Annotated in this window: 55 protein-coding genes and 1 pseudogene (2 of these 56 running past the window's edge); 31 read left to right on the top strand and 25 right to left on the bottom strand. The window is 39.8% G+C overall.

Annotation, left to right across the window (positions count from 1 at the left end; translation table 11 throughout):
* Positions 1 to 524: the 5' portion of a TMEM165/GDT1 family protein gene (locus B1F84_RS16900; RefSeq protein ID WP_131692161.1), read on the bottom strand. It extends 37 nt beyond the left edge of the window; the window shows 524 of its 561 coding nt (coding positions 1-524); the start codon lies at positions 522 to 524; its stop codon lies off the left edge, out of view.
* 363 nt (positions 525 to 887) lie between these two features.
* Here B1F84_RS16900 and B1F84_RS16895 point away from each other — a divergent pair, with 363 nt between their 5' ends.
* Positions 888 to 1199, top strand: a complete 312-nt coding sequence (locus B1F84_RS16895) for a hypothetical protein (protein WP_131692160.1) — start codon at positions 888 to 890, stop codon at positions 1197 to 1199.
* 94 nt (positions 1200 to 1293) lie between these two features.
* On the opposite strand, the gene B1F84_RS16890 is transcribed toward B1F84_RS16895, so the two are convergent.
* Positions 1294 to 2919, bottom strand: a complete 1626-nt coding sequence (locus B1F84_RS16890; RefSeq protein WP_075169945.1) for a methyl-accepting chemotaxis protein — start codon at positions 2917 to 2919, stop codon at positions 1294 to 1296.
* A 506-nt stretch (positions 2920 to 3425) separates the two neighbouring features.
* Here B1F84_RS16890 and B1F84_RS16885 point away from each other — a divergent pair.
* From B1F84_RS16885 to B1F84_RS16850, 8 genes are all read left to right on the top strand, one after another.
* Complete coding sequence (locus tag B1F84_RS16885; protein ID WP_131692159.1) at positions 3426 to 3776, top strand: cupin domain-containing protein; 351 nt, start codon at positions 3426 to 3428, stop codon at positions 3774 to 3776.
* A gap of 157 nt (positions 3777 to 3933) precedes the next feature.
* Positions 3934 to 4302, top strand: coding sequence for a hypothetical protein (locus B1F84_RS16880; RefSeq protein ID WP_131692158.1), 369 nt, complete (start codon positions 3934 to 3936; stop codon positions 4300 to 4302).
* 379 nt (positions 4303 to 4681) lie between these two features.
* Positions 4682 to 5098 (top strand): VOC family protein, encoded by a 417-nt coding sequence (locus B1F84_RS16875; protein WP_131692157.1) that lies wholly within the window; start codon positions 4682 to 4684, stop codon positions 5096 to 5098.
* 128 nt (positions 5099 to 5226) lie between these two features.
* Complete coding sequence (locus B1F84_RS16870; RefSeq protein ID WP_054201290.1) at positions 5227 to 5979, top strand: SDR family oxidoreductase; 753 nt, start codon at positions 5227 to 5229, stop codon at positions 5977 to 5979.
* Between the two features lie 325 nt (positions 5980 to 6304).
* Positions 6305 to 7609, top strand: coding sequence for an SIR2 family protein (locus tag B1F84_RS16865; protein ID WP_131692156.1), 1305 nt, complete (start codon positions 6305 to 6307; stop codon positions 7607 to 7609).
* Between the two features lie 83 nt (positions 7610 to 7692).
* Complete coding sequence (locus B1F84_RS16860) at positions 7693 to 8160, top strand: nuclear transport factor 2 family protein (protein ID WP_131692155.1); 468 nt, start codon at positions 7693 to 7695, stop codon at positions 8158 to 8160.
* A 120-nt stretch (positions 8161 to 8280) separates the two neighbouring features.
* Positions 8281 to 8715 carry an HIT family protein gene (locus B1F84_RS16855; RefSeq protein ID WP_205988867.1) on the top strand — a complete coding sequence of 145 codons (435 nt, stop codon included), beginning with the start codon at positions 8281 to 8283 and terminating at the stop codon, positions 8713 to 8715.
* 419 nt (positions 8716 to 9134) lie between these two features.
* Entirely contained in the window at positions 9135 to 9329 is a 195-nt protein-coding gene (locus tag B1F84_RS16850) for a (2Fe-2S)-binding protein (protein ID WP_010389142.1), read from the top strand.
* Positions 9330 to 9435: 106 nt separating this feature from the next.
* Here B1F84_RS16850 and bfr (B1F84_RS16845) read toward each other — a convergent pair whose 3' ends face one another.
* From bfr (B1F84_RS16845) to B1F84_RS16830, 4 genes are all read right to left on the bottom strand, one after another.
* On the bottom strand, positions 9436 to 9900 hold the full coding sequence (bfr, locus tag B1F84_RS16845) for a bacterioferritin (protein WP_008112262.1): 465 nt from the start codon (positions 9898 to 9900) through the stop codon (positions 9436 to 9438).
* A gap of 11 nt (positions 9901 to 9911) precedes the next feature.
* Positions 9912 to 10385 (bottom strand): bacterioferritin, encoded by a 474-nt coding sequence (gene bfr / locus B1F84_RS16840; RefSeq protein ID WP_054201288.1) that lies wholly within the window; start codon positions 10383 to 10385, stop codon positions 9912 to 9914.
* Positions 10386 to 10605: 220 nt separating this feature from the next.
* Positions 10606 to 12744: a TonB-dependent receptor gene (locus B1F84_RS16835; RefSeq protein ID WP_131692153.1), complete on the bottom strand. Its 2139-nt coding sequence runs from the start codon at positions 12742 to 12744 to the stop codon at positions 10606 to 10608.
* A gap of 268 nt (positions 12745 to 13012) precedes the next feature.
* On the bottom strand, positions 13013 to 13873 hold the full coding sequence (locus B1F84_RS16830; protein ID WP_131692152.1) for a cation diffusion facilitator family transporter: 861 nt from the start codon (positions 13871 to 13873) through the stop codon (positions 13013 to 13015).
* A 259-nt stretch (positions 13874 to 14132) separates the two neighbouring features.
* On the opposite strand from B1F84_RS16830, the gene B1F84_RS16825 reads away from it, so the two are divergent.
* The 4 genes from B1F84_RS16825 (at position 14133) to B1F84_RS16810 (ending at position 17219) form a co-directional block, all read left to right on the top strand.
* Complete coding sequence (locus tag B1F84_RS16825; protein WP_131692151.1) at positions 14133 to 14621, top strand: GNAT family N-acetyltransferase; 489 nt, start codon at positions 14133 to 14135, stop codon at positions 14619 to 14621.
* A 119-nt stretch (positions 14622 to 14740) separates the two neighbouring features.
* Positions 14741 to 16093, top strand: coding sequence for an AlkA N-terminal domain-containing protein (locus B1F84_RS16820; protein WP_131692150.1), 1353 nt, complete (start codon positions 14741 to 14743; stop codon positions 16091 to 16093).
* A complete protein-coding gene (locus B1F84_RS16815; protein ID WP_075170325.1) occupies positions 16090 to 16557 on the top strand; it encodes a methylated-DNA--[protein]-cysteine S-methyltransferase in 468 nt (155 codons plus the stop codon). Before B1F84_RS16820 ends, B1F84_RS16815 begins: the two co-directional genes overlap by 4 nt.
* Positions 16558 to 16634: 77 nt before the next feature.
* Complete coding sequence (locus B1F84_RS16810) at positions 16635 to 17219, top strand: thymidine kinase (RefSeq protein WP_131692149.1); 585 nt, start codon at positions 16635 to 16637, stop codon at positions 17217 to 17219.
* Here B1F84_RS16810 and ltaE read toward each other — a convergent pair.
* Positions 17202 to 18206 carry a low-specificity L-threonine aldolase gene (ltaE, locus tag B1F84_RS16805; RefSeq protein WP_131692148.1) on the bottom strand — a complete coding sequence of 335 codons (1005 nt, stop codon included), beginning with the start codon at positions 18204 to 18206 and terminating at the stop codon, positions 17202 to 17204. The genes B1F84_RS16810 and ltaE overlap by 18 nt on opposite strands.
* 19 nt (positions 18207 to 18225) lie before the next feature.
* Complete coding sequence (gene rlmF / locus B1F84_RS16800; RefSeq protein ID WP_131692147.1) at positions 18226 to 19158, bottom strand: 23S rRNA (adenine(1618)-N(6))-methyltransferase RlmF; 933 nt, start codon at positions 19156 to 19158, stop codon at positions 18226 to 18228.
* Positions 19159 to 19287: 129 nt separating this feature from the next.
* On the opposite strand from rlmF, the gene B1F84_RS16795 reads away from it, so the two are divergent.
* Entirely contained in the window at positions 19288 to 20196 is a 909-nt protein-coding gene (locus B1F84_RS16795; RefSeq protein ID WP_131692146.1) for an alpha/beta fold hydrolase, read from the top strand.
* Here B1F84_RS16795 and B1F84_RS16790 read toward each other — a convergent pair.
* The 3 genes from B1F84_RS16790 to B1F84_RS16780 all read right to left on the bottom strand — a co-directional run bounded on the left by B1F84_RS16790 (position 20165) and on the right by B1F84_RS16780 (position 24803).
* Entirely contained in the window at positions 20165 to 21607 is a 1443-nt protein-coding gene (locus B1F84_RS16790; protein ID WP_131692145.1) for a sulfotransferase, read from the bottom strand. The genes B1F84_RS16795 and B1F84_RS16790 overlap by 32 nt on opposite strands.
* 132 nt (positions 21608 to 21739) lie before the next feature.
* Positions 21740 to 24310 (bottom strand): TonB-dependent receptor, encoded by a 2571-nt coding sequence (locus tag B1F84_RS16785; RefSeq protein ID WP_131692144.1) that lies wholly within the window; start codon positions 24308 to 24310, stop codon positions 21740 to 21742.
* Between the two features lie 334 nt (positions 24311 to 24644).
* Complete coding sequence (locus B1F84_RS16780; protein WP_076919661.1) at positions 24645 to 24803, bottom strand: oxidoreductase-like domain-containing protein; 159 nt, start codon at positions 24801 to 24803, stop codon at positions 24645 to 24647.
* 103 nt (positions 24804 to 24906) lie between these two features.
* Here B1F84_RS16780 and B1F84_RS16775 point away from each other — a divergent pair, with 103 nt between their 5' ends.
* Together B1F84_RS16775 and B1F84_RS16770 are read left to right on the top strand one after the other, a co-directional pair.
* Complete coding sequence (locus B1F84_RS16775) at positions 24907 to 25329, top strand: hypothetical protein (protein ID WP_076919662.1); 423 nt, start codon at positions 24907 to 24909, stop codon at positions 25327 to 25329.
* A gap of 82 nt (positions 25330 to 25411) precedes the next feature.
* Complete coding sequence (locus B1F84_RS16770; RefSeq protein WP_131692143.1) at positions 25412 to 26773, top strand: leucyl aminopeptidase family protein; 1362 nt, start codon at positions 25412 to 25414, stop codon at positions 26771 to 26773.
* A gap of 51 nt (positions 26774 to 26824) precedes the next feature.
* Here B1F84_RS16770 and B1F84_RS16765 read toward each other — a convergent pair.
* Positions 26825 to 27211 (bottom strand): annotated as a pseudogene (locus B1F84_RS16765) (VOC family protein).
* Between the two features lie 83 nt (positions 27212 to 27294).
* Complete coding sequence (locus B1F84_RS16760) at positions 27295 to 28374, bottom strand: ketoacyl-ACP synthase III (protein ID WP_131692142.1); 1080 nt, start codon at positions 28372 to 28374, stop codon at positions 27295 to 27297.
* A gap of 380 nt (positions 28375 to 28754) precedes the next feature.
* On the opposite strand from B1F84_RS16760, the gene B1F84_RS16755 reads away from it, so the two are divergent.
* The 5 genes from B1F84_RS16755 to B1F84_RS16735 all read left to right on the top strand — a co-directional run bounded on the left by B1F84_RS16755 (position 28755) and on the right by B1F84_RS16735 (position 32254).
* Positions 28755 to 29993 (top strand): ATP-binding protein, encoded by a 1239-nt coding sequence (locus B1F84_RS16755; RefSeq protein ID WP_131692141.1) that lies wholly within the window; start codon positions 28755 to 28757, stop codon positions 29991 to 29993.
* Positions 29990 to 30517, top strand: a complete 528-nt coding sequence (locus tag B1F84_RS16750) for a response regulator (RefSeq protein WP_131692140.1) — start codon at positions 29990 to 29992, stop codon at positions 30515 to 30517. Before B1F84_RS16755 ends, B1F84_RS16750 begins: the two co-directional genes overlap by 4 nt.
* Complete coding sequence (locus B1F84_RS16745; protein ID WP_008112301.1) at positions 30517 to 30915, top strand: DCC1-like thiol-disulfide oxidoreductase family protein; 399 nt, start codon at positions 30517 to 30519, stop codon at positions 30913 to 30915. Before B1F84_RS16750 ends, B1F84_RS16745 begins: the two co-directional genes overlap by 1 nt.
* 87 nt (positions 30916 to 31002) lie before the next feature.
* Positions 31003 to 31281 carry a peptidylprolyl isomerase PpiC gene (gene ppiC, locus B1F84_RS16740; protein WP_008112303.1) on the top strand — a complete coding sequence of 93 codons (279 nt, stop codon included), beginning with the start codon at positions 31003 to 31005 and terminating at the stop codon, positions 31279 to 31281.
* A gap of 154 nt (positions 31282 to 31435) precedes the next feature.
* On the top strand, positions 31436 to 32254 hold the full coding sequence (locus tag B1F84_RS16735) for a transporter substrate-binding domain-containing protein (protein WP_008112305.1): 819 nt from the start codon (positions 31436 to 31438) through the stop codon (positions 32252 to 32254).
* 23 nt (positions 32255 to 32277) lie between these two features.
* Here the strand turns inward: B1F84_RS16735 and B1F84_RS16730 are convergent, their stop codons facing one another.
* The 5 genes from B1F84_RS16730 to B1F84_RS16710 form a co-directional block, all read right to left on the bottom strand.
* Positions 32278 to 32931 carry a DsbA family oxidoreductase gene (locus B1F84_RS16730; protein WP_008112307.1) on the bottom strand — a complete coding sequence of 218 codons (654 nt, stop codon included), beginning with the start codon at positions 32929 to 32931 and terminating at the stop codon, positions 32278 to 32280.
* A 109-nt stretch (positions 32932 to 33040) separates the two neighbouring features.
* Positions 33041 to 34261, bottom strand: a complete 1221-nt coding sequence (locus tag B1F84_RS16725; RefSeq protein ID WP_131692139.1) for a Xaa-Pro peptidase family protein — start codon at positions 34259 to 34261, stop codon at positions 33041 to 33043.
* A 139-nt stretch (positions 34262 to 34400) separates the two neighbouring features.
* Positions 34401 to 35009: a flavin reductase gene (locus B1F84_RS16720; RefSeq protein WP_131692138.1), complete on the bottom strand. Its 609-nt coding sequence runs from the start codon at positions 35007 to 35009 to the stop codon at positions 34401 to 34403.
* Positions 35010 to 35020: 11 nt separating this feature from the next.
* Positions 35021 to 35746 (bottom strand): SDR family NAD(P)-dependent oxidoreductase, encoded by a 726-nt coding sequence (locus B1F84_RS16715; protein WP_131692137.1) that lies wholly within the window; start codon positions 35744 to 35746, stop codon positions 35021 to 35023.
* Positions 35743 to 36141, bottom strand: coding sequence for a DUF393 domain-containing protein (locus tag B1F84_RS16710; protein WP_131692136.1), 399 nt, complete (start codon positions 36139 to 36141; stop codon positions 35743 to 35745). Before B1F84_RS16710 ends, B1F84_RS16715 begins: the two co-directional genes overlap by 4 nt.
* A gap of 120 nt (positions 36142 to 36261) precedes the next feature.
* On the opposite strand from B1F84_RS16710, the gene ppc reads away from it, so the two are divergent.
* On the top strand, positions 36262 to 38907 hold the full coding sequence (gene ppc, locus B1F84_RS16705; protein WP_131692135.1) for a phosphoenolpyruvate carboxylase: 2646 nt from the start codon (positions 36262 to 36264) through the stop codon (positions 38905 to 38907).
* Between the two features lie 124 nt (positions 38908 to 39031).
* A complete protein-coding gene (gene cdd / locus B1F84_RS16700; protein WP_131692134.1) occupies positions 39032 to 39961 on the top strand; it encodes a cytidine deaminase in 930 nt (309 codons plus the stop codon).
* On the opposite strand, the gene udp is transcribed toward cdd, so the two are convergent.
* Positions 39950 to 40705: a uridine phosphorylase gene (udp, locus tag B1F84_RS16695; RefSeq protein WP_008112319.1), complete on the bottom strand. Its 756-nt coding sequence runs from the start codon at positions 40703 to 40705 to the stop codon at positions 39950 to 39952. The two genes, cdd and udp, sit on opposite strands and share 12 nt — an antisense overlap.
* A 422-nt stretch (positions 40706 to 41127) precedes the next feature.
* On the opposite strand from udp, the gene B1F84_RS16690 reads away from it, so the two are divergent.
* From B1F84_RS16690 to B1F84_RS16660, 7 genes are all read left to right on the top strand, one after another.
* Positions 41128 to 42237: an arginase family protein gene (locus tag B1F84_RS16690; protein ID WP_055011940.1), complete on the top strand. Its 1110-nt coding sequence runs from the start codon at positions 41128 to 41130 to the stop codon at positions 42235 to 42237.
* 84 nt (positions 42238 to 42321) lie between these two features.
* Complete coding sequence (locus B1F84_RS16685; protein ID WP_131692133.1) at positions 42322 to 43023, top strand: transporter substrate-binding domain-containing protein; 702 nt, start codon at positions 42322 to 42324, stop codon at positions 43021 to 43023.
* 111 nt (positions 43024 to 43134) lie between these two features.
* Positions 43135 to 44424 carry a hemolysin family protein gene (locus B1F84_RS16680; RefSeq protein WP_131692132.1) on the top strand — a complete coding sequence of 430 codons (1290 nt, stop codon included), beginning with the start codon at positions 43135 to 43137 and terminating at the stop codon, positions 44422 to 44424.
* A 218-nt stretch (positions 44425 to 44642) separates the two neighbouring features.
* Positions 44643 to 45806 carry an efflux RND transporter periplasmic adaptor subunit gene (locus tag B1F84_RS16675; RefSeq protein WP_076919678.1) on the top strand — a complete coding sequence of 388 codons (1164 nt, stop codon included), beginning with the start codon at positions 44643 to 44645 and terminating at the stop codon, positions 45804 to 45806.
* 11 nt (positions 45807 to 45817) lie between these two features.
* Complete coding sequence (locus B1F84_RS16670) at positions 45818 to 48949, top strand: efflux RND transporter permease subunit (RefSeq protein ID WP_131692131.1); 3132 nt, start codon at positions 45818 to 45820, stop codon at positions 48947 to 48949.
* The gene (locus tag B1F84_RS16665; protein ID WP_131692130.1) at positions 48949 to 50358 is read left to right on the top strand and encodes an efflux transporter outer membrane subunit; all 1410 of its coding nucleotides are present in this window, start codon (positions 48949 to 48951) and stop codon (positions 50356 to 50358) included. The genes B1F84_RS16670 and B1F84_RS16665 overlap by 1 nt, the downstream gene beginning before the upstream one ends.
* Positions 50359 to 50494: 136 nt before the next feature.
* Positions 50495 to 51118 carry a TetR/AcrR family transcriptional regulator gene (locus tag B1F84_RS16660; RefSeq protein WP_131692129.1) on the top strand — a complete coding sequence of 208 codons (624 nt, stop codon included), beginning with the start codon at positions 50495 to 50497 and terminating at the stop codon, positions 51116 to 51118.
* A 62-nt stretch (positions 51119 to 51180) separates the two neighbouring features.
* Here B1F84_RS16660 and B1F84_RS16655 read toward each other — a convergent pair whose 3' ends face one another.
* The 6 genes from B1F84_RS16655 to B1F84_RS16630 form a co-directional block, all read right to left on the bottom strand.
* Positions 51181 to 52281 (bottom strand): HupE/UreJ family protein, encoded by a 1101-nt coding sequence (locus tag B1F84_RS16655; RefSeq protein WP_131692128.1) that lies wholly within the window; start codon positions 52279 to 52281, stop codon positions 51181 to 51183.
* A complete protein-coding gene (locus tag B1F84_RS16650) occupies positions 52278 to 53303 on the bottom strand; it encodes a tetratricopeptide repeat protein (RefSeq protein ID WP_076919683.1) in 1026 nt (341 codons plus the stop codon). Before B1F84_RS16650 ends, B1F84_RS16655 begins: the two co-directional genes overlap by 4 nt.
* Before the next feature lie 46 nt (positions 53304 to 53349).
* Positions 53350 to 53859, bottom strand: a complete 510-nt coding sequence (locus B1F84_RS16645) for an Ig-like domain-containing protein (RefSeq protein ID WP_076919684.1) — start codon at positions 53857 to 53859, stop codon at positions 53350 to 53352.
* An 11-nt stretch (positions 53860 to 53870) separates the two neighbouring features.
* Positions 53871 to 55463, bottom strand: a complete 1593-nt coding sequence (locus B1F84_RS16640; protein ID WP_076919685.1) for a DUF4331 domain-containing protein — start codon at positions 55461 to 55463, stop codon at positions 53871 to 53873.
* Between the two features lie 143 nt (positions 55464 to 55606).
* Complete coding sequence (locus tag B1F84_RS16635) at positions 55607 to 56290, bottom strand: anti-sigma factor (RefSeq protein WP_076919686.1); 684 nt, start codon at positions 56288 to 56290, stop codon at positions 55607 to 55609.
* Positions 56287 to 56811 (bottom strand): sigma-70 family RNA polymerase sigma factor, encoded by a 525-nt coding sequence (locus B1F84_RS16630; RefSeq protein WP_076919687.1) that lies wholly within the window; start codon positions 56809 to 56811, stop codon positions 56287 to 56289. The genes B1F84_RS16635 and B1F84_RS16630 overlap by 4 nt, the downstream gene beginning before the upstream one ends.
* 323 nt (positions 56812 to 57134) lie before the next feature.
* On the opposite strand from B1F84_RS16630, the gene B1F84_RS16625 reads away from it, so the two are divergent.
* A protein-coding gene (locus tag B1F84_RS16625) for a diacylglycerol kinase family protein (RefSeq protein WP_076919688.1) crosses the window boundary here: on the top strand, positions 57135 to 57671 show its start. Its footprint extends 1092 nt past the window's final position; only the first 537 of its 1629 coding nucleotides appear in the window; the start codon lies at positions 57135 to 57137; its stop codon lies off the right edge, out of view.

The following is a 57671-nucleotide window of genomic DNA, read 5'->3' as shown; positions in this document are numbered from 1 at the left end:
ACAAATACAGTGGCGGCAATAGCTCTTACAGTGTTTAACGGGAGCCGTTTTAGTAATGCCTTACCAGCATAAATAACAGGTACATTTGCGATTAGCATACCCAGTGTTGTACCAATTGTTACCCACAAAACAGATTGATATTGTGCACCTAATAACACAGTCGCTATTTGAGTTTTGTCGCCAATTTCAGCGATAAAAAATAAAATTAAAGCCACTAAAAATGCGCCATAACGATCGTACTTGTGGCTAACTTCCTCGTCTTTATCGGGAATAAGCAGCCACAGCCCTACCACAATAAAGCTTATATTAACTATCCAAGGTAAGTATTCGTCGGCAAAGTTTCCGCTCAGCCAATCACCAAACCAGGCAGATAAACCATGATTGATTATAGTAGCGGCAAGAATGCCTAAAATAAGCGCTATTTTATTATGAAAACGTGCCGCGAGTAATAACGATAGAAGTTGAGTTTTATCACCAATTTCGGCAAGGGCAACAGTGACGGTAGAGGTTAAAAAAATATCCATTAGTATAATCTTCAGGCGGGAATACTAAACCAAGGCAAACACCTATCTCCCGCCATGAGGATAGTGTCTACCTAGGTCTCGCCGATAACGCTTGCTACAACATTACAAACTTACCATGCACATGAGGTGCAATTATGTTGATAAGTTTACTCATTACTGAGCGGGCTACTCCCCTAAGAGGATGGCGATTATTCCACAAAGTTTAAAGCAGGTAAATATATAAGGATAATTTTTAAAATTAGTTACTGTTTTAATAATGTTGATGAATAAATGAGCTTGCGTTTAGCTCTCAAGTTTACTGTAATTACAAACAGATGGAAGTTGAGCAATTTGAAGTTATATACACGTGTAAAGGAATTAAATATGCAATCAACAATTGTTAAATCAACTACGGCAACCATTCAAAATGGAGTCATGAAAGCGGACGGAAAGTTTTGGATTACGCAGACTAATGTAAATTTTGAACCTTTTAATGAAAAATTGGGGTTAGAACCACATACAATTCCACGTAATACAATTTTAAACGTGGTTGAATGTAAAGGTAAGGGCGCAGGCCTTATTCCAATAACGGCTGATGCAATAGAGGTTTTCACGCAAGATGGCAGCTCATATCAGTTTATACTTTCAAACCCCAGTGATTGGATAACTATATTGTCTAATCAAACTAGCGCTTAAAGTAACCAATATGCCATCATTTAATCATTTAAATGATGGCAAATAAGGTTTTTATTTAAAGTATAAGCGCTAATATGCCTCAAAATTAAAGCACCTAAACTTTAAATACATTAACTTGTCCTTGTAGCATTGCCGCAAGCTGTGCGAGTTCTTGCGATGCTTGAGCATTTTGTTGCGAGCTTTCGCTGACAGAAGTAATACTCGCGCTAAACTCATTAATATTGCTGCTTAGTTCATTTGCGACCATTTTTTGCTCCTGAGTTGCGGTTGATATTTGAGTATTCATATCTGCAATTTCGGTAACTTCTTGGTTAATTTCGCTGAGTACCTGTGAAGAATAATTAGCATGGTCGACACTCTCTTTAGCGCTGCTTTCAGCGTTACCCATCGCATTAACAGCTTGCTGAGCCATGCCTTGTAGTTTTGTGATCATTTCATTAATGCTAGCGGTTGCTTTTTGAGTATTGTGGGCAAGTTGTCTTACCTCATCGGCTACAACGGCAAAACCTCGACCTGAGTCGCCAGCTCTTGCTGCTTCAATGGCTGCGTTTAAGGCTAACAAGTTAGTTTGCTCAGCAACACTTTGGATCATCATCACAACTTGGTTTATATCATTGGTTTGTGTATTTAGATCTGTAATAAGCTGCGTATTTGTATTAACCAAAGTTGAAAGTGTATTTATTGACTCGATATTATCAGCAACAGCTTGCTGACCTTGGCCTGCTTTTATGTCAGCACTTGTGGCTTTATCAGAGGTTATTTGCGCGTTTTGAGCAACTTGTTCTATTGCACTACTCATTTGGGTAATTGCAGTTGCAATCATAGCTGATTGTTGCTCTTGCTGGGTTGCTGTACTGGCTACTTGAATACTAATAGAGTTCATTTCTTCAGCTGCCGAAGCAAGTGTTAGTGTTGCGCCTGCCATATCTTTTACTAAACCTTGGATCCGAAGTAACATATCATTAAAGTTAGATGCGGTATCTGCAATCTCATCTTTACCCTGAACCTTAGCACGAGCTGTTAAATCAGCATTGGTTGCAATATCCGTTATGGTATCGCGTAATGACATTAATGGGTTTTGTATCGAGCAGTAAATAAAGTAGGCAACAATCAGTAGAAGTAAAATTAATATCGCGATTGTCACACTCATTATAAATTTTATAAATTGATAATTTTCATCAGCTTTAACTCTAAAGTCACTCGCTTCTTTAAGCTGCAAATCAATCAAAGCCTGGTAACTGGCACTAAGCGGATCAAAGAGTTGGTAAAGCTCATAAACAAATTGATTTTGTGGTAGTGATAAAAATTCACCACTATTAATACTTACAATTAAATTATTCAAATGCACGAGCACAGGCTTTAGTTTATTTTCAACGTTATCTACCAAGCGCTTTTCTTCAGCTGTTAACTGTGTGCTTAAGTAAGCTTTCCATTCATTATCAGCCGTATTTCTAGCCTCATTAACATTTGCTAAGAGTTCTGACTTGGTAATAGAGTCAGCACGATACTTGTGAAGTAAATCAACAATATTTACAGCGTAATTATCTGACACATGTTTAATTTGTTTAAGTGGTACGACACGGTCGTCGTATAAACTATCAATCCCTGCTACTAACCTTCCCATTGTGTTTATTGAAAAAAACGATGTAATTAAAAAAATCATAATTGGTAGCAATGCAAGCACTGCTAAACGGGTACGCACAGAATAATTGTTTAACATAGTTGTCCAAAATTACAGCAATAATAAAAAAGTATAATCTGGAAAAAAAATTTTACTGAATTTTTATAAAAAATTATTTAGCTTAATAACTCTTATGTGTTTTAAGTTATTAACGACTGGTTCATCTAAAAAAGCTTTTACTCGCATAGTACAATCAATTTTTATTATTGTTACTGTAAATAGGAGGGGAGGTAAGCTTGCCATTGTTTGCAAGACGCCAAGCAAATTATGTGTGATTGAAGTGCCGCTTAGAGCGATAACCGATTTTTCAGGTGAGCCGTCATTAACCGAGTAAGAATAAGGGGAAACTTTCCTGTTTTTTACATATTTATATAAACTACAGAAAGCATAATGTTTATATTTGGCAATAGCTTACAATATTTGCTATTAATATAAGTTCATAAAATAAGGACTTTTCGCGCCATTATAGGGAAAGTACCCTCTGATAAAGTTGTTATGGCGCTCAGTTGAACTGTGGAAAATAATCAAAAAGGAATTCGGAAAAGATGATACGTAATTTCTACACTTGCGATAAAGAAGTCGACGAAAATAGCCATGATGGACAAGGTTCAATAGATATCTATCGTGCATTCAGACGTAAAGATTTCGATGGTGCTTGGGATTTTGCCATCCGTGTCGTTATGCCACCTGGAAGTTCTATGGGAGAGCATTCTCACGGAGATAACGAAGAAATGTACATTATTTTGAAAGGTGAAGGCACTATGACCATTGAAGGAGAGGACAGAAAAGTGGCCTCAGGAGATATGATAGTTAATAAACGTTTTGGCACCCATGGTTTGGTTAATACATCGGACCATGAAATTGAGTTACTGATAATCCAAGCAAGTCTAAAATAAATCGCCATAACAAAGCGTTAAGGCGGATTCACAACACTTTGCGATCTCAGTTCAAGTTTAATTTAGTGTTTAAGATATAGTGGGTTAGGTATGGTGGTTGGCGTTCTTCACCACTTGACGCAGCGTTAGGCAGACAATCCAAAAAAATGAGTAATTAATGACCCAAAGACTAACAATTGTTTATCAACTTGCTTCATGGGGTTGCACTGTATTAGCTTGGACCAACGGCGCTATTCTTTTGTGGGATGGCTTTGCTAATGCGGAGTATCGGGTCCTCACTTTCGCGGTCGCACTGCTTTTTGGAGTGATCGGTGGCACCGTTCTTGGGGTGGAAAGAAGTTTGAGTCAAATCTACCGATGTTCCGATAAGACTTCCGAAGAGCAGGCGGGGTTAAAAACTGCCAGTGCTTGGACATTGCTCTATGTGTGTCTTGTTTTCGGAGTGCTTCTTATAGGTGTGGTAATGGCAATAGGCTTGGTCGCGATCGTCGAAAGGTTGCAAACTGGATTCCATATCTTCGGATGAGCACTAATACAGATGTGTTCGATGTAGACTTCCCAGCTTTCACTAGATACTAGCTTATAATCTTAAAGTACAAAACGGGAGTAAACTTCCGTTTCTAGGGCTTTAAAGGTAGTTCTCGAAATATATTCTGTTTTTTGAAAGCGTTAATCTAGATAGCTATATGAGCAACTTTTCGGGGTCTTATTTGAGCGAGAAGCGGTCATTTAAGAATTTTTATGTCTGAAGTCAATATTTGACCCCATTGGCTTTTCGTTTTTACAATTTTATGGTTGATAATCGCTTGCCAGTAAAAATGACTGACGACAGTGAGCGCTTTTTGAGGAAAGGATCCCTGACTAGGCTGTTATACTAAAGGTTGAAATCTTCAAAAAGGAATACTATGAAACAGAATATTGTCCATATCGCTTTAGTTGTAAAAGATTATGATGAAGCAATTGATTTTTATGTAAACAAACTCAAATTTGAACTTATTGAAGATACTCATCAACCTGAACAAGACAAACGTTGGGTGGTTGTAGCTCCACCAAATTTTCATGGTGTTACGTTATTACTTGCTAGAGCTTCGAAGCCAGAGCAGCATGACTTCATTGGTAATCAATCAGGCGGCCGAGTATTCCTGTTCCTAAATACTGATGACTTCTGGCGTGACTTTAATCGTATGAAATCGATTGGTATTAACTTCGTCCGCGAACCAACAGAAGAAGACTATGGCACGGTAGCTGTTTTTGAAGACTTGTATGGGAATTTGTGGGATCTTCTTCAATTAAACCCAAGCCATCCAATGGCGAAAAGGTAGAATAACAGACGCCTCGGTAGGGGCAGCCAATGCGTGATATGTTTATCATACGTTGGTTCTAGGTGGTAACGGTGTTATGTGGAAGCGGGCGTTATGCATTGCCCTAACTCAAGTGAACAAGGGTATTTATGAGCTCTCAAAAAGTAGCAATAATTACAGGAGCTGGACGTGGAATTGGAGCTGCAACAGCACTACTATTTGCTAGTAAAGGTTATGCTGTATGTATCAACTATAAATCAAATTTAAAATCAGCTAATAAACTAGCAGAAACAATAATCGCACAAGGTGGTAAGTGCATTACTGTGCAAGCTGATGTCTCTTGCGAAAATGACGTAACTCGAATGTTTTCAACTGTGGATAAAGAGTTAGGTAAGCTTACAATATTAGTAAATAATGCTGGTATCTTAAAAAAGCAATCACGTTTAGAGGATATGACTGCTGATAGAATAAATTCAATACTCATAAACAATGTCACTAGTTACTTTTTATGCAGTCGAGAGGCTGTAAAGCGCATGTCTACTCGCAATGGTGGTTTTGGCGGTGTTATTGTTAATGTGTCTTCAGGAGCATCTCGTTCTGGTTCTCCCAATGAATATATTGATTATGCAGCATCGAAAGGAGCAATTGATACGTTAACTAAAGGTTTATCCTTAGAGGTTGCAGCTGAAGGTATTCGTGTGAATTGCGTACGACCAGGATTAATTCACACTGATATGCATACCGATGGTGGGGAGCCTGAACGTATCGAAAGATTAAAAAATATCATTCCACTTAAAAGAGGCGGGGAACCTGAAGAGGTTGCCGAAGCTATCTATTGGCTAGCTTCAGAAAAGTCGTCATTCTCGACAGGAAATTTCTTGGACCTAGCTGGTGGCTTATAGTGGATACAAGCAATTAATTTTCTAAAACTGTCCGCTCATGGCACTTTTGCAAAGTTCGGCTTAGAGCGAAAACTAGTCATTGAGATTGGATAAATATAATAGTCAATTGAGTCGTCAAACGGTTCTTTGCGCATATATTCATGAAAATGAGCGACGCGCGCATATTATTCTATTTAACTTTACTTTAAAGTTTGAGAAAACTTAGTGATAGTAATACCTTAGGTAATTTGTTAAAACTATATAAAATAGATAAATGAGCGTTAAGTCGGCAGAAATATGCGCGATGAGCGCACTATTAAATTGTTATACCTTTAAGGAGTAAGAATTGAGCGAATACTTTGAAATCGCTTACGCAGCTACTTCAAATCGGCTGTGTTTATTCACTGGAACGGGATTTTCCATGTCTGTCTCGGATAGTCAGGCACCAAGTTGGCAAGGTCTTTTGGAGTCAATGTGTGACCTTTTAAAAGAAGGGGCTTCTTTAAAGGAAAGTCTATTTCCTAAAGGTGGCAAAAATACACTAGGGATGGAGGAGGCAGCTCAAGTAATTGCTATCGAGCTGCAAAAAGAAGGCAAAAGTATTCATGAGGAAATCGCGAAAGAAATTAGTTCAGTTGAGCTAGCTGGCGACAATTCTCCGATCGAGGAATTCTTATCAAAAAAAGCATGTCGTGTTGTAACTACCAACTACGACAAGCTTGTTGAGAAAATTGTGGGCATTGATGAATGTCATTCTTTAACCCCAGGGCTTCCAATTCCCAGATCATCTGCGAGAGTTAAAGTTTATCACGTTCATGGTTCAGTCGATTCTCCAGAAAATATGGTCGTCACTTCTGATGATTATTTCAAATTTATTAATGGGGAGTCGTACTTTTCTAGAAAACTGAGCACTGTTTTACATGAAAATACGGTAGTGATTTTAGGTTACTCTCTTGGTGATACAAACCTGAAATCTATAATCAGTGACTATAAGGGTTTTTCAAAAAACCATGTTATCGGCTCTAATATATTTTTGGTGTCTAGATCAAAAGTAGATCAACCTGTTAAAGACTATTATGCACATTGCTATGGGATCCGAGTAATTGACGAAACCGAAAGCCATGATTTCTTTAGAAGGCTAAACTCTGAAATTCCAAATGCTGAAAAATGTACCGAGTCGTCCGTTGAAAATATTAGAAAGGTGGTTAATGGAGGCCACCATTTTACCAAAGACTTCTTAAGGATTGAGAATACATTCTATGAAATAGTTGCTTCTATAGCGGCAATCGGCTTAAGCATTGATGATAAAAGAGTTGTAAAAGCTCTAGGTCAAATAATTGAGTTTAAAACTGAGTTAACTACGGAGAACAATGCTTGGGAGCAATATGAACATATTGCAAGGTGGTTGATTTATCTTGCGAGTATATTGGATATAAAAGGTACTTCAATAGAAAAGATCTTCTTAGAAGCAGTGTTAAGGTCCATGAACACAATGAGGAAAGAGCTCTACATTGGCTATTCTTGGCATGCCTATAACTCGTGGAACTTGCGTTGGTCGGGAATCATCGCTTCAAACAGAGTAATGATAAGATACCATATTGTAGCGAATACAGCTTGGCCAGATGCATTGCAAGTAGTGAACCGTAACTAGGTATAACAAGGCGCTCAAGCAAGGACGCAGCAAGCTGCGCCGCTTAGCTTAGCGTTATGTGAATCTCACGGTAAGGAGTACCAATGAACAAATATATTTCAATTCTAGCTATTTCAATCTCTCTAATTTCAACCATTGCTTTTGCGAGTGATGATAAATTTGATTATGAGAATTTTGTTAAGCAATACCATCAAGCAATGACTAATACACAACAACCAGGAGCATCTAAAGAAGACTTAGAGATTTACTTGTCATTCTTAACTGATGATGTTGGTAATCAACATTTTCCTAATGCGCCAGATGACTCAAGAGAGCCTGATGGTAAAAAATTAATGCGTGAAGGTATGTCTCGATATTTAGGTGTTCATACCGATTATAAAGCAAAAATTCTTGAGTATATTGTTGGTTATAATTCCATAGCACTTAAACATACTTTCTCCGCTACAGGCTTACGTTCAGACGGCTCAGAGTTTAGCTATAACAAAGTGGTACTAGATGTTCTTGAGTTAGAAAATGGTAAAGTATCAGTAATTCGCAGGTACGGTAAATAATTCACATAACAAGGCGCTTAAACGGAAAACTTACAGTTGGCTCGCGCTTCGCGCAGTTTAGCCTAACTGTATTTTTCCGCTTACCTTGGCGTTATGCATTTCCGTAAGCTGGAGAAATCAGTGAACCCAATCTACGACAATAGTAATACTTTCGCGAAGATTATTGCTGGAGAGGCCCCCTGTGTAAAGGTCTATGAGGATGATTTAACGCTCGCATTCATGGATATAATGCCGCAGAAGGATGGTCACGTATTAGTAGTACCCAAGGAACAAGCGGTCACAATTTACGATCTGTCTGCAGAAGCTGCTCAAGCATGCATGCTAACCGTTCAGAAAATAGGTAAAGCTCTCGAGCGCGCTATGGGGGTGACTGGGTCAACCATATTCCAGCACAATGGCTCTTCTGCCGGTCAAACTGTGGGGCATTTTCATTTTCATGTTTTTCCAGGACCTTTGTTGGTGATAAAAGACCATGGCGTGCAGTTTGAAGAGGTTGGGAAGCTTAAAGAGATAGCTGCGTTAATCATTTCACAATTAGAAAGTCCACATGCATAACAAGTGCAGGCACGGCGACTCCCACTGCATTGCGCCTCCGGCTCCATTTCGTGGGCGCGCGTGCTGCAAGCGTTACCACTGTCTGCAAATGGCACAAACCGGAAATAGCCCACTCACTAATTCTATATTCATACATTAAGGTTTCTAAAGCCTCAATGTAATTAATTTGCAACTATTCAAATATTTACCTAAACCTAATCTTACTTAGATTTAAGGTGAACTCTAATTAATAAATCTCAATTTAAGTGCCATACCTCGAATGAAATTCAAACAATTCTCAAGCTGCCGCGAATTCTCAATTTAAGTGGCGCTGGCCAAAAAATGCAAAAAATTTAATTTTTGATCAAAAACCAATTGATAACTATTTTCGTTTAGATTAATATAAACCCACTAAATGAAATTGAGAGTTGTTTGTATTCATGTATGTTTGTCTTTGTCACGGTGTGACCGATAAAAAAATTGAGCAAACCATCGACGATGGTGCTACTACCATGCGCGAGCTAACTAAAGAGCTTAAAGTGGGCAGCCAATGCGGTAAGTGTTGTTGTTGTACTAAAAAGATCCTCAATCGTAAACTGATTCAAATTGCAGATATAACCGATCAAGTGGCTTAATAGTAATCTACATAAATAGGCCTACCTAAACGAATTGGTATAACATTTAAAAATTAAACATAAAAAAAGCAGCCTTAGCTGCTTTTTTTGTATTTATAACTTTAATTTACAGTTGCGATTGTAAGTAGTTTTCAAGCCCAGTGTTTTTGATCAGTAGTTGCTGTGTTTCTAGCCAATCAATTTGCTCTTCTTGCTCATTTAAAATGTTATCGAGCGCTTCACGACTAATGTAATCTTTTTTACTTTCAGCTAGTTTAATCGCAGCACGTAGCTCATCTACTGTATCAAGTTCAAAGCTCATGTTAGCGGCAATCATTTCTTCGCTGTTTTCACCAATGCGTAAGCGTCCTAAATCTTGAAGGTTAGGCAGGCCTTCTAAAAATAAAATACGCTCAATTAAACGGTCGGCGTTTTTCATTTTTTGTATCGATACTTTGTAATCAGCTTTGTCTAGTTTACTAAAACCAAAATCTTTAAACATGCGTGCATGTAAAAAGTATTGGTTAATACCCACAAGCTCATTAGCAAGTACTTTATTTAGTGCTGCAATAACGTCTTTATCGCCTTTCATAATGTAAGTCCTTATTCGCCCATTTGAGCTTGGTGATAGTTTTGAGTGCCAATTTTGTCAATCAGACCCAGTTGTTGCTCTAACCAGTAGACGTGATCTTCTTCGGTATCAAATAATAGCTTTTCTAGAATTTCACGAGATTGATAATCTTGCTGTTGTTCACAGATAGCAATAACGTCTTTAACACACTCAACCACTTCAAGTTCTAAGGTTAAGTCGTTTTGCATCATGCTTTTTACATCGTCACCAATTAGCAGGTCACGACGTTTGGTCATGTTTGGTACGCCTTCTAAAAAAAGAATACGCTTAATTAGCCAGTCAGCGTGGTCTTTTTCTTCTTCCATTTCATGGTTAAGACGCTCATAAAGTTTGTTTAAGCCCCAATCGTCGTACATACGAGAATGAATAAAATACTGGTCAATAGCAGCTAATTCGTTAGCTAACAATGTATTGAAGGCGTCGATTACTTTTTGATTACCTTTCATAGCGCTTATCCTAAAAATTCTAATTGTGGCTAGTCTAGTATATAGGCACAGAATTGCAAGTAATTTACTTATAAATCATATGGTTAATATTGAGTTTGATTCTCGTTTAAGTTTGCATTGCTGGTTAATAAACGGACAGGTTGTTATTTGTATTTTAGATCAGCAAGTTAGTTGAGGGTATAAGCGCGTTCATACCGTAAAAGTATGAACGCGTAAGTGATCAAAATTGATAAGTAACACCCACTGTGGCCGTTGTACCTAAACCTTTAATGTTGTATCCACCATAGGTGTAAGATTGCGCACGGGCAGGGAAGTAGTCTTGGTTAAATAGGTTTTCTATCCCGATAAAACTTTTCCAGTTGTCTGCGAACTGATACTGACCACTTAAATTAAACACAGTGTAGTTATCGACAGGTCCCTGATCGCCAACATATTTACCATTATCATTAGGCTCAAAGCGCTTTCTATCACCCACATACAAGTAACTTAATGTTAATGACAGGGTGTCCGTAGGTTGCCAGTTAAGATTGGCTGTGGCTTTTGGTGGGCTGATTTGCTTAGAGCCTAAATATATATCGGCTTCAGTATTTTTACCTTCTACATAACTATACGTTGCCAGTAATTTAAGAGATGGGCTTATGGTGTAGTCTACTAAGGCTTCATAACCCCAAATTTCTTGAGGTGCTCTAACCGGTTCATAAACACCGGTTACTTCATTAAATTTGTTTGTAGTACCAAGCTCAGAGGTGCTTCGATATGCTGCGACTTCTAAACGAACTGCATCAAATTGAGAATTAAAACCAATTTCATAATTATCGATAATTGAAGCTTGAGTTTGAATAAGGCCTATATCATTTACTGTGGCAGAGCGAAGTAGGCGGCCAATATCTGATATATCAGATCCCTGTGAGTAGTTTAAAAAGGGGCTGAATTTTTCATCTAGATTGTATTTAATGCCCACGTTATAGGTCGTAGCATTGTAATCAACCGTGTCGCCTTTTACGCTAATTGGCACAGAGCATTGCGTGGCCGTTTTACATAATTTAAGCGTTCGATAATCATCTACGCTAAGGTCGATATTTTCTTTGCGTACACCGGCCTTTATTATTAAGTCATTAGCAATAACCCACTTAGTTTGTAAAAAGCCCGCGACACTTTTCATGTCCATTTCTGGCACCCAAACACGCCCATCAACCAGCGGTTGTGCAGTTACATCATTTAACGCATCAATTCCGTAAATGAATGACGCTTCAACTGAGTCAAAGTCTACCTGGGTATTAAAAGTTGCTCTGGCGCCTTTTTTTTCTGAACTTATAACTGATTGACCACCTTGATAATTCTCATCCGGATTGGCAAGGTTTGGAGAGAAGAAAAACACATTTTCTATATCTTGCGTATAGAGGTCTAACGTCATTTGTGTGTTTTCAAGCAGTGCGTAGTCGGTGTATTTTAAGGTTATATTTTCGTTGCCTTCTGGCCCTTGTGGTTTACCTTGCTTTTGTAATTCTGACGGTACATGAATGGCGTAGGTTTTTTCTCCTAGGCTCATATCACCAACAACATCGCCTAAGTCGGTTTTTTGTTGTGAACTGAAGTAGTTATAACTAAATTGGAGTTGCTTTTCATCATCAAAGTCATAGCCAAGCTTAGTGAAGTAATTTTGTGTAACGGCATCAGATAAACCATATTGTAAACCGAGAACATCGCCTTGCGAATCGCGTTGTACACCGTTTTCTTCATAGCTTGCAGTTACTAAGTAGCTAAACTTATCGGCACGACCATTCAATGCTGCAGATAACCTTGCGCCTGCGCTTTCTTCAAGTTTTACCGCACTAAAACGACTCGATAAGCTTATTTCACCTTGGGTTTGGCCATCGCTTTGTGCTTGCTTGGTAATATAGTTAATAATTCCGCCTGATGCGCCGTTACCATAAATTGACGTTGCTCCTTTTATGACTTCTATTCGACCTATTGCGCTTGGATCTAAGGTTTTTACCCCTAATGATCCGTTACGCAGTGGCGTTGACTGTGGCACGCCATCAATCATGAGCAGTGGGGCACGCCCGCGTAAAGTTTGTCCTGAATTACTTGAGCTTCCAGTATCTGGAGCAAGGCCGGGAACCATTTGTGCTAAAAGGCTTTGTAATTCTGGATTAACTTTTAAATGCGCTTCTATTTGCTTTTGACTAATAATAGTTATGGAAGCAGGGACTTCATCAATACTTTCAAAAACACGACTACCCGAAACAATAACGTGCTCCATTTCTGTTTGATTTAAATTTCTTTGGATCGTTGATTCGTCTGCAATACTGGCGCCACTGACTATTAATGCTATTAAGCTCAGAGATGTTTTAAACATGCGGGTCCTTCGTTTGAATGGTTTTAGTTGTATTAATGATGGGCGCAATATTAAGAGTAATTTAAAGTAAACGCAAGGTTAATGATAATTGTTTTTATTTGCATGCATGCTATTGCAAGCTATAGGGGGTCAGATATAACGTTGCGTTAAAAATAGATGCTCGTAACGGCAGTTGATTATTGTTAGCAGGCCTTCTGCGTTTTGTTGCACAAGGCATAAAAATAAAGATGTGTTCAGTTTTAATTACAAAGTACTTTGTATAATCAAACTAAGGTGAACAACACTCAATTACGCAGTGTTCAATTGCAAATTCATCATGTAAATAGTGTTTTATGGCATTAAGCTCAATAGGGGTATCTGTTTGCATCACAATTTCACAGTGAGTGGTAGTATCGTCCAGTTGCCACGCTTTTATTGATTTTATTTGCGTAATAGCAAACTGTTGTAGTAATTTTTTGCTTATAAGTTGCTGATCAAAACCAATGGGGGCTGCCTGCATTAAAATGCTGCAGCTGGCTTTAAGTAATAATACACCATGATAAATAACGTACAGTGATATTAAAATGGTCGCTATTAAATCAACTACATACCACTGGTATAAAATGATTAAAGTACCGGCAATAATAACGACTATTGATGCCATTGCATCAGACACATTATGAATAAACGCCGCCTTTATATTCATGTTGTTTTTAGCGCCGGCTTTAAAGGTTAATAACGCAGTGACTAAATCAACGAGTAGCGCCACTGCGGCAACCCATACAATGATCCAGCCATTGATAGGTTGGGGGTTTAAATAACTATTTATGGCTTCAAAAATTAAATAACCACCGATCACTATTAACGTAGTGCTATTAAAAAGGGTTGCTAGTATCTCTGCGCGTTTATAGCCAAAATGATGGGTTGTATCAGCCTGTTTATTGCCAATTTTTCGGGCAACGAGGGCAATAAAAATAGAAGCCGCATCACTTAGGTTATGTAATGCATCGGCAATTAATGAAAGGCTGCCAGAAAATACGCCACCAACAACTTGCACTGCAGTCAGTAAAACATTTATAAATACGGCAAGGGTGAGCTGTTTATCACTTTGGTTATCATCAACGTGACTGTGTGAGTGACCATGACCCATTTTAGTTAAACTCCCTTATTGCTTTACTTTTTACCCATAATGACAACTTTTTACCATTTATAAAAGCGCTGTTTTAATTTGTTTTTTAGATATCGTAATGGCTAAATTTAAATAACCCCGTGATAGTTACGTATTGAATATAAAAACGATATGCTAGGGTATAAGTAAATGTATTAATGGCTTAAGTTATCATAATTATTTAGGCACTTTTTATTTTAAATTTAATAGGCATAAAAGTCGTTTTGAAGGGTTAATAACAATGAACACAGCAATAGAAATTCGCGATGCACAGCCAAGTGATGCAAAAACAATTCTGCATTTTATTAATGAGCTTGCCATTTACGAAAAAGAGCCAGATGCAGTTAAAACAGATGAACAAGCAATTTTAGATACACTGTTTTGCGACGGCGCAACAGCGCATAGTTTAATTTGTTTACAAGATGATGAACCAATTGGTTTTGCGGTGTATTTTTACAACTACTCTACTTGGTTAGGTAAAAATGGTCTTTATCTAGAAGATTTATATGTTAGCCCAGGTAGCCGTGGAAATGGTGCCGGTAAAGCTATCATGAAAGAGCTGGCAAACAGAGCAATAAGCAAAGACTGTGGTCGCTTTGAGTGGGTAGTGCTTGATTGGAATAAACCCGCGATTGATTTTTACAATAGCATGGGCGCTGAGCCACAGAATGAATGGATTATATATCGTTTAACGGGCCAAGCATTGATTGATTTTGCAAACAAAGATTAGGGTCTGTTGACCTTTTAAGGTTAAATCCGTAAAGGTTAACAGACCCTAGTGCCGAATATGGCCAGTAATATACCTAGTTTTTGTTAAGCTAAGCGCTACATAACTTATAAGAGCAATTTATGGTTAATCAGCATTGGCAAAAAGCGCGTCAGAGCCGCGATGCGCGTTTTGATGGGCTTTTTTATGTAGCGGTAAAAACCACAAGTATTTATTGTCGGCCAATTTGCCCCGCGCCCACTGCACATGAAAAAAATGTAACCTACTATCAGTTTGCGCACTCTGCTGCGCAAGCAGGGTTTAGGCCTTGTATTCGTTGCAGGCCCGATAGCGCACCAGGTAGTGCTGCTTGGCTGGGATCACAAACCACTGCATTGCGTGCTAAGCAGTTAATTGATCAATATCACGAGTGTGATTGTGAAGTACTTGCTGCGCGTTTAGGAATAAGCAGTCGCTATTTAAGGCGGCTTTTTTCTCAATATTTTGGTCTTTCAGTTACTCAATATCGATTATTCAATCAATGCCATTTTGCAAAAAAATTGATTCAAGAAACCAGCTTACCGCTTACCGAGATAGCGTTTGCTTCCGGCTTTAAAAGTGTGCGACGATTCAATGATGCTTTTTTAAAACAACTTAATATCGCGCCCTCAGCGCTCAGAACCGCCAAGCACTCAGCTGATCTTGGGCTCACCTTAATTTTGCCTTTTCGTCCGCCGTATAACTGGCAAGCATTGCATGGGTTTTTAGCAAAACGACTTATAGAGCCAATAGAGTGGTTAACGCCAACCAGTTATGGGCGTACTTTTACTTATAAATCGTGTAGAGGCCGCTTTAATGCTGAATTTATTGCAGATAAACATCATTTTCGGGTGCAAATTGATATAGATAATACGCAATATTTACAGCCAATTATTAACAACATTCGCCGTGTACTTGATTTAGATGCAGATACTTATTTAATTGAGGCGCATTTAAGCGAACACATTAATAATGCATTTCCACTTACTAAAGGCTTAAGGTTACCGGGTATTTGGTCAACCTTTGAAGCGGGTATTCGCGCTGTGTTAGGTCAGCAGGTGAGTGTAACTGCGGCGCATAATTTAGTGACTCAATTAGTGCAACAGCTTTCGGAGCAACAAGAGGGAAAGGTGTACTTTCCAACACCTGAAGTAGTGGCAGGTAGTGATTTTGCTTTTTTTAAAATGCCGCAGGCACGTAAAAATGCACTGCATAATCTCGCTGAATTTTGTGCTATTCACCCCAAGGAGGATGATTTAGACCAATGGCTTACTTTAAAAGGAATTGGCCCTTGGACGGTTAATTACGCAAAACTGCGCGGTCAAAGCCAACCCGATATTTTACTTGATGGCGATTTAGGGGTTAAAAAAGCCCAAGCGGCAGCAAGCTCGTTTGAATCTGCGAACTGTGCACCATTTCGATCTTACTTAACTTTTCAACTTTGGCAGCAATTATGATAGTGCAAACCAGTTTACCCAGCCCGATTGACGATATTATTATTCAGGCAACTGAAAACGGTATTAGTTATGTGGGGTTTTATCCACCGACCAGTTATACCAGTACGCCTTTAAATAAGGTGACTAATTCACATGTTTTATCTTGTGTGGCGCAGCTTAATGAGTATTTTGCTCATACGCGTACTGAGTTTGATTTAGAGCTTGATACTGGCGGCACGCCATTTCAGCAAAGCGTATGGCAGGCATTACAAAGCGTACCGTTTGCTAAAGTGGCAACCTATAAAGATATTGCCATACAATTAAATAATCCTAAAGCAGTGAGGGCGGTGGGGGCTGCAAATGGCAAAAACCCAATCAGCATTATTGTGCCGTGTCACCGCATCATTGGTGCAAATAAAAAGCTAACTGGTTATGCTGGTGGCCTAGAGCGTAAGCAATGGTTACTAGAGCACGAAGCAAAATAAATAAAATAGCGTTTCCAAATTTGTATTCTCTGCACTTTAGGGTAGCATAAGCGCACTTTTTATTTGAAGGCACGGCCATGGCGCAATTATACTTTTACTACTCTGCAATGAATGCAGGTAAATCAACCACTTTATTACAATCAGCGTTTAATTATAAAGAGCGCGGTATGGAGCCGGTGATCCTCACGGCTGCCATTGACGATAGAGCAGGAGTGGGCAAAGTATCCTCTCGTATAGGCCTTCAAGCAGATGCGCATATTTATGATGCGGATAAAGACGTGTACGAGCTAATTAAATCGCTCAATAGTGATAAAAAACGTCATTGTGTACTCGTGGATGAATGTCAGTTTTTATCTAAAGATCAAGTTATGCAGTTAACCGATGTAGTCGATGAATTAGGCATTCCCGTATTGTGTTACGGCTTAAGAAACGACTTTAGAGGAGAGCTATTTAGCGGCTCGCAATATTTACTTGCTTGGGCTGATAAGTTAATAGAACTTAAAACGGTGTGTCATTGTGGGCGTAAAGCAAATCACGTATTACGTACCGATGAAAATGGCGAGGCTATTTCCGATGGCAACCAAGTAGAAATTGGCGGCAACGACCGTTATGAATCGGTGTGCCGCAAACATTATAAAGCCGCGTTAAATATGGGCCGTTAGGGCTTTTATAAAGGTATCTATATCCGCTTTGGTTATACCTAAATGGGTTACTAGCCTAAGTTGCTTACTTGGGCTAAACACAATGTCCTGTGCTTTTAAATTTGCTGCTAGTTTTGTGATGTTTATGCTGTTATCAAACGTAGCGTAAACCATGTTTGTGGTATTACTCATGTTTACGTTAAAACCTGCCACGTTATTTAACTGCTTTGCTAAATAACGTGCATTAGCGTGATCATCGACTAAACGTTGCGTGTTATTTTCTAACGCATATTGCCCCGCAGCAGCTAATATACCCGCTTGGCGCATACCGCCGCCAAGCACTTTTCGCCACCGTCTTGCTTTGGCTATCAATGCTGTTGAACCAAGCAATAATGAACCAACAGGTGCACCTAATCCCTTTGATAAGCAAATAGATACAGAGTCAAAATGTTGGGTTATTTCTTTAATATCAACGTTAAGCTCGGCAGCGGCATTAAAAGCGCGAGCGCCATCTAAATGCAGTGCTAAGTTATGTTGATCAACAAATTCCCGTGCTTTGAGTAAATAATCAATACCGAGTACTTTACCACCTATGGTGTTTTCAAGGCTTAACAGGCGGGTTTTTGCAAAGTGGCTATCATCGGGTTTAATTGCTGCAGCAATTTTAGTAAAACATAGACTACCATCGGCTTCATTTTCAATAGGCTGTGGCTGAATAGAGCCTAAAACGGCAGCGCCACCGCCTTCAAACTTGTAGTTATGAGCATTTTGGCCACATATATACTCATCGCCACGTTCACAATGGGCCATTAATGCAAGTAGATTTGTTTGTGTGCCTGAGCTACAAAAAAGTGCATCTTGCACATTAAAACGTAATCGAGCATAAGCTTCTAATTGGTTTACACTTTCATCATCGCCATAAACGTCGTCGCCGACGGGGGCATGATACATAATATCCCGCATTTTGCTGCACGGCTTTGTTACTGTATCTGAGCGAAAATCTATCATGGGGTGTCCTTAAGTGGCTTTATACTAATTCTTCACAAATTTGTTTTCGGGTGGCTTTATCAAAATAGCTCCATGCAATAAAGCGACTGACTTTTTGCCCTTGTGCCATTTCAACAATTTTAAATTCACTAATAGGCTGTTGTTTTAGCTGTGCTTCTAAGGCTGCTAGAGTTTCTTTTTTAGAAACCAACGAGGTAAACCAAATTACTTGGTCACTGTGATCCCAGCTTTCTTTGATCATGTTAGAAATGAATGCTAATTCACCACCTTCACACCACAGCTCATTACTTTGTCCGCCAAAATTAAGTGCTTGCGAAGGCGCTTTGCCTAAGTTTTTCCATTTACGTTCACTGCCTTTACTGGCTTCTTCTGCACTGGCGTGAAATGGCGGGTTACACATCGTTAAATGATACAAATCTTTCGCATTAATCACCCCTTTAAAAATATGCTCGGGATTTTTTTGTTGTTTAAGCGTTATTTTTAGATTATTGAACTGAGCGAGCTGCTTGGCTATTTTTATTGCTGCAGAGTCTATGTCGCTGCCAGTAAAATGCCATTGGTATTCGCTATTGCCCGTTAGCGGGTAAACTAAGTTAGCGCCAGTGCCTATATCAAGCACTTTAATTTGTCGGCCAGTGGGAATAACCTGCTGATTATCTTCGCTGAGTAAGTCAGCTAAGTAATGAATATAATCTACTCTACCTGGAATAGGTGGGCACAAGTTGTGCTCAGGAATGTCCCAAAAGTTAATGTTGTAATGACTTTTTAATAGCGCCTGATTCAAGGTTTTTACAGCTAAGTTATTACTAAAATCAATACTTTGATTGCCTGCTGGAGTCGTAATTAAAAAAGCAGTTAACGAAGGGGTTTGCGAGGTAAGCAAATTAAAATCGTAACCATTTTTGTGTTGATTGCGCGGATGTAATTTAGAACGAGTTGATTTTGCTTTCATGAGGCTTTTTTAACAACAGGAATAAAAGCCAATAGTAACAAATACAGACAGAAAAAGTGCATAATTTTCCCTTTGGCTTACCAGTTATTACTGGTAGGATGAGTTGTTAGCAATTATAAGGAATTCGCTTTGGCAGTTACTCAAGAGTCTGTTTTTATTAAATTAGGTGACCATCAAACACTGCATTTGCGCCGTATCGCAAACCAGCAGCCAAGTGGGCCTGTGGTGCTATTAATTCATGGCGCGGTAGAAAATGGCAAAATATTTTACACTCATAGCAATAAAGGGTTAGCGCCTTTTTTAGCTGAACAAGGGTATTGTTGCTACGTAGCTGATTTACGCGGGCGTGGTGAAAGTAAGCCAGCTATTTGTAAGCAAGCACGGTATGGACAAACTGAGGCGATTGTTGAAGATATTCCGGCATTTATTGAGAAAATTGAACAGTTAGAGAGTAAAAAACCTGACTTTTTAGTTGCTCATTCTTGGGGTGGGGTGTTGCTTAATAGCGTGTTTGCTCGCTTTCCTGAGCTGATAAACGATGTAAAAGCGTGTGCCTATTTTGGTTCAAAGCGTTCGCTATTTAATAACCACCCTAAAAAGTTATTTCAGGCCAATTTGATTTGGTATTTTATGGCACCAATTTTAGCGAAAAAACACGGTTATTTACCGGCAAAACGCTTGAAGTGGGGTAGTGATGACGAAACTCAAAAGTCGCATTACCAAAGTATGCAGTGGGCTAAGCAAAATCCGTGGATAGACAGTGATGATGGCTTTGACTACGCTAAAACATTAGCAAATCTTATGCTTCCTCCAACGTTACATATTGCTGCAGTAAAAGATAAAGCATTGGCGCAGCCTATCGATATTCAAAAGTTTATTGATGAATCAGGTACTGGGGTGCAAAAAATGCAAATATATGGCCGCCGCTTTGGGCACAAAGTAGATTACGACCATATTAATATGCTTACTCACCCTCAGGCACGCCAAGAACAGTTTATGGATGTGCTTAATTGGTTTGAGGCAACGAGAGCAAACTAAGTAAAGGGGCTTCATAACGCTGCCACTTATCAAGGCTTTTGTTATTTACAGGTTGCCTGATGGCATGTTTACTGAGCGTTGTAACGGCGCTTTTGTTTTTGTAAAAGTCTAAACAAGTCTGTTCAAATTCGCAGCCAGTAAAACTCAATAGTGCGGTTAACTGTTCCTTGGGACTTTCAATTAACTGCTCATAACTTAAATTATAAATAGCTAAGCGGTTAAATTGCTGCCAATGGCTCATTAGTTTTTCATAAAGCTGATGGTACAAAGCAAATTCATTTAAATCACAAAAATAGGGTTCGTTTTCAGCAAAGTAATTAGTAAACACTGAAAATGCGGTTGCGTGAAAGTTGCGGGTCAGGTTAATAAACTTAGCATCTGGGAATAAAATATAAATTAACCCTAAGTTTTGGTAGTTGCTAGGCAGTTTATTGATCACATATGTGCCGTTGCTCCCCGAAGAATTTAACGTATCTAAATAAATAGCTCTGGCTTGGTTAATTAAAGGCGTTGTTAGTTTAGTTAAACATTGAGGGTAGCGTAATCCTGTTTTATGTTCTAAAAAAGCCACTACCTTATTGCTAATACTGGTGTCCTCTCCAAGCGTTGTCCATTGACTGTGCCCTGCTAACATTTGCTCGAGTAGGGTTGAACCGCTTCGTGGCATACCAATAATAAACACGGGCGTAACAGGATATTTTTTATTTAGGTTTGCTAAATTAAGCACACTCTCATTGTTATATTCAATAAGTTGGTCATAAAACTCAATTAAATCTTCAGTATTAAATTCACTGAGTTTGTGTTGTTGCTGATTGGCAATAACAAAATAGTTAAACGCTTGATCAGTATCGTCTAACTTGTCGTAACTTTTAGCTAAAGCATAGTAGCAGACCATTTTTAAGCGTAGGTTATTTGTTTGCGTTAAAAAATGGTGTAACTGATCGATGTAATTATTTGCTTTATTAAAGCGCCCTAATTGTACCAATTCAAATAAAACATAAGCCGTAACCGGTGCTATTCCAAGCTTTAATGCTTCCTCAAGCGTTGACTGTGCTTTATCGAGCTCGCCAAAGGTTAAATGGTGCTGAGCTAAATAATAATGGGTATCTGGGTTGTCTGCGGCAATGCTTGTTGCGTATTCGAGTACTTTTTGCGCATCTTCAGGGGAGTTGACCGCATTAAATGCATCACTTAATGCATACAAAGGCTCCAATACATAAGGGAGGTGCTGACACGCTCGTTGTAGTATATACACAGCGGCATCAAATTGTTCTAAACGCAGCGCCACCTTACCTAGGCCAAACAGGGCATCACCATTATCTGGCTCTGCTTGTAATAGCGTTTTGTAATGAAACTCAGCTTCTCTAAGCTTGTTTTGTGCTAATAATTCATTCGCTTTTTTTAGTAGCATAATACAACTAATATTCTTTTTATTTACTATAACCCTAAAACAGCAAAATAAGTGAGAGTAAGGTTATTATTTGAGGCCAATAAAAAGGCGAAATGCATCACACATTTCGCCTTTGTTTATTGTTAACACATTTTAGAAAGTATAGGTTGCTTTAGCGTAGTAAAAGCCACCATTAATTCCGTATGGAGATGTTTCGTAATACTTACCACCCCAGTTGTTATTTGGTGCCACTGTGAAATCAAGTTTCTCTGCTTCTTGATCCAGTAGGTTTTGTGCACCTACTGAGAAACTAATTGAGTCATTCATGAAGTAAGTTACTTCAACATCTAATGTGACTGCTGCATCAGCCATTTTAGCCGTTTCATCATAATCTACGTGAACGCCTTGGTACTCACCAAAGTAATTAAGGCGAGAAAATGCTGAAAAGCTTTCCCATTGTTGTGCCCAGCTCAGTGTTGCACGGTGATTAGGTAAGTCATTTTCAAGACGACTTACTTTAAACGCACCGGTAATATCACTTGAACGTGTTACTTCTGTTTCATTCCAGTTGTAAGCTAAGCTAAATGTAGAGCTACCACTGAACAATTCAGCTGAGTAGTTAGCAACTAAGTCAACACCTTGCGTTGTGGTGTCAAAGTCATTGGTAAAGAAACTAACTTGCGCTAGGTTTTGTACGTTAGGTACACCAGCCGCTTCAAGGGTGTCTTTATCTGCTTGGCTAAGTTCGATTTTATCTGATTGGCTAATACGATCATCTACTTGGATGTTGTAGTAATCAACTGTTAAGAATAAATCGCCAATGGTGTATACCGCGCCAAAGGTGTAACTTTGTGATTCTTCAGGCTCAAGTTCAGTACCGCCTAATTGAATAGCAATTGGGTTTGTAGGTGGTAACAATGCCGAATCTACTAGTACACCACTGCTTAAGTTAGTTTGTACGTTACTAACATTCGCTTGACCTACCGTAGGTGCACGGAAACCGGTGCTAATTGAACCACGGATATTTAAATCTTCAGTAAGGTGGTATTGACCCATTAACTTATAGTTAGTGGTTGAGCCAAAGGTATCGTAGTCTTCGTAGCGAAGCGCTAAGCCCATTAAAAACTCTTCAGTAAATGGCGCTTCAATATCAATATAAGCGGCGTAGTTACGACGGTCATATTCGCCTGCATCTGATGGTTTAAACCCAGGGAAACCGTTAGAACCAATACCAAAACCTTGATCAGTTAATGGACCGGCAATAAACGAAGCTTCATCGCCTGCTACTACGGTAAAGGTTTCTTCATGCCATTCTAGACCACCGGCAATGTTTACATCGTAAGCTAAGTCAAAGTCAAAACCCTTTGAAATATCAAAATTAAAGTTTTTCTCTAATTGTTCATATTTACCTGGGCTAAAATCACGCGGGCTATCTGGACCCAATGATGCATTGATTGTGTCGTATATAAAGTAGCGAGATTCGTTATACCCTACCGTACCGCTTAAATCATAGTAAGCGCCTTCTAAAAAGCCGCCAGTAAACTCACCTTTAGTACCAATAGTAAGTGACGTATCTGTGATATTACCACCAAAGTTTGGTGTAAAACCGCCCGGAAGCATTTCGTTAAATGCGAAACAATCAGGGTTGTTTGCTACACCATTAATGTAGTCAGGGTTATCAAGAACGTTGTCATCAATCATGATTGTTGGACAATTACCGCTCATATCACCGGTTAAATCACCAACAAGAAGTGTTTCGCCACCATCATTTGAGTAAGCACCAGGACGAGTATGTGGGTTACGGTAGTAAAAGCCACCGCGTACGTCACGCTCTGAGTAGTTACCAAACATGTAAAATTGTGAGTCGTTAGTCAGCTCTAAGCCAACATTACCAAAGATAGAGATGTCGTCATCAACCTCTGGTGCACCCCATACTTGGGTGATTGGGGCAATGTCTGGAACGCCTGCAGCATCAAGTGCTGTGGCATCGGCTCTTTGTACAGAACGGCTGGTCGCATCGGCTGTTTTGTACTGAAAACTTAAATTTGCAAAACCGCTATCGGTAAATGGTAAGCCCACATTACCTGAAATTTGGGTTGTATCACCGTCGCCTTCGTAATATTGGCCTTTACGAACTTCAAACGATCCGCCTTCTGAGGCATCTTTAAGTTGGAAGTTTAAAACCCCTGCAATTGCATCAGAACCATATTGTGCAGCAGCACCATCACGCAGTACTTCTACTTGTTTTAGTGCAATACTTGGAATAACTGAAATATCGGCACCTTGAGCACCATCGTTTATACCACCACCTAAAAAGGCAATAACAGATGCGCGGTGACGGCGTTTACCGTTTAATAGAATGAGTGTACTGTCTGAAGGTAATCCGCGTAAATTTGCAGGGCGAACTAATGATGCAGCATCACTAATTGGCATTGAGTGAACGTTTAAAGAAGGAATAGCCCCTTTTAATAGCTCTAACATATCAGTATTACCTGATTTGCTAAGCTCTTCGCCACCGATAATATCGATAGGTACAGGTGAATCACCAATAGAGCGAGGCGCAGAGCGCGTACCAACTACGGCAATTTTTTCTACATTTTTGTTTACTTTAACTTCGGTTTGCTCTTCTTGAGCAATTGCTGAACCAGAAACAAACAAGCCTGCGGCTGTTGTTGCTAGAGCAAATTTGATCGCCTGTTGAAGCGCATTGCTTTTTAATTTCATTCTAAATATCCCCAGTTAGAATTGATTTGTATAGTCTATTTACTGACTTATTATTGTGGACATTTCACATTCAATGGGGAGCAAATATTGCTAACTCACTCCTAAAAGCTTAATTAATTAAGCGCACCTCCTGTGAGTCCTCGAAATAGACTATAGATAAAAAAACTAAAGAGGGCAATGGCTAATTAACTAGTATTTAACAAGTTGAAACAAATGGTTTATCTAAAAACAACGCAGGGTTAATCATAACTAGAGCGAGAAAAGGCGGTAAAAGCAGGCATTGATACATAATAACTATTTAAATAAGCTATTTTAGTTATTTTCTATTATTGAATTAAATTGACTTACTGTTGATATTTTCACTATGGTGTTTTTTCCATGCAGCCAGCTTTTCTTTATATTCATCCCACACGCAAGGGCAGCAACTGCCGCCGCCACAGCATTCATCAGATTTTGGTCTTTCGGGTTTAGTACTAGGGATGTTTTTTTGCATTTTTTATTACAAAAGTGGAAAAAAGGACGCTTAGAATAAATGATTGAATAAAGCGTGTAAATTATTCTTTGTGAACTTAGAGTGCTGTGTGAGAATACAGGCTATGCGATTATATAAAGTCATTCATCGTGCACCCTGGCGGGTTGCTAAAATAAGTAAAAAGCGACAACAACTACGCTTTCGTCGTGCTATGGTCGCGCTTAAAATAGCCCTTGCTCAGGAAAAGCAAGAAACCAAAGAAATGCTAATAACTTATAGGCGTTATACCCAAGGGCAAACAAACAAAGCAGAGCTAAAACGCGCCAACGAGCAGTTTGTTGATATATTAAAAGGATTGGGGCTAGGCGTGTTTGCGTTATTACCGTTTGCACCATTAACTATTCCATTGGTTGTTAAACTAGGGCAGTTAGTGGGCGTTGATGTATTGCCGAGTTCTTTTAGTATGAATAAGCCTATTAAAGAAATTGATCAACAAATTGCTCAACAAAACCAACAGCAAGACTCAACCCCCCCCGAAAAGAAGTGAGCTAGTAGAACATAATTAGCTATACCTTTTAACAGTGCTTATTGTTATGCTAAGGCATCATTTTCTATTATGTGAGTCATTAATGAGCGCTTTACTTCGTCATACCTCTTCAGGAATTCCTCTATCTTTTATTGTTAAAAATGAATTAATAGACTGGCTTACTCAGCAACCAAGCTTTGTGCAGCAGTGGCTTGTAAATACCGATTTTGAAAAGTCTGGACTGGCGTTAATACCAAACTCAGAAACCGGTGAATTAAGCCACGTATTTTGCATTATGCAACGAGCCGATGATTTTTGGGCCGCAGGCGATCTCGCAAGTAAATTACCTAAAGGCTGCTATCAAATTCAAGGCGATAAATCTTTAGTTTCTCAACTTGCTTTAGGTTTTGTGTTAGGTGGTTATGAGTTCAGTGAGTACAAGCAAAAAGCCACAGCGAAAGCTCAGCTTGGCATTGCTGATAAAACATTATATGAACAAGTAAAACAACAGGCTGATGCAATTAATCTTGCCCGTGACTTAGTTAATACCCCAGCTGCGGATATGATGCCGCAGCACTTATCACAAGTTATGAGCGATTTAGCTGATACATTCGACGGCGAGTTTACCCAATGGGTAGGCGATGAGTTATTAGAACAAAATTATCCAACTATTCATATGGTAGGCCGTGCAAGTGAAAACAAACCGCGTTTACTCGATTTGAAGTGGGGGGCGGTTGATGCGCCACAAATTACATTAGTCGGTAAAGGTGTATGTTTTGACTCAGGTGGGCTAGATTTAAAACCAAGTTCAGGCATGCGTAACATGAAAAAAGACATGGGTGGGGCTGCGCATGTTATAGCCTTGGCTCAATTAATCATGGCTGCTAACTTACCAATACGTCTTCGTGTTTTAGTACCTGCGGTTGAAAATGCTGTTTCGCGTAATGCATTTCGCCCTGGCGATGTAATAAAAACCCGTAAAGGTATTATGGTCGAAATAGATAATACTGATGCAGAAGGGCGACTAGTTCTGTGTGATGCTTTGAGCGAAGCACAAAACGATGAGCCTGAATTAATTATTGATTTTGCTACCTTAACTGGTGCGTGCCGGGTTGCTTTAGGGACAGAGCTGCCAGGCTTTTTCTCAACGGAACGTGATGTCGCTAATGCGATTATGGATTCGGGGATGCAAGTTAACGACCCTGTTTGGCAATTACCGTTATTCGAGCAATACACCCCATTTTTGAAAAGCGATGTGGCTGATATGACTAACTGTTCAAGTACGCCATTTGGTGGCGCAATAACCGCTGCGCTTTATTTGAAAGAATTTGTAGAGCCAAACACACCATGGGTTCATTTTGATGTAATGGCATGGAACTTACGAGCATTACCAGGGCGCCCTGCAGGTGGTGAAGCTCTGGGCATTCGTGCAGTATTTACTTACCTACAAAATCGATTTAACTAACCTAACTAGGGTTAACTAAATCAAACATACCTTGCCTTGAGTTATTTGATGTTAAAGCGCATATAACTCAAGGGGTAAACCATCTGGATCGGCAAAAAAGGTGAATTTTTTGCCGGTAATTTCATCCACTCTTATTTCTTCTACGTCGATTCAATGCGACTCTAAATACGTTTTACTGTTTTCTACACTACTAACCTTAAATGCTAAATGTCTAAGTCCTTGTGCTTCGGGATAGCTTGGTCTACTCGGCGCATCGTTAAACGAAAATAATTCTAACTGACTACCATCTGGTAAAGCTAAATCGAGTTTGTAAGACTGACGCTCTGCTCGATAATGCTCATTAATAATCGTAAGTTTTAATATTTCACTATAAAAATGTTTAGAGCGAGGGTAGTTACTGCAAATGATGGCTACATGATGAATGCCTAGTAGTTGCATATATTTTCCTTAAAAAACAAAAAAGCGCACTGAAAGCAGTGCGCTGTTTATCAATACATATTTGCTTGGTGTAATATTAGCTTTTAGCTAGGCTCTACGTCTTTACATGCTTTTACAGCTGGTGCAACAAGCTCTAAACCTGTTTTATCACACGGTGGAAGTTTAGCATCGCTAACAGCAATGGGTGTTACTCGCTCGCCCCATTTGATATAGCTTGCTGCCCACGTTAGGCCTGCTCCAAATGCAGCCGACATAATATTGGCATGCGGCTTAATTAAACCTTGCTCAACGGCCTCACACAGCGCAATGGCAATCGTTGCAGCAGAGGTATTACCGTATTCGCCAATGTTAACCATTACTTTACTGTCTTCAACCTTTAAACGGTTTTGAATTGCTTGAATAATGCGTAAGTTAGCTTGATGCGGAACTAGTACATCGATATCGTCTAACTTAAGGTTGGCTTGTTCAAGCACGTCGTCACAGGCTTCACTCATGCCTTTAACGGCACGTTTAAATATTTCACGCCCTTCAAATAAAAGGTCTGATGGGCCAATTGGCTCATATTTATTTAAATCACTGCCAAAATTAGTAATGTGTAAAATATCACGATCTTCGCTGTCACAACCGGTTTTAGTTCCTAATAAGCCTGCAGGTGTTTCTGCTGCTTCAAGCACAACGGCACCGGCACCATCACCAAATAAAACAGCACTGTCGCGTCGCGCCCAGTTTACATACCAAGTCATGCGTTCAGCGGCAATAACTACGGCTTTTTTTATCATCCCAGCCTGAATTTGCGCTGTCGCAGCTTGTAAAGCATATAAAAAGCCAGAACATGCCGCGTTAGTGTCCATGGCTGCAGCGCCTGTGGCACCAATATTTTTTTGTACTAATGAGGCGGTGTTTGCCACTACAGTTGACGGTGTGCACGTTGCTAAAATAACTAAATCGATATCTTTTGCATCTATACCGGCACAAGCAATGGCATGTTTTGCAGCCACACTGGCAAGCTCGGCAGTACTAACATGGCTAACTCTGCGAGACTTAATACCGGTACGTGTGGTGATCCACTCATCGGTGGTATCTACAATTTCACTTATTTCGTCGTTGCTGATGCTGGCTGGTGGAATGCATTTACCCCAACCAGTGATATGTGCGTAAGGCATAGTGTGTTCTCTTAAAAGTGGTATGACGTGTTCGTCTAATGAATACGTTATAACAAAAATTAGCTGTTAACACTAGTTTATAGCATGGTTTGCATAGTAATTACTGCTATTTTACGGACTATTTGCTGCATTTTTGTTTAAAGGTAAGTGGCTTGTTTTTATTGTGTTAATCAAATGATTTTAATGATTGTGTGTGTTTTACACGATAGCTCATAGGCCTTATACACATATTAGAATACGAACGCTTTGTTGACTATATATGCTTGAGTGCGGCTGAGTGAGCAGCTAATATGAGGCGCATATTATGGAATCATTACTGTAAAAAGCATTATTTATAATGGATAACAAAGCAGTGTATATTCAAACAGGTGAACCTTATTGTGTTAATAAAAACCGACCCGGCTATTAGCCGATTATTAATGCTGCGCAGTGGTGCCATTGTTGTCCAGCTTATTGCGGTACTCAGTGTTTATTTTTTACTAGATCACCAAATTGCACTTATGCCGCTGTTAGGGGTTATTGCTGTTGAGGCGGTTTTTCAGTTAGCCAGTGTCTTTGCCTACCGACAGGTAAGCCAAGCAAAGCCCGCTGGTATGTTGATGCAACTGACCGCAGACGTGCTTTTTTTAACTATTTTGTTGTCTTTAAGCGGTGGCGCAACTAACGCATTTGTGTCGTTACTATTACTACCTATTATGATAGCCGCAATAACATTGGGTGCTCGAGGGCTTGCCTATATTGCTGTGTTGGCCATTGCCGCCTACAGTTTATTATTAATTAAAATGCCCGAACACAGTATGCACCAAATAAATATGAGCGGTCATTTTATTAGTATGTGGGTTAATTTTGTTCTAAGTGCCTGTGTGATAGCCTTAGTTATAGGGGCTATGAACCGTGCTTTACAGCAGCGTGAGCGAACTATTTCGAAGGTTAGAGAAAAACAGCTGCGCAGTGAACAACTGGTTACCCTCGATGGCGCAGCGGCGCAAATTACTCATCAATTAGCAACACCGATTGCTAATTTACAATTATTGTTTGAAGAGCTTTTAGAAGAGCATCCCAATAATGACGTTATTCAGCAAATGCGAATACCGCTGTCGGAGTGTCGCACTCAGCTGGATGATTTTAGAATGCTCTCAGTGCAGCTTCGTAATAAACAAACTCAAGTACCGATTGAGGCTAAGCAGCTGCAAGCAAAGTTGAATGATACCCTATTATTACACTACCCAGATCAGCAAATAATTTGGCTTAATGAAGCACCTGAAGCCACTTTACAAAGTGATGCTATGTTGTTTCCTGCAATTTTAAATTTATTACAAAATGCGGTTCTTGCTAATCAAAAACACGCTCAAATACAATTAGAATTGAGTTGGCAACAGCCGGATGCACAAAGTATTGCTTTCGTTGTTCGGGACTTTGGCGCTGGTTTTTCACCCTCGCAATTAGCTGAATTAGGTGGGCAGCTCATGCCGAGCGAGCAAGGAATGGGGATCGCAGTTATGTTATCAAACGCCACCTTTGAGCGGTTAAACGGCTCGTTGACGGTATATAATCACCCCGAAGGCGGGGCGGTTGCAAAGGTAACTTTACCACTATTAACAGCAGAGACAAAAGCATGAAGCTACTTATTATTGAGGATGATATTAATTTAGCGACAACGTTGGCACGGCGGCTAACTAAGCACGGTTTTAATTGCGAGATCGCACATAATCACACTGATGCACTTCTAAAGGCTCGCCAGCAACAGCCTGACTGTATTTTATTAGATATGAAGCTGGCTGATGAGAATGGACTAACGCTGATTGCACCGCTGCGCCATTTACTCACACATGCTCATATTGTATTGCTGACTGGCTTTGCAAGTATAGCAACGGCGGTTGAGGCGATGCGCTTAGGCGCTAATGACTATTTGACCAAACCAGTTGATATGGCAAGTTTATTAAAAGCACTTAAGGTAGAGCTGGTAAGTACGACAGTAACCGAAATTTCTGAAGGGGTTATGTCGCCCGAGCGTCTAGAGTGGGAGCATATTCAGCATGTTTTACACAGTAATAGCGGTAATGTATCAATGACTGCAAGGCAGCTAAATATGCATAGGCGGACACTGCAGCGTAAATTACAAAAAAAACCAGTGCAGCAATAATGCAAAACCAAAGAATTATTTTATTCGATGCGCAATGTAAGCTGTGTAGTGCATGGTGCAATTTTGTTATAGCTCACGATCCTAGCATAAAATTTAAATTGTGCAGCGTGCAATCGCCAGCAGGGCAAGCATTACTTGCTCAATTTGGTTTTTCGACCACCGATTTTACTTCGATGGTATATATAGAAGGACAAAAACCCTATACCCGAAGCCAAGCCGTTTTTCGTATATTCAGCCAATTAGGGTATCCGTGGAAGTTGCTTAGCGTATTTAAGTTATTACCGCGAAAAGTGACAGATTGGTTTTATAACAAAGTAGCTAAAAACCGTTATACATTATTTGGCAAATACCAATACTGTCGAATTCCTCATCAAAAAGATAAAGATCACTACTTATAGCCACACTTTTAGCAAGTGCTCGATCACTAAGGCTGTGCTAAAATCGCGGCGTTAGATTACTAGTAAATAGGTTTTAAGGGCTTTTTCATGGCAAATACAGCGCACGCACTGCATATTTTAGTGAAACACAAAGAAATTGCAGAAGATATCATTAAGCAATTAGGCAAAGGCGCAAAGTTTCAAACCTTAGCTAAAAAGTATTCGTCATGCCCGTCGGGCAAAAAGGGCGGAGATTTAGGTGAGTTTAGACGCGGCCAAATGGTACCGCAGTTTGATAAAATCGCTTTTAGCGGCGCAATTTTAGAACCGCATTTAGTAAAAACAAAATTTGGCTGGCATGTTATTAAGGTGCTTTATCGTACTTAAATAACCTCATTTAGCCTTAAAATACAACCCCTTTATTAGTAGTTATACTGCAATTTAATTTGTCTGCTACAATGTTTGTCATTGAACCGCTCATTTTTATATGGGATTTATTTAAAAACGGCGTTGTTAGTCCATTCGATAGTAGGAGCTAAGAATGAAGCTATGCTTATTTTTCAGTCGTATTTTAATTTTATTGGGATTGCTTTTTAGTTCAATTAATAATGCTTATAGTGCACAAGAAGATATAGTGCTTGTACTGGCAAAGCCAAATGCACCATTTACCCAAAAAAATAGCTATATCACAACCTTATTAAAAAAAGCTTTTGCAGAAGTGGGGACTACGTTAAGCTTTTCTTATACAGATAAGCCAATGAATAATAAGCGTATTTTAGAAAGTTTGAACAAGAATTCAGAGATAACTCTAGCTTGGTTAAGCTTGGCAGAATCTCAAACAAATAACCTTTTACATACAAGTTATCCAATTTACCGAGGCCTTCATGCGAAGCGTCTCCTGATGATTAAAAAAGACCGCTTAGCCGACTTTGAAAAAATAAATAGCTTAGAACAACTTAAACCGCTGATCGCGCTTCAGCAGCAAAGTTGGTCTGATTATTATGTGTTAAAGAAAAATGGATTAACTGTTAATGGAGAGCTTGATTACTTTGGAATGCTCAAAGCGTTAGATGAAGGCTTAGGAGATTACTTCCCTCGCTCAGTTACGGCAATTCAAGCCGAAATAAACAAATATTCACAATACGACTTTGTGATCGAACCAAACATAATGCTGCAATACACTAGTCAGTATTATTTTTATTCTAACAAAGAAAATAAACACATTATTGAGTTATTACAAAAAGGCCTTGATAAATTAGCGCAAAAAGGCGAGCTTAATGCGCTATATGAGCAATTTTATGGGTATATTGAGAAAGATAACCACCTTAAAAAACGGCTTGTATTCAAATTGAATAACTAATTACTACTTTTAAAGTAGGGTTTTTATTGCTGAGCCTCTTCTTCACTTATTTGCTTAAGTGCTTGAATAAATGACTCACTCGGCTGCCCACCAGTAAGAGCATACTTATCATTTATAATAAAAGTAGGCACTGAAGTAATACCCATTTGCTTAAAGTTATTTTGCTCTTCGCGAACCGCTTGTACGTATTTATCTGAGTGTAAAATATCGCGGGCTGTGTCTTTGTTAAGGCCGACTTTTTCTACCACATCTAGTAATGCATCTTCTTGATTTAAATATTTTAAATCGGTGAAGTGTGCTTCAAAAAACGCCAATTTTAACTCAGTTTGCTTGCCTTCTTCACGAGCCCACATTAGCAAGCGGTGTAGATCAAAGCTGTTGATCATGATGCGTTTACCGTCAAAATTAAAGGTAAAGCCAGCTCGTTCACCCGCATCCGCCATATTTTGACGATTTCGCGCGCTTTCTTCTTCGGTTAAGCTGTATTTTTGCTGCAAATGCTCGTTTAAGTCTTGTCCTTCAAGTGGCATATCTGGATTAAGCTCAAAAGGGTGCCATGTAATATCCGCACTCATTTCTTCTTTTAGCTCGGTCAATGCGGTTTCTAGGTTCTTGTAACCGATAATACACCATGGGCACATTACGTCTGAGACGATATCAATTTTTAAGTTTTTCATAGGGATCCTTGAAGGATTGCTTAGTAATAACAATGGATATTGGGATGAAGTCTACATTATCAATCACTGAACACAAAAAGAGCAGCGAAGGTGCTGCTCTTTTTACATATTAGCTGTTTAAGCCAAACGGGTCGTCAATGCTGTAACTTGGCTGGGTAAACCAGCGCGGGCCGTCATCTGTCATGTAAAAGTGATCTTCTAATCTAACCCCAAACTCATCTGGAATAACCAGCATAGGTTCGTTACTAAAACACATGCCTGTGGCAAGCGGGGTTTTATCACCGCCAACTAAATATGGCCATTCGTGAATGTCTAAGCCAATACCATGGCCTGTACGGTGTGGGCAACCTGGTGTTTGATACTCAGGCCCTAAATCTTGTGCTGCTAAGTAGCTGCGAGCGGCTTGATCAACCGATTCACAGGTTTCGCCAAGGGCTGCTTGATTGAAAGCTGCTAACTGTGCCGCTTTTTCAAAATCCCAAAATAGGCGTTGGCGGCTGGTTGCTTCACCAAATACATAAGTACGCGTAATATCAGAAAGGTAATCGTGCACTTTACATCCAGTATCGATAAGTACCATGTCGCCTTTTTTCAAAATTTGTGGGTCTTTTACACCATGTGGGAATGAGGTGGCCAGGCCAAACAATACAATACAGAAGTAATTGCCCGGTGCACCTACTTTTTGATGGGCTTTTTTTATAAATTCTTCGACTTCTACGGTGCTAATTCCTTCATAAAGCATGCTCGCTGTAGCCTGATGAACCGCTAAAGTCATATCCATGGCACATTGCATTAATGCTAATTCATTAGCTGATTTATGCATTCGACAATGCGCGGTTACAGGTTGTGCGTTAACTAGCTTTAACCCTGAACTGGCTTTATTGATACCATCAAAAATGAAAAACTGTGCGCTTTCATCAATACCAACGGTAGCGGTGTCGCTAATATTAAGCTGCTTAAGCACTTTGACACATAGCTCAAACGGGTTTTCATGCTCTTGCCAGCCGTGTATTGGGCCATCAATAACCTTAAAGCCATTTAAAGAGCCAATTTCAAAATGTGGAGCAATGTATTGCACATCACCTACGGCAGGTAAAATAGCGCCAACAAGTCGTTCACTGGCATACCATTTCATTCCGGTGAAATACGTTAAGTTGGTACCTGCGTTTAAATATATCGCATCAATGTTGTGCGCTTGCATATAGGCTTGCGCTTTGGCCATACGCGCTAAATACTCATCGGCCTGAATTGGCGTTACTGAGTGGGTCATATTACTTAAACTAGCAAGTGCTTGCTCGGGTGTGTGAGTACCAATACCGACTGTGGTCATATATTTCTCCTACAAAATTTTGCATAGTGTGTAGGTTTAATAGTTTAATTTCAAATTAATTGCGATTGGCGAACAAGGAACTCAAAAACTGGGCATGAGTTATCAAGTCACTTATTGTGAAGGACTTGATAACCTAGGGCTATTTTTTCGCGTAGGGTAAGCGAGTGAGCTTATTTGCCGTGTGGTAACTATCTAATCCGGTTACTGCAACTGTGTCGATGGCTTGTAAGTCTAAAAAGCCATCACTTTGGAGTGCTGATTCATCTACATACACATCCATTATTTCACCAATAACCAATTCGGTACCATTGACCGCTAAATGTTGGTTCTCAACAAATTTTACCGCGTATTTGAGTCGACTTTGCGCAACAAAGGGGGCGTTAAACTCGTTTAAGTATTCTTTAGTCAAGTTGGTTGCATCAAATTCGCACTCGTCTTTGCTATAGCGGGCAGAAGTTTGGTGCGCCTGTTGGTAAATATCACTATTTACTTGATTAATAGTGTAAACGCCTGTTTCTATAATATTTTCAAATGTATGCCTTGGTACGCTGTGCGGGCGCATGATCATGCCAACAAGTGGTGGGTGTGCGCCTAAATGAATAACCGAACTAACGATGGCTAAATTGGTATTACCTTGCTCATCCTGTGTGCCTATTAAGTTAGCACTTTTAAACCCTGACAATGAATTTATAAAATGCGTACGTGTGTGCTTTTCAAGCGCGGCTATGCGGTCTTTGGAAAAATGCATGTGTTAATTCCTTACCATTTTATGGTATTTCCTTGCCAATCTAGGTAGGCAGGTTCGTTGTTAAGTTCTAATTGTGGATTTTCGTAAGTAAATTTAAATAATTGCTGGGCAACAAACTCAGGGGTAAACAGTTTATCGGCAGGTACATTTTTTTGAAATGGCTTAGAAAGCTGTGTATCTGTAGTGCCTGGGTGAAATAAAATCAGTTTAGTATTTTTAGCGCGACGAGCAAGCTCAATGGCGGCTGTTTTAAATAGCATATTAAGTGCTGATTTTGATGCGCGATAGGTATACCAACCACCTAATTTATTGTCGTTAATGCTACCAACACGAGCGCTTAAAGCGGTAATTGTGCAGTGAGTTTTGTGGTTAAGCAGCGGCACTATACTTTGTAAACACAGCAGGGGTACAAGCGAATTAGAGTGCATAAGCTGCATAAAATAATCACTGTTGATTTCTTCAAGCTTTTTTTCTGGCATGTGATGGTCGTTGTGTAATTGACCATTAAATATAATCACTTGAGCTATATCAACTTGCTGAGATTTTAACGACTCGGTTAGCTCGTTTAGGCTTTGCGCTGAATAGTCGCTCTGAAAATAGTTTACGTTTATGTCGCTGTGATTAATGTTCGATGAGCTGACACAAATAATATTAAATTGTGTTGCTTGTTGGTTTAAGTGATTAACGTAAGATTGGGCAATGGCGCTACTAGCGCCAAATAAAATCACTGTTTTCATTTTTCACCTTTGGTTTTGATATTACATTGACCTGAGTTGCACTGTGCATTAGGCATTAAAAAACGGCTAATGTGATGACGGTATTTTGCAAAAAAAGTATAAGCATGATCGGCAAAAAAACGAATGACGGGCAAACGAATAATCTTGAGCCAAGGGTATTTGCCAACAGTATGCCAGGCTTGATAAGTCACGTCTAAGCCGTAAATTATCTGCCCATTATCAGTTTGGGCGTGCAGTATATTCATGGCGTATTGCTTATCGATTGCGGGAAAACGCTCACTAAAGTTATCAGAATTTAAATCTTCTAGTGTAATTTTATGATCAACATCGGCACGTTTTAAATGCTGCATCTCTGCATTGCAAAGGGGGCAATTACCATCGTAAAAAATGATCATGTCATCGCTTTGTGTTTATTTTACATATGCTTTTTTACGACATGCTGTTGCAAATGGATCTATTAAATAAGTAAACATAATGATATTAATAGGCCTCAAAGAAACAAAGGAGAGCTAAAAATGAGTGAACAATATGCCGCCTTGCGAGGTAATGTAAATTTACTTGGGCAATTATTAGGACAAACTATTAAAGATGCTCAAGGACAAGATATTTTAGATAAAGTAGAAGAAATTCGGGCTTTATCAAAATCATCTCGCAGTGGCAATGAAGCCGATCGTAAAGCGCTTATAGATGTACTGCATGCGCTTAGTGATGAAGAGCTTTTACCGGTTGCCCGTTCATTTAATCATTTTTTAAACTTAGCGAATGTTGCAGAGCAGTTTCATACCGTATCACGTTTTAATGATGTTGGTTTTTGCCAACTAAACCCTCTCACTCAAACATTAAAAACGTTAGCAGCAAAGGCCGAACAAGGTCAGCTTAATCATAATCATTTAGCCGATACCCTCTCAAAACTCCACATAAACTTAGTACTTACAGCACACCCAACCGAGGTGACTCGCCGTACTATTATTAATAAACACGTTGAACTTAGCGATTGTTTAGCGTCGCTTGAGCGTACAGACAACCTTGCGCAAGAACGCGAAGCAATATTAAACCGTATTGCGCAGTTAATTAGCCAAGCATGGCATACTGACGATATTCGTCGTTCACGCCCAAGCCCTGTAGATGAAGCTAAATGGGGCTATGCAGTTATTGAAAACAGTTTGTGGGAAGCGGTGCCTCGCTTTTTACGTGAGTTTAGCCAGCATGTAAAACAGCATTTAAGCTTAGAATTGCCTGCAGATTACAGTCCGATAGAATTTACTTCATGGATGGGCGGAGACCGAGATGGTAACCCGTTTGTAACTGCCGAAGTAACCAAGCAAGTGCTCGATCATGGCCGTTGGATGGCACTGGATTTATACCAGCGTGATTTAGAAACACTCTGTGCTGAACTTTCAATGTCGGATGCCAGCGATGAGCTTATTAAGCTGGCAGGGCAAGAGTTTGAACCGTACCGAGCTGTTTTGAAAGAAGTTAAAAATCAAGTTGCAGAAACGGTGATGCATTTAAGCGCTAAAATTAAAAATAAGCGCACTGAGTCGCAAGATTTAATCACCGATATTAACCAAATTAAACACCCTATTGAGGCATGTTATCGTTCATTATTAAAGTGCAACATGCAAGTGGTGGCCGATGGCTTATTACTGGATATGATCCACCGAGTAAATAGCTTTGGACTGCGTTTGGCAAAACTGGATGTCCGCCAAGATTCGTCAAGACACAGTGATGTATTTTCTGAGTTAACTCGTTACTTAGGTATTGGTGACTACAATCAATGGCAAGAGCAAGACAAGCAGGCCTTTTTGCTCGCTGAGCTTAACTCTCGTCGTCCGCTTATTCCTAAGCATTGGCAACCTAGCCCTGATGTACAAGAGGTACTCGACACCTTCGATGTTATTGCACAGCAAGATGCAAAAACCTTTGGTTTATATATTATTTCTATGGCCCGAACCGCTTCTGATATTTTAGCGGTGCAGTTATTACTTAAAGAGTCAGGCTGTGGTTTTGAGCTCCCTGTGGCACCATTGTTTGAGACCTTAGATGATTTAAATGATGGTCATAATGTTATTACTACATTGCTTAATAATGAGTGGTACCGAGGCCATATTAAAAATACTCAAAATGTGATGATTGGTTATTCAGACTCAGCCAAAGATGCCGGTATGATGGCTGCTGGCTGGGCACAATATGAGGCAATGGACAAGTTAGTGCAACTGGCGGATGAGCGCGGTATAGAGCTGGTTTTATTCCATGGTCGTGGAGGCACGGTTGGTCGAGGCGGTGCACCGGCAGCGCAAGCCTTGCATTCGCAGCCACCGGGTTCTTTAAAAGGGGGCCTGAGGGTGACAGAGCAAGGCGAAATGATCCGCTTTAAATTTGGCTTACCCAATGTCGCATTACAAAGCTTAAACATATACGCAGGGGCGGTGCTGCAAAGTAACTTATTACCACCGCCAGAGCCAAAAGATCAATGGCGCGAAGTGATGGCATTAATTAGTGATGTATCGTGTGAACACTACCGCAATGTGGTACGCCACGATGAAAACTTTGTACCTTACTTTAGAATGGCAACACCAGAATTAGAGCTATCAAAATTACCGTTAGGTTCAAGGCCCGCTAAACGTAATCCGAATGGGGGGGTAGAGAGCTTACGTGCCATTCCGTGGATATTTGCGTGGAGTCAAAACCGTTTAATGCTGCCAGCATGGTTAGGTGCTCTGAGTGGCCTTAAAGCAGCGCTTGAGAAATATGGCATTGAAACCTTAAGCGAAATGAGTTTGCAATGGCCGTTCTTTAGAGCGCGTTTAGAAATGCTAGAAATGGTCTTTAGCAAAGCGGATAGTTGGTTAAGTGAGCATTATGATGATGCGCTGGTGGAAGACATGTACAAGCCTTTAGGTGTAGCTTTACGTGAGGAACTTGGTGAGGCGATAACCTTGGTGCAATCATTAAGCCCACAAAAAAGTCTATTGGCTGATCAGCCTTGGATCAAAGAGTCTATTGGGCTTAGAAATCCATACACCGACCCACTTAACGTGTTACAGGTTGAGTTATTACGTCGCTCTCGTGGCGATGATAAAGGTAATGAAAGCGATATAGATAATGCCTTAATGATCACCATGACTGGGATTGCAGCGGGTATGCGAAATACAGGTTAATCTCTATTTTAATAAAACAAAAAAAGGGAACACGCGACGTGTTCCCTTTTTTTACGCTGAATAGGCTGGTATTTCGTTTGCCAACCTTTTACACTACTTAGCCATTGAACAAATAAAAACTATTATGGCTTCAGCAACTTTTAAAGTGCAACATAATACAGCACTTAGCAATTCACACATCTCATTAAACGTAGCCCAAACACAAGCACTACGTAGTCAATTAAAAAATCAACGCGGTATTTTACATTCAAGCGATATTAAAGCGCTTTGCACCGAACTTAATGTTAGCGAAGATACTTTATTGCAAGGCTTAGTGCCTATGGCATCTGAATTTTCAGTTGCACCAATTTCTCAATTTCATGTCGGCGCAATTGTAAAAGGGCTTGATTCACAAGAAAATACCACTTTTTACTTTGGTGCCAATGCGGAGTTTGATCATCAAGCACTCAGTTTAGTAGTGCATGGTGAGCAATCGGCGATTAATAACGCGTGGTTAAATGGCGCTAAGAAAGTGCTAAAAATAGCGATAAGTGATGTCCCATGTGGGTACTGTCGTCAATTTATGAATGAACTGGCTGATGCAAAAGAGCTTGATATTTTATTACCAGCAGAAAACTTTAAATTAGCAGAGCTGTTACCGCATTCATTTGGACCAACTGATTTAGGTAACGAGCACAGCTTATTTAATCCGGCAGAGCAAACTAATCGCTTTAAAGAGACAGAGCTTGATGACAAGTTGATGAGCTATGCTTTAGCGGCTTATGTTCCATACAGTCAAAATTACAGTGCGGTAAAAATAAGCACCTTTGAAAATGGTGACTTTTATGGCAGCTATGCTGAAAATGCAGCATACAGCCCGAGCTTATCGCCATTGCAAAGCGCGGTGAGTCAATTGTTTGTAGCAGGATTAAGTTTTGATAAGCAAACAGTAAAATCAATTACTTTATTAGAAACTGCTGGTCATGAAAACCAATCAGGGGTAGCAAAAGCAGTGTTAGCAAGCTTTGATAGCTTACCAACACTTGAGGTTATTAGCGCAACATTAGCCAAGTAACACTTTAGCGGCTTCAAGCACCACGGCAACAGACTTTTTCTCAATCTCGCCGTGGTCCACGTTTGGAATTTCTTGACGTGTTCTATTTACCAATACACCTGCAACACAAGCGGCTTGTAAGCCAAGTGCAGCACACATGGTAAATAAAGTAGCCGATTCCATTTCATAGTTCATTACGCCCAATTTTTGCCATTCTTCACAGCTACCTTGTAATGACTTAGGTACATAACCAGAGTGTGTATCGTAGCGCTCTTGACCTGGGTAGAAGGTGTCGCTTGAAGCGGTAATACCAATATGAAAATCAATATTGAGGTTTTCACAGGCTTTTACCATGGCTTGCGTGGCAAAAAAATCAGATACGGCAGGGTAGCACAGTGGTGCAAAGTGCTGACTCGCGCCATCTAATCGTACCGAAGCTTGGCTAATTAAAATATCGCCTTCGTTAATGTGCGGTTGAATTGCACCTGTTGTGCCAATGCGAAGAAAGCTACGTACGCCTAGTTGTGCCAGTTCTTCAACGGCAATTGACGTTGAAGGGCCGCCAATACCGGTTGAGCATACCACTACAGAGTGACCGTTTAATTGGCCTAAATAAATGTGAAACTCACGCGTTTGAGCAAGGCAGGTTGGATTATCTAAGAACTGTGAAATACGTGCTGCACGATCTGGATCGCCTGGAACAATTGCCAGTTTTGCACCTTTTAAATCATCAATACACAGTCCTAAGTGAAATACCTTTTCCATAACTAAGCCTTTTTAATAAGAATTGTTGTCAATTTACCATGATTACGAGAAACATAAGTGAAGTACAGGACGGATGTCCGTATTGACTTAATTTGATTTATTCACCAACTCTGAATATTCAATCAATGGCAAAAATTACTAGAAAAATGAGCCAGTTGACTTGTTTGCTCAGACACTATATTCATACCTCATAGCAAACCAATAGCTAGGCTAAACAGTCGGTAGCTATAATTTAAATTGTTTATATTCAATTGGTTAGTAAGTGGGTTTGGTTTTTATTTACCACTAACCTAAGAGAGTAAAATAAAGCGCCTTGTGATTTTTAGCATACTATGCAAATTATCTAAAATTAATTCAGCGTGCGATGTTTTGCATAACTACTCAATAATAGACAAGATATTCAGATTGAAAAAGGGTTTACAATGAGCACACAATTTCAAGCATTTAAAGATAAAGTTGAACACTGTTTATGTGCGCCTGGCGACGGTGTTTTTACGGTTAATACGGCTAAAGAACGCAAAGCAGCGCTTAGAAATAAATTATATGGGCAAACTGAAAATGTCGATGTTTTATGGCGTGACTCACTTAACGAGCTGCCTAATTCACCACACAAAGCAGTAATGCTAGGCATTAGCTCTGATTGCGGTGGTGGGATTTTACGTGGCGCTAACTGGGGGCCTTTATTTTTACGCTCAGCATTGATTGATCAACAAACACAGTGTCGTTCGTTTGATTTAGGTGATGTACGTGTAATACCGCATTTATTGCACGATAAGTATTTAAATGAGGCCACTATTACCAACTGCCAAAAAGCGCTGTACGGTAATGACAATAACGATCATTATGTGAGCCCATTGTCTATTACCGAAGATGTGTGTGATAGCTTTTATGCGACATTCCAAGATAAAGGTATTTTTGGTATTGGTGGCGACCACTCAATTAGCTACCCGTTAACAAAAGCGTATTTAAAAGCTAAGCGTGAACAAGGCAAACGCACGGCAATTATTCATTTTGATGCTCACACCGACTTACTGGTAGAACGTTTAGGCATTGATTTATGTTTTGGCTCTTGGTGTACACATATTTTAGAATTTTTACCAGCGCCGCATCATTTAATACAATTTGGTATTCGCTCAAGTGGTAAGCCTAAATCACATTGGGAAAGTACTTTTGGCGTTAAACAACATTGGGCTGCTGAAATTATTGAGCGTGGTGCAGCAGCGGTTGCGGCTGATGCGATTGCGCAATTAAAAGCAGACAAGGTTGATGAAGTGTATGTGAGCTTTGATATTGATGCCCTTGATGCAGAGTTTGCATCAGCAACAGGCACGCCTGAAGAAAATGGCTTAACGCCACAGCACGCGCTTGATATTTTGTCAGCAATTGCTGATGAGTTTCCTATTACTGGAGCTGATATGATGGAAATAGCCCCGTTTACTGATAGCTCCTTAGTGGGTCAATCAAGCTCAGAGACAACACTGAGAGAAGGCGCTAAAATTTCAGCTTTTTTAATTAACGCAATGAATCGCTAACTTTTTGCTATTTGTAAATAACCCGCTATATTTAATTGGCTTTTATTTAAAAGTGACGTCTTAAATTTTATAGAGCGGGTTATTGTGATTAAGTGGTGTTTTGTATTATTACTCATTGTAAGCCAACACTGCGCAGCTAAACTCACTGTTGTAACAGAGAATTTTGCACCTGCGCAGTATCTTGATGCGAACAACAATTTAGTCGGTGATGCTGCCGATATAGTACGATTAGTGCTTGATAGTGCTGGGATTGATTATTCAATTTCAGTAAACGATTGGAGCATGACTTATAATATTGCATTGAGAGATCCACAAACCTGTATCTTCTCAATCTCTCGCTCACCTGAGCGTGAGAGTAGCTTTGTTTGGTTTGCTAAATTAGCTCAATTTGATACTAACTTCTACTCACTTAAGAGCAAAGGCATTGTGCTAACAAGCCTTGAACAGGCAAAGCAATATAGAATTGCAGTATTAAAAGATAATTACAGCCACCACTATTTACTCTCCCAAGGCTTTAAAGAAAACGAAAATTTAATGCTGTTTAATAGCTTTGATAATATTTTTAAAATAATTAGAGCGCGAAGTTCCAGTATTGATTTGGTTGTAATACCTGCACAGAGAATAAATCATGAACAGTCCCACTTATTAAATGAACTACAGCTCGAGCCATTAATGCCCATCAACGTCAGCCAAGCTCCCTTATATTTTGCGTGTAACAAAAACCTACCTAATAAATTAAAGCAGCAACTTAGCAAGGCTTTTGCTTTGTATGAATCGCAACTATAAATATTAAAATATTAAGAAAATAATATTATATAAATATCAATTGCCCTGTTTATAAAAGCGGCTATAATCCAGCTGCTTTTGCTAATAAAAGCGATTATTTTGGAGTTATAAATGGGTGATTTAATCGGGATTGCATTATTAATCTTGATGAGTGCGTTATTTGCGATGTCAGAAATTTCGATTGCCGCTTCACGCAAAATAAAGTTAAGAGTTATGGCCGACGAAGGAAATGTGCAAGCGCTGGCGGTATTAAAGCTGCAAGAGCAGCCCGGGGCTTTTTTTGCCATGATCCAAATTACGCTCAATGCGATTGCCATATTAGGTGGGATTGTTGGGGAGCAGGCATTATCGCCTTACGTGCAAGAAATACTGCAGTTATTTTATCAAGGTCCGTTACTTGGACAAATTAGCTTTTTGCTATCCTTTTTAATTATTACCTCATTGTTTATATTATTTGCTGATTTGCTCCCAAAACGCTTAGCAATGATTTTACCTGAAGCTGTTGCTGTGCGAGTAGTTACAATTATGCGCTGGGTTACTTTCGCGCTTACACCACTGGTATTATTTTTTAACGGTTTAACCAATATAGTATTGCGGGTTTTCAAAGTGCCGAGTGAGCGTGAGGATATTGTTACTACTGAGGATATTGTTGCCATGATGGATGCGGGTGCTGAATATGGCAGCTTGCAACAGCAGGAATATGACTTAATTGGTAATGTATTTGATTTAGAAGCGCGCTTTTTATCGAGCGTGATGTCACCTCGCGAGCAAGTGGTGTACTTTGACATTGATGAGTCGAGTGATGACATAGCTAATAAAATTATTGAGCATCCGCATAATCACTTTTTAGTGTGTAAAGGCAATTTAGATAAGCTAATTGGCTCGGTAGAGTCAAAAGATATTTTACGCCAAGTGCTTAAAGGTGAAGCAGCGAATATTAACGATGACATGCTCGATAAAGATATTTTTTACTTACCAGAAACACTGAGCTTATCTGAAGCGCTAAATGCGTTTAAAACTGCCGTTCATCCTTTTGCAGTGGTGGTCAATGAATATGCGCTAGTGGTTGGGGTGGTGACAGTTAAAGATTTAATGAAAGGCTTTATGGGTGATTTAATAACGCATCAAAGTGAAGAGTTAATCATTGAGCGTGATGCTAACTCTTGGTTAGTGGATGGTTTAACACCTATTATTGAATTAGCTAAGGTACTTGAAATAGATGAGTTCCCTGATCAAAACCATTATGAAACGGTGGCCGGGTATTTAATTTATACCATGAAGCATATTCCCAAACGTGCAGAGTTTATTTTATTTTCAGGCTTTAAATTTGAAGTAGTGGATGTAGAAGGCATTCGTATAGAGCAGTTACTTGTCTCTAGGGTAAATCCTGATAGCGAATAATAGCCGCTAAAATTAAATTATTTATTAAAGGCAGCCAATGCATTTGCATTGGCTGCCTTTTTTATGGGTGTTACTGCTACAGCAAAACTATTGTTTGAGTTAATTTGGTGATAACTATAGTCAATTGTAAAAATGTGTAAATGTTGCTCAGTAGCTATTTTTAATTGTTGTACTATAGTTTAGAATGATCGTTCATTCTAAACTAAAAGGTATTTAACATGCAGCGCTCCCGCATCGCTTTTTTTGTATTTTCAGCCCTCGTTGGTTCTGTTGCTTTAAGTGGCTGCGATCAGGTAGCTGAGCAACCTAAGGCTTCTGCTCCTGCAGCGACTCCTGTTGGTGTTGTCACATTAAACAGCCAAGCAATAACACTTAAAAAAGAATTACCAGGGCGTGTAAGTGCGTTTCAAATTGCTGAAATTCGTCCTCAGGTGAGTGGAATTGTACAATCACGCTTATTTGAAGAGGGCACCCAGGTTGAGAAAGACCAAGCGCTTTACCAAATCAACCCTGACATTTTTGAAGCAGAATTAGCCGCCAGTAAAGCGGCGGTTGCTCGCGCAGAAGCTAGTATTGCCAGCAGTAAATCTAAAGCGTCTCGTTATAAAGAATTATTAGCAATTAAAGCTGTAAGCCAGCAAGACTTTGATGAAGCTGATGCCGCGTTTAAACAGGCATCTGCAGAATTATTAACGGCAAAAGCGCAATTACAAAGCGCGCAAATTAACCTTGATTATAGCCATGTTTCTTCGCCAATTAGCGGCCAAATTAGTAAATCAAGCGTTACTGTGGGCGCATTAGTTAGCGCAGGTCAAACAAGTGCGCTGGCAACGGTTACGCAGCTTGATCCTATTTATGTTGATTTAACGCAATCAAGTAATGAGTTAACTAAACTCAAAAGAGCACTGGCATCAGGTGCTTTAGGTGTCGACTCTACAACACAAACCGACGTAGAGCTAATAATGGAAGATGGTTCTGCATACCCTCATAAAGGCACATTACAGTTCTCAGAAGTCACTGTTGATCCAAGTACTGGATCGGTAACGCTACGTGCTAAATTTCCAAACCCTGAAAAGCTACTACTACCAGGTATGTATGTACGTGCTGAGGTGGTTGAAGGTGTTAAGTCAGACGCAATACTAGCGCCTCAACGTGGTGTAAGCCGAAATACTAAAGGTGAACCTACAGCTATGGTTGTTAGCAAAAACAACACAGTTGAAAGCCGTGTATTAAAAGTAGAGCGCACTTTAGGCGCTAATTGGTTGGTGAGCGAAGGCTTAGCCGATGGCGACCAATTGATTGTGGAAGGGCTACAAAAGATTCGCCCGGGTGCACCTGTTACGGCAACTGCTGTGCAGTCTTCTGCAAATAACAGCCAATAACGGAGAGTTTTATGTCACGATTTTTTATCGATAGGCCTATTTTTGCTTGGGTATTGGCGATTGTGGTTATGCTTGCGGGTATTATTGCCGTTAAAAGCCTGCCTGTTGCTCAGTATCCGTCTATTGCGCCGCCAGCGATTACCATTACAGCTAACTACCCTGGTGCATCTGCACGTACCTTAGAAGACTCGGTGACTCAGGTTATTGAGCAAAAAATGAAAGGCTTAGATGGCTTGTTATATATGTCATCAACCTCACAGTCGAGCGGTTCAGCAACACTGACGTTAACATTTGATGCCGAAACCGATCCAGACATTGCCCAAGTTCAAGTGCAAAATAAATTAGCGACCGCTACGCCATTATTACCTGAGGAAGTACAGCGCCAAGGTGTGGTAGTGGCTAAATCATCATCAAGCTTTTTGCTAGTTGTTGGTTTTGTGTCGCAAGATGGCAGTATGACTAATATTGATATTGGTGACTATGTATCGTCGAACGTGCAAGACATTGTGTCGCGTGTAGATGGTGTGGGTGAAGTGGAGTTGTTTGGCTCTCAATATGCAATGCGTATTTGGCTCGATCCGGCTAAATTACAAAACTATAAGCTAACCCCGAACGATGTATCAGCGGCAATTAAAGCACAAAACGCACAGGTGTCAGCAGGTCAGCTCGGTGGTATGCCGTCACTTGCTGGGCAGCAACTTAATGCAACTGTTACTGCACAAAGTCGATTACAAACGCCAGAGCAATTTAGAGATATTTTAGTAAAAACCAACAGTGATGGGTCGGTTGTACGTTTACAAGACGTTGCTGATGTTGAACTTGGCGGTGAAAGCTACGGTGTGGTTGCTCGTTTTAATGGTAAGCCTGCATCAGGACTCGGTGTAAAGTTAGCCAGTGGTGCCAATGCGCTTGATACCGCGCAGGGGGTAAAAGATGCACTTGAAGAGCTTAAGCCGTTTTTCCCACAAGGACTTGAAGCGGTTGTGCCTTATGACACCACTCCCTTTGTTGCACTTTCAATTGAAAAAGTAGTACATACTTTAATAGAAGCCGTAGTACTAGTGTTTGTTGTTATGTACTTATTTTTACAAAACTTTAGAGCAACTATTATCCCAACAATTGCTGTGCCTGTGGTGCTTTTAGGTACATTTGGCGTTCTATTTACCTTTGGGTATTCAATTAATACGCTCACTATGTTTGCCATGGTACTGGCCATTGGTCTGTTGGTCGATGACGCGATAGTGGTAGTTGAAAACGTAGAACGTTTAATGACAGAAGAAAAGCTCTCTGCGGTCGAAGCAACGCGAAAGTCTATGGATGAAATTAAGGGCGCGCTTGTGGGTATTGCCATGGTGCTGTCGGCGGTATTTATTCCTATGGCATTTTTTAGTGGCTCTACAGGGGTTATTTACCGTCAGTTTTCAATAACGCTGGTAACAGCAATGGGGTTATCGGTATTAGTGGCGCTTATTTTAACGCCTGCATTGTGTGCTACGTTATTAAAACCGAGTCATGTGCATACTGATGGTAGCTTTATAGGTCGTTTTTTCTCAGGCTTCAACCGTGGTTTTGATAAAACCAATAGAGGTGCACAAGGCTTTGTTGGGCGAATGATCAAGCACTCTAAACGCTATTTGCTTAGTTATGTTTTGATTGTCGGTGGAATGGTCACTATTTTTTCAAGCTTACCCACTGCGTTTTTACCGGACGAAGACCAAGGTATTTTGTTTAGCCAAGTAATGCTGCCTGCAGGTTCTACAACAGAGCAAACGCTTGAAGTGGTTAAAAAAGTAGAAAACCATTATTTGGAGGAACAGTCTGAAGCTGTTGCTTCAATTTTCACGGTTACCGGCTTTAGCTTTGCAGGCTCAGGACAAAACTCAGCTATTGGTTTTGTGAGCTTAAAGCACTGGGATGAGCGCCAACGTGACGACTTATCAGTGGGGGCGGTTGCAGGAAAAGGCATGGGCTATTTTTCAACGATAAAAGAGGCGTTTGTATTTGCATTCCCACCTCCGGCTATTATTGAACTTGGTACTGCTAATGGCTTTAATATGTTTTTACAAGACCGGGTTGGTTTAGGTCATGATGAGCTATTAAAAGCACGTAATCAGTTATTAGGTATGGCGAGTCAAAGTCCAATACTGGCAGGTGTTCGTCCTAATGGGCAAGAAGATATGCCTGAATTACAACTGGATATTGATCTTGCAAAAGCAGAAGCCTTTGGTTTATCACAAGGTGATATTAATAGTACGCTTTCGACTGCTTGGGGTAGTAGTTATGTGAACGATTTTATCGACCGTGGCCGCGTTAAAAAGGTATATCTGCAAAGTAAGGCCGATGCGCGCATGGTGCCTGAGGATCTAAATAAATGGTATGTGCGAAATAAGAGCGGCGACATGGTGCCATTCTCCGCGTTTGCTAGTTCATATTGGTCATATGGCTCGCCTCGTCTAGAGCGCTATAACGGTTTTTCAGCTATGGAAATTCAAGGCAGTGCTGCGCCAGGTTACAGTACAGGTGAGGCCATGGATGAAATGGAGCGCTTAGTAAAGCAATTACCTAATGGTATTGCCTCTGAATGGACTGCTATTTCATACCAAGAACGTTCAAGTGGTGGCCAAGCACCGCTTCTGTATGGCCTTTCACTATTATTTGTATTTTTGTGTTTAGCAGCACTTTATGAAAGTTGGTCTATCCCATTTGCAGTAATGATGATTGTACCTCTGGGTATATTGGGTGCTGTTATGGCTGCTTTTTTAGGTAATTTATCAAATGATATTTACCTACAAGTTGGTTTATTAACCACCATAGGGCTTGCCTCTAAAAATGCGATATTAATTGTTGAATTTGCTAATCATAAAATGGATGAAGGATTGAGCTTAGTTGATTCAGCCATTGCAGCCGTACGACTTCGTTTACGCCCTATTTTAATGACCTCAATGGCATTCATTTGTGGTGTATTACCGCTTGCAATAGCCTCAAGTGCAGGCTCGGGTGCACAAAACGCCTTAGGTATTTCAATCATTGGCGGAACACTTGCTGCTTCATCACTGGTGGTAATTTTTGTGCCCTTGTTTTTTGTTTTAGTACGCAGACTGTTTTCAGGTAAAGCTAAAACCAGCTCGCAGGAGGAAGCATAATGAGTGTAAGAGCAATCAGTTTTAGTGCTTTAACTTTAGCTATTTTATCTGGATGTCAGTTAGCTCCTCAGCAAGAAGCGCTTAATTTACCTGTCCCTGATGCTTATGCATCAGAGGCAGGCAAAGGGCAAGTTTCATCATTAAAATGGCAGCAGTTTTTTAATGATGAAAAACTTAAAACATTGATATCACAGAGCCTTGAGCACAATAAAGACCTGCAAATAGCAGCACTTAATGTGCAACGAGTGCGTGGTTTATATCAAATTCAAGATTCGGCTTTATATCCGTCACTTGATTTAAACGCGACGGGAAGTCGTCAACGCTTGCCAGCTGATTTATCAGCCAGTGGTCAGCCTCAAATTAGCTCTCAATATAGTGCCACGGTAGGCATGACTGCTTATGAGTTAGATTTATGGGGAAAAGTACGTAATCAATCAGAGCAAGCATTACAAACGCTTTACTCTACGCAGCTTAGTGAATATAGCATGCAGGTGTCGTTAATTTCTGAGCTGGCAAATGCGTGGCTTAATTATGCGACCGATCAACAATTACTTGCCTTGGCAGAAGAGACATTGTCATCGCAGCAAGCTTCTTTATCTTTAACGCAAAAAAGTGTTGATTTAGGGGCTGCCTCTGAGATTACGCTAGAGCAATTAAAAAGCACTGTAGCTACTGCAAAGGTTGATATTGCAAAATATCAGCGTTTATTAAAACGTGATAAAAATGCACTTGATTTATTGGTAGGTAAAACGGTGGGTCAAGACTTACTACCGACCAAAGAGTTGAATACTTTACTTGATTTACCGGCCGTACCTGTCGGCCTTCCGTCTGATTTACTAACACAGCGCCCAGATATAAAAGCGGCCGAGCACCAGTTATTTGCCGCAAATGCGAATATAGGTATTGCGCGTGCTGCGTTTTACCCAAGTATTAGTTTAACGGCCAATGCAGGGACTGCATCAGGTGATTTAAGTAACTTATTTGATGCTGGATCGGGCACGTGGAGCTTTATGCCGTCGGTAAATTTACCTATTTTTACTATGGGGCGTAACCAAGCAAATTTAGATGTCGCTAATGCAGAGCAACAAGTTGCTGTTACAACGTATCAGCAAAAAATTCAGCAAGCGTTTCGTGAAGTTGCTGACGTGCTTGCTGACAGAGAAGGTTACAATGCGCAATTAAGTGCACTTGAACAGCTACTACAAAGCCGTAAAGTAACCTACGACTTGTCACAGGCGCGATACGATAAAGGGGTCGATAGCTTTTTGCAAGTGCTCGACGCTCAGCGAACTTGGTATAGCGCAAGACAGCAACTGATCACCGGTCAACAAGCGCTGATTGCAAGTCAAATCAACCTGTACAAAGCCGTTGGCGGTGGGTGGCCAGTAACCGCTCCAAACGTTAAGTAAAATAGTACGCATAAAATCGGTTAGTCATCACCAGTTTCATGCGTAGCAAAGCAATATCGTTTAACGCTTACCTCTTTATTATTAAGGGGTAGGCGTTAAATATTTCGAGTTAATTGGCTCGATAATGGAGTTTTGAATGAATTCTAAAAATAAAAAACACCTTGATCCGGTGCAAGCACAAGCGCGTCGTGAACAGGTATTAACAGCTGCTGCTGATTGTTTTCGTCGTAAAGGCTACCATGGTGCAGGTATGGCTGAAATATCAAGAACAGCAGGCATGAGTGCAGGCCATATTTATAACTATTTTGATAGCAAAGAAGCAATAATCGAAAGTATTATTGAAAAAGATATGGAGGAAATGTTTTCTATATTTCAAGAATTTGAAGATCAACCTGGTGATATTTTAACGGTGTTACTCGACGGCTTACATCACGGCGTACAGCGTCATATGGACACGGGCGCCTGCGTTGTTGACTTAGACATGATGGCAGAGGCCAGTAGAAATAAAAAAGTCGCTTTACTACTGCGCGAGGCTGACACGCAAGCACGTAACAGAATGCGTGACTTATTAGTGAGTGAAAGTAGTTTAATAAAATCACATTCAGAGCAAGAATTAGAGAGCCGGATTAATGTGATTTTTTCAGTGATGGCAGGATTGTTATTACGAAAAATGCTGTTTCCTGAGTTAACAGAAGAAACTGTGCTTATTGCACTTCGTCCAGCGATGAAAACATTACTTATGCCGTTTGATAAAAATTAGAACAAGAACGAGCAGAGAAAAATGAGGCTAACCTTTTGTGGGTTAGCCTAAATTGTTATTTGTTAATAACGCTCTATTGACCATTGCAGTGCGATTAGAGCAATCAAGATTGAACCTGAAGGCATTAACCACTTTTGATACCAATTATAGTTTCTTAGGTAAATGAGTATGGGTAAACTAACACACAAAATACTCAACTGACCCAATTCAACACCAAGGTTAAAAGCAATAATACTTAGCAGCTGGTAGTCTTCTGACAGACCTAGTTCACCGAGGACACTTGCAAATCCCATCCCATGAAGTAACCCAAAACCAAAAGTAAGCCAGCCTAAACGTATTACTACGGGCCAAACATTATTAAGTGCTGCAAACAATACTGACATTGCAATTCCTAATTCTACCCAGCGACTATTAGGGGAGAAAAGGTTCATTGCGGTAGCTGTAAGCGTAATAGAGTGTGCCAGTGTGAACGCCGTGATTATCCATGCGGTGTGTTTAATGATTTTTATTTTAGAGGTACTTCCTTGCCATGTCTTATCTCGTCGGATCAGCACGCAAGTAAGTAATAATGCGATTAAAAATAAAATATGGTCTATGCCAATCCAAATGTGCAACACGCCTTGGTAAACATATTGATTAAAGGTTTTTAGATAGCTTGTTTGTTCAAAATTAAATGCTTGTTTTTGGCTATGATAGTCAAATATACGCGACACACCGTTGATGTTTACGATAGATTTATGGCTAGCATCGCGGTTAAAAAAAGCTGAGTATGTAAGTAAGGTTGTAGTGTTATTATCGCAATAAAAGCGAATAGGAATTTGCAAATAAGGTTGATTAAAGTGAGTATCGAGCTTAAACGAGCCTTCATTATTTAAAAGGCAGGCTTTTAAGTCTTGGGTAAAACTTATGTTTTGTTCAACAAATTGAGTAAGTGAGCTACGTTTTGCTTTTATTTCGGCCCATGTAATTTGCCCATCGTTGTTTAAATCAAGTGCTACTGCATGTTCTAAGTCAGCGATACTGATTTGCCAGTGACCAATATATTGCGTTTTATCTATATTGTTATTTAACACGATATAACTGGTACTTAACTGGTGTGCAAAGCCATTGTTTGTAAAAGCGAACAAACATAAAGCGAAAAAACATAGATAAGGTGATCTCATAGCTTACCTCGTAGCATTGCTTTTGCATCTTTAAGTAACTGCTGATCCATACTCATCTTTGCTTGTTGCCAATTAATGTTTGCCCAGTACAATGCTTTGTCGGGGTTTGGCTGAATATTAATGTAATATTTAGCTAGATCACTGGCGTGGAAAGTATCTTGGCGAATTTCGCGTAAAGAGACTCTTTCAGCCATCATTTTTTGCCATTTTTGCCCGTGTGTTTTTAGATCTTTTTCTGCAATAGCTAGCCTAAGCAACAGCGCATCCTCTAAATTAGTATTATCGTCAACCAATGTGCTTAGGCTGTTAATAATATGCTCAGAGTTATTAAGTCTAAGCTGAATATCAGCCCATAAAACAACAAGGCTCACAGGCATATTCGATAATTTTATATGATTAATATGAGAGAGTGCTTTTTTATAGTGACCCATTCGGTAACTCATTTCACTCAACACATGCTGGGTTGATAGATTTGTTTCTTTGTTATCAACTATTTTTAATAGCGATTGATAGCTTTGTTGAACATTTTTGTGTTGGCTTTGTATATCAAGCACACAGGTACTTGCAGTGAGGGTACTTACTAAACCAATTAAAGATATACAGTGTTTTGTTGCTGCTTCAAAACGCCCTTGCGTCATAAAAATATTTGCTAGTAGTAAATGGCTATTAACATGGTTAGGATCGTCATCTATTGCCTCTTTTGCAATATTTATGGCTTGCTCGAATAAATGTTCTTTTTGTAAAATACGTGCATACAGATAGCTTACTTCTGAAGTGGGGTTTTGCTGATATAGCTTTACCAAATGTGTTTTAAGGACCCCTTGTAACCGCTCAGATTGGCCTGAGAATTGACTGTTGTCGAGTAAGTTCTTTATCTCTTCAACAGAAAGAGATGCTTTTAATTTAGTGTTACTAGTTGCAATAACTGCATCATCCTTTGGTACAAAAGATGCGCCTTGTAGAGTGAGCGGCATTAAAAAGACAGCGATAAAAGTGAATGGCAAATATAAAGGTAAGTGCATTATTTTCTCCTAAAAGTTAGCCTTCCTTGGCTAGTCAGTTGATTGATTAATTTCCGTTTGTGGGAATTAAATCACCGACATCAGTTTCAGTATTATTAAATACCCTACCATTTACCGATAATGGCTCATCTGTGGGTTCTTGATTAAATGCATCAGTGACGAATTTTGAAAATTCAACTTGCAACGCTTCAATAGTGATGCTCACTGTGGCGTTTACTGGTGAGTTAACACCATCGCTTACATCAAACATAAAGCTGTCTGAACCTGTTGTCTCTTTGTTAGGGGTGTAAGTAAAATTACCATCGCTATTTACTTCAACAGTACCTAACGTTGGCTCACTTGTTAGTGAGTAGCTCAATAAATCGCCATCTGTATCAGTGGCTCTGAGCCTGTCAGAGATACTGACCTCTGTTTGAGTGGTGAGTATTACGTCACTCGTTGTAGGCGCAGAGTTGGTCATAACGGGTGGTTGATTTTTGTCATCATCGTTGCCACATGCAGCCATAATTAGGCTTGCAGAAAGTATCCAAAGATGGCGGAAATTTAAATTACGCATAAGGTCACTCCTTATTTAGAGCCTGCAAGCGGTGTTGCAAGGTAAGGGAATGTCGCATCCATCATTAATGCATTAACTGGTGCGCCATCGGTAAATGGAACAGTACCTACGTTTGCATCTTCTGGTGAACACAGCTCTAAATCAGTATCCGTACCTGCAACGGGAATAGGGTGACATAATCGGCCCATTACAACTCGAAGCGCAATATCTACAACATCATCACCCGGGCGTCGACCATTTGGAAAGCCAGCTAAATCGTTACCTGCAACACCAAAAGCTGATTGCTCCGATTGCGCAGTCGCTGCAATAGCTGTGTTTAGACGCAACATCTCTGAAGGTGTTACTGTTGCTTGCTGGTTAACCCCTGCAAAGCCAGTCAAAAAAGCAGTAATTAAATCTGTGCGCGGAAAGTTAGTTGGAGCGAGAGTTTCTAGATTAGCGCCAAGTGTCGTATTTACCGCATCTTTAAACAAGATGTTTAAAAGCTCAGGGAGTGAAGGGTGAGATACATAATCTAAAAACTGACCATCATTTTTAGGATGAGATGTTGAAAATGTATCTTTGTCTTTAATGCCAATCACCAACTCATTAACTAGCGGGTTACCTAAACGAGAAACTTGTGTTAAAGCGCCGCCATTTACTGCATTGTTTGCAAATTTAGCATTGGGATTAAGCACGCGAGCTTGAGGTAAGCTAGCTGTTGTCCACGAACCTATGACTTGGTTACCGTCGCCTACAATACAGGCTTTTGGCACTTCAACAGCAATAGAGGTAACATTTTTATCTGCAAGGTCATCATTATCGGCTGATTGTGTAATACCGCCAGGGAAACCTTCACCATCGCCTGCACCTGGCGAGCTGTCACCTTCAACAGGAACATAATTAACTAAATCAAAAGTTTTACCTAGGTTAACCACAAATGGGTCTTTACGTTGACCGACAAAAACTCTTGCCATACCTTCGCAGTTGGGAATAGCTACTTGATAGACGAACTGGTCAGCATAAGCTTTATATTCTGTCATCGAGCCAAAGGTTTTATCGCCTACATAATCAAGTGGCTTAGAAAACACGCTAGAGTTTGTAGTAGTATTATTTAGGGCTGTTGCAGTACCCGTTCGCTGTGGTCCGCTGATCATGGTCATACTGTAAGACTCGCTAAAGTTTACAGCAGCTTCATTACCTGCAGATACACCACCAACATTTTTAAGTGGTACTGAAACGGTCCGCTGATTACCCTCTGGTCCTACAGTCAGTTGTACCCCTTGATTATCATTTGGCAGCATACTTTCAAAGTTAAACGCAAATGTAATATCTTCTATAGCGTCTCCATCATTGTCAATGTGGATGCTATAAGTAGCATCAGGGTCCATTGCAAAGTAATTTGGGCCACCATAAGCATCTTGTAAAGGAATGTAGTTTGCGATGAGGGTTACGTAATCGCCTCGGCCTTGCTCATAACTATTAAATATATAAAAATCGGTAGAGTCTAAAGTTGGGAAGCGGCTTATATTTGGTGCTTCTCTATGGCTAGATGCTTCACTTGGTGCACTTATAAATGTACTGCATACCATTACTGCAAGTATTGATGGAGTAAAAGCTTTCATGACTTTGTCCTTTAGTTTTGTTTGAAGTCATAGCTAATAACGGACAGGATAGTTAAGTGGATGCAAAAAAGTTAAAAGTATTTATTTTTTGTTACTTTTATAAACTGATGCTGATCGCTTGAAGTAAAGCGACCAGCATCAGTTTATAAAAGTACTAATTCTGTGGTGTATAGTACTTCAGTAGGTAAACCATTCGGTGAACCGCCAACGGGTTCTAAACTAACCGCTAATAATGTTATGTCGGTTGCTTTAAATAGTTTACTTTTGAGAATAGTTTTATCGCCATTTTTGGGTAATAAACCAAGGGAGACAGGGGTATCTTGCCCTTTAAGTATCATCCACAGTTCATAATCCCTATCTGTTCGTGCTATTAGTTGGTTACTCGCTTTAATAGAGAGCTCATGGTTACTTACATTTATAAACCACAACGGTTGCTCAGTTTGATTTTTTACTAAAGCTATTTGTTGTGTCTGCTTACTGTTGGTAGTAGGTTGAGTAACTAAAACAGTTAAAATAATACATGCGGCGGTCGCTATATATGACCATGTACGCCAAAGAGAGGGGGATGTTATTGGCGATGGTTTTTCTCGCTGTGGATTATTTTCGATACGCCGCATTATCTCATGCCATGTTGCATCTGACGGTGCCTGCGGGCTAATTGCACTCGCTAGATTATTAAGATTTTGCTCCCACATATTGGTGGCTTCTCTCGCTTTATTTGAAACTAACATTAGTCGCTGAAATCGTTTACGTGCTAAGCCTGTCAATGTACCAAGCACATACTCCGCGGCGAGTGAATCGAGTAGTTCCGGTTTGTTATAGTTCATATTGTTAAACACCTTTGTAGCTGTATTAACCCTCTGCGAATCCAACTCTTAACTGTCCCTAATGGTGTATCGATATGATTCACCAGCTCCCTGTGACTTAATCCTTTGTAATAGGCGAGATGAATAGCATGTTTTTGCTGCGGTTCTAATTGCTCGATGCAGTTAACTAATTTAGTATTTTCATCGTAATTAACATCAATTGTGTGAATATCTTGCTGCTCTTCTGCTAAGGGTTCTTCCTTGCGGACTTTATGATATCTAAGTAGATCAAGGCTTCTGTAGCGAACAATACTAATCATCCAGCTTATTACAGTCCCTTTGGAGGCATTATACTCAGACGCATTATGCCAAACTTTAATAAAGGCATCTTGTAATGCCTCTTCGGCATAAGCTCTGTTAGACAGCATATTCAAACTAATTGCAAAGAGCTTACCGCTTGTTTTTTGATATAAACATGAGAAAGCTTGCTTGTCTCCTTGTGCTGTTTCATACAACAAAGAAAGTAATTCGTTATTTTCCATAGTGATCCTATTTTTTGTTATTAGTATTAAAACGAGTTAGTGTGATTTTTAGATGCAGAAGGTTGAAAATTAAGCTGGGTGAACACTTTTCAGATCAATAAGTGCTATAGAGCATAGTCTGCTTTTATTAGACTGTGAAGAATTTATTCATTAAGGTGTAAAAACTGCATGCAATGTTAACCTCTTTTGGATTGATTTAATTAAGAACGACCTAGCCAGAGCAAACGACTAGCTAACTTAATACCTTAAGTTTGCCTTATGGCATAATGATTGCTGTAGTATATGATTATTCAAAAGTGTAATACCTATAAAAAGGAAAAATTATGTGGGCTGCAGTAAGTTATCTTGTAACAGCATTGGTATTTATAGTATTGGGGTTAACGGTTAACTCCATTTATTTTGCAGTTGCATTTTTTTGGACCGCACTTTCGCTACTATTAGTTAGCGGTGCTTATTTTTTTAACGCAGGGAAAGTATTTAGAAAACGCGAAAATGGCGTTATTCCTTTTTACATTCGCTGGGCTTTTGTACCTTTTTTATTAGGTGCACAAATTTATAATGCATGGTCACGCAAGCGCGACAAAGTACCGCCTATTCAACAAATAAACGATAACCTATTTTTAGCATGTCGTTTGTTCCCCTCAGATATAGACACATTAAAAGAAAATGGTATTACTGCTATTTTGGACGTTACCTGTGAATTTGATGGGCTTGAATGGACATCTACCCAAGAAAATATTGATTACTTAAATATTCCTGTTCTTGATCACAGTGTGCCTACACATTCACAGTTAAACCAAGCCATTAATTGGATCCATCATCATATTAAGGGAGACCGTCGTGTTGTGGTGCATTGTGCA

Origin of the sequence: Pseudoalteromonas sp. DL-6, from assembly GCF_004328665.1 — a bacterium.
GTDB lineage: Bacteria > Pseudomonadota > Gammaproteobacteria > Enterobacterales > Alteromonadaceae > Pseudoalteromonas.
This window is presented reverse-complemented; position numbering and strand designations above follow the sequence as displayed.

Bases quoted from the DNA above. Each gene is read 5' to 3' on its own strand.
- B1F84_RS16830 (WP_131692152.1), bottom strand. From the start codon at position 13,873: ATGGGTCATGGTCACTCACACAGTCACGTTGATGATAACCAAAGTGAT.
- B1F84_RS16645 (WP_076919684.1), bottom strand. From the start codon at position 53,859: ATGCGTAATTTAAATTTCCGCCATCTTTGGATACTTTCTGCAAGCCTA.
- B1F84_RS16710 (WP_131692136.1), bottom strand. From the start codon at position 36,141: ATGATCATTTTTTACGATGGTAATTGCCCCCTTTGCAATGCAGAGATG.
- udp (WP_008112319.1), bottom strand. From the start codon at position 40,705: ATGGAAAAGGTATTTCACTTAGGACTGTGTATTGATGATTTAAAAGGT.
- B1F84_RS16650 (WP_076919683.1), bottom strand. From the start codon at position 53,303: ATGCACTTACCTTTATATTTGCCATTCACTTTTATCGCTGTCTTTTTA.
- B1F84_RS16725 (WP_131692139.1), bottom strand. From the start codon at position 34,261: ATGACCACAGTCGGTATTGGTACTCACACACCCGAGCAAGCACTTGCT.
- rlmF (WP_131692147.1), bottom strand. From the start codon at position 19,158: ATGAAAGCAAAATCAACTCGTTCTAAATTACATCCGCGCAATCAACAC.
- B1F84_RS16885 (WP_131692159.1), top strand. From the start codon at position 3,426: ATGATACGTAATTTCTACACTTGCGATAAAGAAGTCGACGAAAATAGC.
- B1F84_RS16785 (WP_131692144.1), bottom strand. From the start codon at position 24,310: ATGAAATTAAAAAGCAATGCGCTTCAACAGGCGATCAAATTTGCTCTA.
- B1F84_RS16680 (WP_131692132.1), top strand. From the start codon at position 43,135: ATGGGTGATTTAATCGGGATTGCATTATTAATCTTGATGAGTGCGTTA.
- ppc (WP_131692135.1), top strand. From the start codon at position 36,262: ATGAGTGAACAATATGCCGCCTTGCGAGGTAATGTAAATTTACTTGGG.
- B1F84_RS16760 (WP_131692142.1), bottom strand. From the start codon at position 28,374: ATGCCTTACGCACATATCACTGGTTGGGGTAAATGCATTCCACCAGCC.
- B1F84_RS16675 (WP_076919678.1), top strand. From the start codon at position 44,643: ATGCAGCGCTCCCGCATCGCTTTTTTTGTATTTTCAGCCCTCGTTGGT.
- B1F84_RS16780 (WP_076919661.1), bottom strand. From the start codon at position 24,803: ATGCAAAAAAACATCCCTAGTACTAAACCCGAAAGACCAAAATCTGAT.
- ltaE (WP_131692148.1), bottom strand. From the start codon at position 18,206: ATGATAGATTTTCGCTCAGATACAGTAACAAAGCCGTGCAGCAAAATG.
- B1F84_RS16875 (WP_131692157.1), top strand. From the start codon at position 4,682: ATGAAACAGAATATTGTCCATATCGCTTTAGTTGTAAAAGATTATGAT.
- B1F84_RS16810 (WP_131692149.1), top strand. From the start codon at position 16,635: ATGGCGCAATTATACTTTTACTACTCTGCAATGAATGCAGGTAAATCA.
- B1F84_RS16890 (WP_075169945.1), bottom strand. From the start codon at position 2,919: ATGTTAAACAATTATTCTGTGCGTACCCGTTTAGCAGTGCTTGCATTG.
- bfr (WP_008112262.1), bottom strand. From the start codon at position 9,900: ATGAAAGGCGATAAAGACGTTATTGCAGCACTAAATAAAGTACTTGCT.
- B1F84_RS16790 (WP_131692145.1), bottom strand. From the start codon at position 21,607: ATGCTACTAAAAAAAGCGAATGAATTATTAGCACAAAACAAGCTTAGA.
- B1F84_RS16630 (WP_076919687.1), bottom strand. From the start codon at position 56,811: ATGGAAAATAACGAATTACTTTCTTTGTTGTATGAAACAGCACAAGGA.
- B1F84_RS16660 (WP_131692129.1), top strand. From the start codon at position 50,495: ATGAATTCTAAAAATAAAAAACACCTTGATCCGGTGCAAGCACAAGCG.
- bfr (WP_054201288.1), bottom strand. From the start codon at position 10,385: ATGAAAGGTAATCAAAAAGTAATCGACGCCTTCAATACATTGTTAGCT.
- B1F84_RS16635 (WP_076919686.1), bottom strand. From the start codon at position 56,290: ATGAACTATAACAAACCGGAACTACTCGATTCACTCGCCGCGGAGTAT.
- B1F84_RS16715 (WP_131692137.1), bottom strand. From the start codon at position 35,746: ATGAAAACAGTGATTTTATTTGGCGCTAGTAGCGCCATTGCCCAATCT.
- B1F84_RS16825 (WP_131692151.1), top strand. From the start codon at position 14,133: ATGAACACAGCAATAGAAATTCGCGATGCACAGCCAAGTGATGCAAAA.
- B1F84_RS16860 (WP_131692155.1), top strand. From the start codon at position 7,693: ATGAACAAATATATTTCAATTCTAGCTATTTCAATCTCTCTAATTTCA.
- B1F84_RS16720 (WP_131692138.1), bottom strand. From the start codon at position 35,009: ATGCATTTTTCCAAAGACCGCATAGCCGCGCTTGAAAAGCACACACGT.
- B1F84_RS16730 (WP_008112307.1), bottom strand. From the start codon at position 32,931: ATGAAAAACTTAAAAATTGATATCGTCTCAGACGTAATGTGCCCATGG.
- B1F84_RS16815 (WP_075170325.1), top strand. From the start codon at position 16,090: ATGATAGTGCAAACCAGTTTACCCAGCCCGATTGACGATATTATTATT.
- B1F84_RS16690 (WP_055011940.1), top strand. From the start codon at position 41,128: ATGAGCACACAATTTCAAGCATTTAAAGATAAAGTTGAACACTGTTTA.
- B1F84_RS16670 (WP_131692131.1), top strand. From the start codon at position 45,818: ATGTCACGATTTTTTATCGATAGGCCTATTTTTGCTTGGGTATTGGCG.
- B1F84_RS16665 (WP_131692130.1), top strand. From the start codon at position 48,949: ATGAGTGTAAGAGCAATCAGTTTTAGTGCTTTAACTTTAGCTATTTTA.
- B1F84_RS16640 (WP_076919685.1), bottom strand. From the start codon at position 55,463: ATGAAAGCTTTTACTCCATCAATACTTGCAGTAATGGTATGCAGTACA.
- B1F84_RS16750 (WP_131692140.1), top strand. From the start codon at position 29,990: ATGAAGCTACTTATTATTGAGGATGATATTAATTTAGCGACAACGTTG.
- B1F84_RS16735 (WP_008112305.1), top strand. From the start codon at position 31,436: ATGAAGCTATGCTTATTTTTCAGTCGTATTTTAATTTTATTGGGATTG.
- B1F84_RS16850 (WP_010389142.1), top strand. From the start codon at position 9,135: ATGTATGTTTGTCTTTGTCACGGTGTGACCGATAAAAAAATTGAGCAA.
- B1F84_RS16745 (WP_008112301.1), top strand. From the start codon at position 30,517: ATGCAAAACCAAAGAATTATTTTATTCGATGCGCAATGTAAGCTGTGT.
- B1F84_RS16895 (WP_131692160.1), top strand. From the start codon at position 888: ATGCAATCAACAATTGTTAAATCAACTACGGCAACCATTCAAAATGGA.
- B1F84_RS16880 (WP_131692158.1), top strand. From the start codon at position 3,934: ATGACCCAAAGACTAACAATTGTTTATCAACTTGCTTCATGGGGTTGC.
- B1F84_RS16655 (WP_131692128.1), bottom strand. From the start codon at position 52,281: ATGAGATCACCTTATCTATGTTTTTTCGCTTTATGTTTGTTCGCTTTT.
- cdd (WP_131692134.1), top strand. From the start codon at position 39,032: ATGGCTTCAGCAACTTTTAAAGTGCAACATAATACAGCACTTAGCAAT.
- ppiC (WP_008112303.1), top strand. From the start codon at position 31,003: ATGGCAAATACAGCGCACGCACTGCATATTTTAGTGAAACACAAAGAA.
- B1F84_RS16820 (WP_131692150.1), top strand. From the start codon at position 14,741: ATGGTTAATCAGCATTGGCAAAAAGCGCGTCAGAGCCGCGATGCGCGT.
- B1F84_RS16835 (WP_131692153.1), bottom strand. From the start codon at position 12,744: ATGTTTAAAACATCTCTGAGCTTAATAGCATTAATAGTCAGTGGCGCC.
- B1F84_RS16775 (WP_076919662.1), top strand. From the start codon at position 24,907: ATGCGATTATATAAAGTCATTCATCGTGCACCCTGGCGGGTTGCTAAA.
- B1F84_RS16870 (WP_054201290.1), top strand. From the start codon at position 5,227: ATGAGCTCTCAAAAAGTAGCAATAATTACAGGAGCTGGACGTGGAATT.
- B1F84_RS16770 (WP_131692143.1), top strand. From the start codon at position 25,412: ATGAGCGCTTTACTTCGTCATACCTCTTCAGGAATTCCTCTATCTTTT.